Genomic DNA, 56487 nt, shown 5'->3' with positions numbered 1-56487 from the left:
GTGGATGTCGTCCACGCTGCCCGCGGCCTTGTTGAGGACGGCCGGTGCGATCTCCAGCCGTTCCCGGGACTGGCCGGACTGTCCCGGAGGCGTGAGCAGCCCGGGTATGTCCGCCGGCGGGCCGGACTGTCCCGGTGGGCGGAGGAGCCCGGGCGTGTCCGGTTGCAGCGTCGGCATGTTCAGCGGGTCTTTGGTGCTCGAGGCGGGCGGAGCCGTGTGGAGCCCCTCGAAGCCCGGGATGACGTGATGCTTCTGCAACTCGTCCGGGGTCAGCGGCAGTTTCGACTGACCCGGTTCCGGAAGTTTGTCGTCCGCCGGTACGGCTTTGCCTTCGCTCACGGTGATTCCCCGTTCCCCCGTAGGCCGGTCCGCCGCGACGGCCCGGCCGTAAACTCCTGTTCTAATACGCGTCAGGAAATCACAAAGTCGGCGGATGATCACAGTCGGAACCTGGCTCCGCCGCGCATGTCCGCTGGACCGAGCGGTGCACGAGCGGCGGCTGAAAACCCCGTGAGCACGGCCGGAACGATGCCGTAGCGTGCCGGGCATGACGACGACCGCCACTGACACCGGAGAGTCCGGAGCCCACCCCCGGTTCGCCGAAGCGATGCGTGCGCTCGGGCTGGACGACGTCCTCGCACGGGCCCGGCGGTTCCCCGAGGCCACCCGGACCGCCGCCGAGGCCGCCTCCGCGATCGGGTGCGAGCTGAGCCAGATCTGCAAGTCGCTGGTCTTCGCCGCCGACGGTGTCCCCGTGCTCGTCCTGATGGACGGCGCCTCGCGCGTGGACGTGCGGCGGGTGCGCGAGGAACTGGGCGCGGGCAAGGTCACCCGGGCCGACGCCGGCGTCGTACGCGAGACCACCGGGTACGCCATCGGCGGCGTCCCCCCCTTCGGGCACCGCACGCGCACGCGTGTCCTCGCCGACAGCTCGCTGCTCGCGCACGACGTGGTGTGGGCGGCGGCCGGCACGCCGTACACCGTCTTCCCGATCGAGCCGAAGGCGCTCGTGACCCATGCCGGCGCCGATGTGGTGGACGTGCGCGAGCGGACCGCGTGACGCCGCTCGTCACGGCCGCCGTCCTGTGTGCCGCCGTGACCCACGCCAGCTGGAACGCCATCGCGCACCGCATCACCGACAAACTCGTCGGATTCACCCTGATATCCGGGGGCGGGGTCCTGATCGGGCTCGCCATGGCGCCGTTCGTGGCGTTCCCGGCGGGGCCTGCCTGGCCGTACCTGCTGGCCTCGGCGGTCGTACACATCCTCTACTACGCCCTGCTCATGACCTCCTTCCGGCTGGGCGACTTCGGGCAGGCCTACCCCATCGCGCGCGGTACCGCTCCGCTCGTGGTCACCGTGCTGGCGGGCCTGTTCGCGCACGAGGTGCCCGGCCCCTGGGCGCTGGCCGGGATCGCCGTGTCCTGCGTCGGGCTCACCGGCGTCAGCCTGTGGGGGCTGCGCGGCAGACCGCCGCACTGGGCGGCGATCGGCGCGGCCCTCGCGACCGGGCTGACGATCGCCGCGTACACGGTGATCGACGGCCTCGGCGTACGCGCCGCGCACTCCCCGCTCGGCTACATCGCCTGGCTCATGGCCATCGAGGGCGTCGTCATCCCTGCCTGCATGTACGCACGCGCGCGTGGCGGCACCGTCCGGCTGCTCCGCCCCTACGCCGCCCTAGGACTCCTCGGCGCCGCCTTGTCCGTCGCCGCGTACGGCCTCGTCCTGTGGGCCCAGACCCGCGCCGAACTCGCCCCCGTCGCCGCCCTGCGCGAGTCCTCGATCATCGTCGGCGCCGCGATCGGCGCGGTGTTCTTCAAGGAGCGCTTCGGCACGCCGAGGATCGCGGCGGCGGGGCTGCTGGTGGTGGGGATCGGGCTGATGTTGCACGCCGGGTAGCGCCGGGTAGTGCCGGGTAGCGGACCCCGGTTCGCGCGGTGCACGCGCGTGCATGAGCCCGGCCGTGCCACGAAGATGGCCGGGGACCGTGAGGCAGCAGCCGGACGACGACAGGGAGCCCTCAATGACCGACAAGCCGACCGTCAGTGTGCTGGGCACCGGCATCATGGGGGCCGCCATGGCGCGCAACCTGTGCCGGGCCGGGCTGGACGTACGCGTCTGGAACCGGACGCGCGAGAAGGCCGAGCCGCTCACCGCCGACGGCGCCCGGGTCGCCGGCACACCCGCCGAGGCCGTCGAGGGCGCCGACGTCGTCCTGACGATGCTCTACGACGGCACCGCCGTCCTGGACACCATGCGCGAGGCCGCCCCCGCACTGCGCCCCGGCACGGTGTGGGCCCAGTGCACCACCGCCGGGATCGACCTCGTCACGGACCTGTCCGCCTTCGCCCGCGAGCACGGACTCGTCTTCTACGACGCCCCCGTCCTCGGCACCCGTCAGCCCGCCGAGGCCGGTCAGCTGACCGTGCTGGCCGCCGGGCCGCAGGAGGGGCGGGCGACGGTCACCCCCGTCTTCGACGCGGTCGGCGCGAAGACCGTGTGGACCGGCGAGGACGGCGCGGCGGGCAGCGCGAGCCGGCTGAAGCTGGTCGCCAACAGCTGGGTGCTGGCCGTCACCGCCGCGACCGGCGAGGTCCTCGCCCTCTCCCAGGCCCTCGGCGTGGATCCGCAGGGCTTCTTCGACCTCATCGAGGGCGGCCCGCTCGACATGGGTTATCTGCGGGCCAAGGCCGCGCTGGTGCTCGACGGCGCGCTGTCGCCGGCGTCGTTCGCGGTGGCCACCGCCGCGAAGGACGCCCGGCTGATCGTCCAGGCCGGCGAGCGCGTCGGCGTACGGCTCGATGTCGCCGCCGCGAGTGCCGAACGGTTCGCCCGCGCCGCCGCCCAGGGCCACGGGGACGAGGACATGGCCGCCGCGTACTTCGCCAGCTTCGAGGGGAAGGACGCCTGAGAGGGGCTGCGGGTCCGTGCGGGGCGGGGGCCGCGTCCGGCGTCGACATGACGGCCGGGGTGCCGGGGCGCACCCTGGAAGCAGCAGATTTCGGAGGTGGTCGTCATGATGCACACCACTGTCGGATGGCACATCGAGCTGGAGTTCGTGGAGGACGATCAGCACACGCGCGCGGTGGCCATGGTGCGCTTGCCCGATGGCTCGGAGGTGCGGGCGCACGGCCGGGCCAGCCGGCACACCATCGACTCCAACCAACCCCGGGTCGGCGAAGAGATCGCCGGCGCGCGTGCCCTCAACGAACTGGCCATGCACCTGCTGAACAAGGCCCACGGAGAGATCGACTCGGCGTCCGGACGAATCTCGCACCCGATCAACGTGTGACAACGCGTGGTGACGCGTGGTGACGCGTGATGGCGTGTGGCGACGCGTGAGACGGGGCGGATGGCGGGTGGTACTGGGGAGCGCGCCCAGGCGCGCGCTCCCCAGCGTGGACTTCGCACCGTGCGCATCCGGGTGCGCCCTCGGGATGCGCTCTCGGGTGGGCGGGGCGTGCGGCTGTGGGTGTGCGCCCCGTGCGGGCGTCGTGCGGCCGTGGGCGCGCGCCTTATGCGAGCGCCGTACGCAGCGCCCGTACCAGCGCCTGCGCCCTCGGGTCCGCCGTCACGCTCTTCCTGAAGCCGTTGGTGACATAGCCGAAGGAGATGCCGGTCTCCGGGTCGGCGAAGGCGAGGGCGCCGCCCCGGCCCGGGTGGCCGAAGGAGTGGGGGGAGAGCAGCGGCGATGCGCTGCCGTGGAGCATGTAGCCGCGGCCGAAGCGGGTGCCCACCACCAGGACTCGGTCCGGACCGGCCGACTGCTCGGCGCGGGCCAGTTCCGCCGTCCGCGGGGTGAACAGGCGCGTGCCGCCGTCCACTTCGCCGATCAGCGAGGCGTAGAAGCGGGCCAGCCCGTCGGCGGTGGCGATGCCGTTGGAGGCGGGCAGGGTGGCCGCGCGGTAGGCGGGGTCGTTCTCGTCGGGGAGCGGGGTGATCGCGGCGAACGCGCGCCGGGTCAGGGAGTCCGGGTCGGCGTAGGCCTCGGCCACCGCGCGCTTGGGACGGGTCTTCAGACCGCCTGCCGCCGCAGGCGCCTCGACCGGCCCGACGCGGCCCACGCGCGCGTGCTCCGATTCCGGCAGGCCGAGCCACAGATCCGCGCCGACGGGTCTCGCGATTTCGTCCGCGATCCACTCGCCGGCCGGGCGGCCGGTGATCCGCCGGATCAGCTCGCCGGTGAGCCAGCTGTAGGTCTGGGCGTGGTAGCCGTGGTCCGTGCCCGGCTCCCACACCGGCGGCTGCGCGGCGACGGCGGCGGCGCCCAGATCGGGGTCGGCGGCCTCGGCAGGGGTCAGCGGCCGGTCCAGCACGGGTATGCCCGCGCGGTGGGCGAGCAGGTGCCGCACGAGGGTGTGTTCCTTGCCGGCCGCCTTGTATTCCGGCCAGTACGTGCCGACCGGGGCGTCCAGGTCCAGCTCGCCGCGCTGGTGCAGGAGCAGGAGCGCGGCGGCGGCGACGCCCTTGGTCGCGGAGCGCACGATCTGCGCGGTCCCCGGCTCCCAGGGGGCCGAACCCGCCATGCCGACCGTGTCGTCGACGTTCTTCGCGCCGGCCCACAGGTCGACCGCCTTGTGCCCGTCGCGGTACACGGTCACCGCCGCGCCGCGTTCCCCGAGCAGCGCGAAGTTCGCGGCGAACGCCTCCCTGACCGGCTCGAAGCCCTCGGCCACAGTGCCGTTCATCTCCACGTCCACGTCCGCCGTTCCTTCCGATCGCCTGCGACAGTGCCTGCAACAACCACTGCGCGCCTGCGATTCCTCGGTGGGATCAGCCCAGCAGGATCGTTACGTCGATGTTGCCGCGCGTCGCGTTCGAGTAGGGGCAGACCTCGTGCGCCGCGTCCACCAGCTTGGCGGCGAGGTCGGCGTCCAGGACCGGCAGGGAGACGCTGAGGGCGACCGCGAGTCCGTAGCCGCGTTGCTTGTTGGGGCCGATGCCGACCTTGGCGGCCACCGTGGAGCCGGTCAGGTCGTAGCCCGCGCGGTTTCCGACCAGGATCAGCGCGTTGTGGAAGCAGGAGCTGTAACCGGCCGCGAGCAGCTGCTCCGGGTTGGTGCCGTTGCCGTCGCCGCCCAGCTCCGGAGGCATCGCGACCTTCAGCGCCAGCTGGCCATCCTGGCTGGTGACATAGCCGTCCCGGCCGCCGTGGGCGGTAGCCTCGGCGACGTACATGATCTTCGTCGGACGGGTGTCGACGGCGGTGTCTTCGGTCATGGCCGGCCTTCCCCGGAACAAGTGGCGCACAGATGCATCGTGCACAAGGTACTGGCCGGTAGGTCAGCAAGCGTCAGCAGGGTGGGCAACCGCGGACAGCGCGGGTTCAGTGCGCTCGGTGCCTGTCGGCCGCCGTGTCGGCGCGCTCGGTGAGCTGCCACAACTCCGCGCGCAACCGTGCGACCCCCTGCGTGTCGAGCCCCGTCGTGGCGAGGAGCGCGCCGGGGACGCGCGCCGCGCGCTCCCTGAGTTCCTCCGCGCGCCCGGTGCACACGACGAGCACCGAGCGCTCGTCGCCCGCCGCGCGCTCCCTGCGCACCAGACCCGCCCCCTCCAGCCGCTTCAGCAACGGCGAGATGGTCCCGTAGTCCAGCCGCAGGGCGCGCGCCAGCTCTTTCACGCTGGTCTCGCCGTGCTCCCAGAGCACCAGGAGCACGAGGTACTGGGGGTAGGTGAGCCCGAGGTCGTCCAGAAGTGGACGGTATGCGGCGGTCACGGCGCGCTGTGCGGCGTACAGCGCGAAGCACAGCTGGTCGTCCAGCAGCAGCGACCCGGCGGCCCCTTCGTCGTCTCGCTCGTCTTGAGGCATCACGCGCCCCATTCTCGCGGACGCGCCGCGCCACCCGCCGCGCACACCCCTCGCACACGTCCCAGCGCGCACCTCCACCACCTCGGCGCGCACCCCCGCCCCGCGCGCCCCGTCAGCCACACCACGGCGCGCACACTCGTCACGCGCGCCTACTTGCGCACCATGCGCCGTCCAGCCCTCACGCCCGCCCCGCCACCGCCCGAGGGTCGAACCCGAACGGCAGCTCCAGGCGGTGAGCCCGCATCAGCTCCTCGTCGGAGAGGAGGCCGGCGGTCCGGCCGTCGGCTGCGATCACGCCGTCGCTGAGGATCAGGGAGCGCGGGCAGAGTTCCAGGGCGTAGGGCAGGTCGTGGGTGACCATGAGGACCGTGACGTCCAGGGAGCGCAGGATGTCGGCGAGCTCACGGCGGGAGGCCGGGTCGAGGTTGGAAGAGGGCTCGTCCAGGACGAGGATCTCCGGCTCCATCGCGAGCACGGTGGCCACGGCGACGCGGCGGCGCTGGCCGAAGGACAGATGGTGCGGCGGGCGGTCGGCGAAGTCCTGCATGCCGACGCGCTCCAGGGCGTGCCGTACCCGGTCCTCCAGGGCCGCGCCCTTGATTCCGGCGGCGGCCGGGCCGAAGGCCACGTCCTCGCGCACGGTCGGCATGAACAGCTGGTCGTCCGGGTCCTGGAAGACGATGCCGACCTTCTGCCGGACGGCCGCCATGTGCCGCTTGCCGACCGGCAGTCCGGCCACCGTGACGGCACCCGTGCCGCCGCTCAGGATGCCGTTGAGGTGGAGCACCAGGGTGGTCTTGCCGGCGCCGTTCGGGCCAAGCAGCGCGACCCGTTCGCCGCGCGCGATGGTGAAGTCGACGCCGAACAGGGCCTGGTGGCCGTCGGGGTAGGCGAAGGCGAGGCCGGAGACCTCCAGGGAAGCGGTGCTCGAAGCGGTGGTCACAGGATCCATCCCAGTAGACAGACGACGAGGGCGGTGCTGGGGAGCGCGAGGGCGAGACGCCACTGCGCCGGGGACGCGGTCACCTCGTCGATGACCGGCATGGCACCGGCGTACCCCCGGCTCACCATGGCCAGGTGCACGCGCTCCCCGCGCTCGTAGGAGCGGATGAACAGCGCGCCGGCGGACTTGGCGAGCACGCCCCAGTGCCGCACGCCCTTCGCCTCGAAGCCGCGCGACTCGCGGGCGATGCGCATCCGGCGCATCTCGTCGGTGATGACGTCGCCGTAGCGGATCATGAAGGAGGAGATCTGCACGAGCAGCGGGGGCAGCCTCAGCCGCTGGAGCCCGAGCAGCAGTGCGCGCAGCTCGGTGGTGGCGGCCAGCAGCACGGAGACGGCGACGCCGAGCGTGCCCTTGGCGAGCACGTTCCAGGCGCCCCAGAGTCCGTTCACGCTGAGCGAGAGACCCAGGACGTGTACCCGCTCGCCCTCGGCCACGAACGGCATGAGCACCGCGAAGGCCACGAACGGCCCCTCGATCAGCAGCCGTTTGAGCAGAAAGAGGGCGGGCACGCGTACGACGTACGCGACGTACGCGAGCAGGACGGCGTACACCGCGAACGCCCATGTCGCCTCGCGCGGGGTGGACACCACGACCATCACGAACAGGAAGGCGGCCGTGAGCTTGGTGTGTGGCGGCAGGGCGTGCACGGGCGAGTGCCCGTGCCGGTACAGCCTGTGTGCGTGCCCGGCACCCACGTCAGACGCTCGTGCCGGCCGTCGAGGCGGGCGAGATCTCCGCGTCGCGGCGCCGGCGCACCGCCCAGAACACCGCGCTGCCCGCGACGACGGTGACCCCGACGCCGATCACGCCGGCGAGGCCGCCGGACAGACGGGCGTCGGAGACGTCCTTGACGCCGTAGTCGGCGAGCGGGGAGTCGGCCGAGGCGTGCTTCTCGGTCTTCGCGTCGATCCCCTGGTCGTGCGCGACCTTCTCCAGGCCGTCGGGGTTCGCGGAGGCGTAGAAGCTGACGAACCCGGCGAGGACGAGGGAGGTGACCAGCCCCGTCACCCACAGCGCGCGCCGGGAGGTGCGCGCTGCCACGGGCGCCGTGGGCGCCGGCATGTCCACCAGCGCGCCGTTCACACGCAACTGGAGCCGCTGCCGCAGGCCGCGCGCGCCGTGCACCAGGTCGGGGCGCACGGCGATCACCGCGCTCACCGTGAGCGCGGTGATGACCGCCTCGCCGACGCCGATCAGAACGTGGACGCCGATCATCGCGGTCGCGACCTTGCCGAGGGACACGTCCGTCGTGCCGCCGATCGCGTACATGAGCGTGAAGGCGACGGCGGCGGCCGGCACGGAGACCAGCGCGGCGACGAAGGACGCGACGGTCACCGAGCGACGCTTGCGGGGCAGCACGGCGAGCAGGCCGCGGAAGACGGCGTACGACACGACCGTGGTGACGATCGCCATGTCGGTGATGTTCACCCCGAGCGCGGTGAGGCCGCCGTCCGCGAACAGCACGCCCTGCATGAGCAGCACGACCGACACGCACAACACGCCTGTGTAGGGGCCGACGAGGATCGCGGCGAGCGCGCCGCCGAGCAGATGGCCGCTCGTACCGGCCGCCACGGGGAAGTTGAGCATCTGGACGGCGAAGACGAACGCCGCCACCAGACCGGCCAGCGGGGCCGTCTTCTCGTCGAGTTCGCGGCGGGCGCCGCGCAGGCTCACCGCGAGGGCGCCGGCGGCGACCACTCCGGTGACCGCGGAGGTCGGGGCGTCGATGAATCCGTCAGGTACATGCACCGTTCGATTTTAGAGGCTTGTTGCGAAGACTTTGCAAGAACCAGGCTGTCTCGAAACGGTTGTCCATCGGTCCTTGAGATTCACCGCTCCCGGGAAGCGTGAATCGGAAAATATGGCACATTGGAGAGAAAGCGGATGAATAGCTTCCGTAAAGGTGACTCAGCGTGAGAGGGCGGTCTGATGTCTGTGGTCGAACAGTACGCCCGCGCCCACATCGTCACGGACGAGGAGGACCCGGGGGCCGTACCGGTGGTCCTGCGGTACGACCCCGACACCGACCCACGGTCGGTCCGGTTCGGCCTCCCGGGCCCGCACGAGTGGACCATCTCGCGCGCGTTGCTGGAGCGGGGGCTGCGGGTACCGGCCGAGAGCGGCGCCGTACGGGTGTGGCCGTGCGGGCGCGTGCAGGCCGTGGTGGAGTTCCACTCCGCCAGTGGCGTCGAGGTCGTCCAGTTCGAGTCGAAGGCGCTGGTGCGCTTCCTGCGCCGTACGTACACGGCGGAGCCGGTACGGACCTGATCCCGCCTTTCCCCGGTTCTCGGCGGGTCAGCCGCCCATCTTCAGTAGCGCCGCCACGATCGGCCCGGCCGTGTCGCCGCCGTGACCGCCCGCCTCGACCACGCCCGCGGCGGCGAGGTCGCCGCGGTAGGCGGTGAACCAGCCGTTCGGCTTCTTCTGCCCGTCGACCTCGGCGGAGCCGGTCTTGGCGCCGACGTCACCGCTCACGCCCGCCATCGCCTTGGCCGCCGTGCCGTACGCCGCCGTGAACCGCATGACCTCCTTCAGCTGGCCCTGGGTCTTCGACGACATCGTGCGCGAGGCCTTCGCCAGTGTGCGGTTGTCCACCGAGGGCGACACCAGGTACGGCTGGTGGAAGGTGCCCGTCTCCACCGTCGACGCCACCGAGGCCATGTTCAGCGGGTTCATGCGCACCCCGCCCTGCCCGATCAGCGAGGCGCCCATCTGCGCCCCGCTCTGCACCGGCACGGAACCGTCGAACGACGGGACGCCGATGGCCCAGTTGTCCATGCCGAGGCCGTAGACCTGCTGGGCCTCGTTCGTCAGGTCGCTGTTGGACAGCTTCGGCGCGAAGTCGATGAAGGCGTTGTTGCAGGAGGCCCCGAAGCTCTGCTCGAACGTGCCCTTCTTGATCTCGGAGTTGTCGTCGTTGTGGAAGGTCCAGCCGGCGAGCTTGTACGTCTTGGGGCAGGGGTGGGAGGCGTCCGGGGTGGTGAGCTTCTTCTCGAACAGCATCGTCGACGTCACGATCTTCATCGTGGAGCCGGGCGCGAGGGAGCCCTGGAAGCCGACGTTGAAACCGTGCCCGCTGTTGGCGACCGCGAGGATCTCGCCCGTGGACGGCCGCACGACCACCACGGACGCCTTCGCCTGCTTGGCCACCTGCTGCTCGGCAGCCGCCTGGAGGGCAGGGTTCAGCGTCGTCTTCACCGTGCCCGGCGTGCCCTGGCTCAGCTCCGCCAGCGTCTTGTCGGAGAGCTGGGCCTTCTGCGAGGCCTTGCCGCGCACCACGCGCAGCTCGATGCCCGCCTTGCCGCCCGCCGTCTTGCCGTACTTCTCGCGCAGACCGTCCAACACCGTGCCCAGTGACGGGTACTTGGCGGCCGTCAGCTCGCCGCCGTCACGGTCCAGGGCCTTGACGGGCGGGGTGCCGGACTCGCCGGTGACGAGGGTGTCGCCGTCCTGCAGGTCCGGGTGGACGACGGAGGAGTGCCAGTCGACCAGCGGCCTGCCGTCGCTCGCCCGGCGCACCACGGTGAGCGAACTGCCGTACGCCAGGGGTTTGCTGAGCTTCTGGTACGACACCGTCGCCTTGACGGAGAACGGGACCTTCGCGCCCGTGGCCGCGCCGGGGGTGAGCGTGACGCCCTTGAGGCGGGCGTCCTTGGTGAAGCCGGTGAGCAGCTTGGTCGCGTCCGGCGCGTCGGTCGTGGCGGCGGCCGCCTCGCTGATCCTGCCCTGCTGCCAGGCCGTCAGAAAGCGGGCGGAGACCGCGTGGACCTCGGCGGCGCTGACCGGGCCGGTCTTGACGGCCTTGTGGTCGGCCGTGGCGGACGTGCCCTCGTCGGCCGCCGCGCCGCCGCCGGTCAGCGCGTAGACGCCGAATCCGACGCCGCCGACGACCACGGCGATCATCCCGCCGAGCACGGCGGGTCGGGTCGTATTCCGTCGCTCGGCGACGCGCCTTCTCTTGCCCACAGCCTCAGTTCCTCCGTGCCTTCCCCAGGGCCCCGCCGCCCCTTCACACTCCCCAACGACCGCCAACACCTTAAAGTCCCCGCCTTTGCGGGTGACGTCGGCCGGCATTCCGTAGCACGGTTGCGACAATCGGCCCGGTCGCGTTGACGCCGTGCCCGCCGTCCCTGGGCATCGCAGAGGGGGCCACGTCGCCCCGGCGACCGGCGGAAGCGGCAGTCGGACCGGCCGCCGCGGCCGTCGTCGGCGCGCTCTCGTAGACGAGCGGCCGGGGCTTCCCGCCGCAGGGCGCCGTCGCCGGGCGAACCGCTCTGCACGCGCGCGGTGCCGATGGCGGCACCGCCGGCTGTGTCCGGTGTCGCCGAAGCCGTGACTCAGACCCAGGTGTCCAGCCACATCCGCGACCGCCACTGGTCTATCGGGATCGCGGTGCCGGTGTAGAGCGGCCAGAAGTAGATGAAGTTCCAGACGATCAGCAGCACCAGGACGCCCGCCGCCGACGCGCCGACGACCCGGCGGGTGTCGCTCGAGCCCGGTGGGCCGATGATCGCGCCGATCATCATCGCCACCGCCAGACACAGGAACGGCACGAAGACGACCGCGTAGAAGAGGAAGATCGTCCGCTCCTGGTACATGAACCACGGCAGATAGCCGGCCGCGATCCCGCACGCGATGGCCCCGGCCCGCCAGTCGCGGCGGAACGCCCAGCGCCACAGCACGTACAGGATCGCGAAGCAGGCCGCCCACCACAGCAGCGGTGTGCCGAGCGCCAGGACCTCACGCGCGCACTTCTGGCCCGCGTTCGCCGGGCAGCCGTCGGTTCCGGGGCTCGGGGACTCGTAGAAGTACGACACCGGGCGGCCCAGCACGATCCAGCTCCACGGATTGGACTGGTAGGTGTGCGGGGACGTCAGCCCGACGTGGAACTCGTACACCTCGTGCTCGTAGTGCCACAGGCTGCGCAGCCAATCCGGCAGGAAGGCCCAGCTGCCGCCCTTGCCGTCGGTGGCCGCCCAGTTGCGGAAGTAGCCGCCCGTGCCGTCGGTCGGGGAGAGGATCCAGCCGAGCCAGGAGAGCAGGTAGACGGCGATGGCCAGCGGAACGGTCGCGACGAAGGCGAGGCCGGTGTCGTACTTGAGAGCTGCGGCATACGGGTGACGCGCACCGGCCGTCCTGCGGGCGCCGACGTCCCACAGGACCGCCATCACGCAGAACGCGGCCAGGATGTACAGGCCGTTCCACTTGGTGCCGATGGCCAGGCCCAGCATCAGCCCGGTCGCCCAACGCCAGGGACGCAGGCCCAGGCGGAGGGTGTCGCCGACGTGCGCGTCCGGACGGACCCGGCCGTCGGCTCCCACCGGCAGGGCGGCGGCCAGTCTCGCCCGTGTCCGGTCCCGGTCGATGACCAGGCAACCGAACGCGGCCACCACGAAGAACATCAGCACGCCGTCCAGCAGCGAGGTCCGGCTCATCACGAAGTGCAGGCCGTCCACCGCCATCAGCGTGCCCGCCAGGCAGCCGAGGAACGTCGAGCGGAAGATCCGGCGCCCGATCCGGCACAGCAGCAGCACGGACAGCGTGCCCAGCAGAGCGGTCATGAACCGCCAGCCGAACGGGTTGAACCCGAAGATCAGCTCGCCGAGCCCGATGACGTACTTGCCGACCGGCGGATGCACGACGTACGCCGCGTCCGTCGGGATCGCGAGGTGCCCGTGCGTCTGCAGGACCAGGTCGTTGGCGTTCTTGTCCCAGTTGACCTCGAAACCTCGGTGGACGAGCGCCCAGGCGTCCTTGGCGTAGTACGTCTCGTCGAATATCACCGCGCGCGGGCTGCCCAGGTTCCAGAACCGCATCAGGCCCGCCATCAGCGTGACCAGCAGCGGACCGCCCCAGCCGGACCAGCGCGTGATCCGCTCGGCGAGGACCGGCGGCACGCCGAGCGCCTGCCACAGCCGGGAGCCGGGCTCGGCGTACGGGGGCACCAGCCGGTCGCGTACGTCGCCCGACGGCGCGTCCTTGGCCGGTACGTACCCGAATCGGCGCAGCCGCTGCTGCCACGCCGGCCGCTCATCGTGCGGCGCCTGGCCCTGCCGGAGGTCCGTGGAGGACGCGGTACTGGTCACCGCGCCATCGTAGGGAACCGTTCTGTGCGAGTCCCGTGCATGGGCGGTACCAGTCGGAACACGGCCCTGTCCCCGGGGCGCGGGCACCGCGTACGAGTTCCCGGGATGCGGGCGGTCCCTGCGAGGATGGGGGCGTGACTGGAACCCTTGTCCTCGCAGGTACCCCCATCGGCGACACCGCGGACGCGCCGCCCCGGCTGGCCGAGGAGCTGGCCGGCGCCGACGTGGTCGCCGCCGAGGACACCCGGCGGCTGCGCCGCCTCACCCAGGCCCTCGGCGTCACCCCCAAGGGCCGCGTGGTGTCGTACTTCGAGGGCAACGAGTCCGCCCGCACGCCGGAGCTGGTCGAGGAACTGCTCGGCGGCGCGCGCGTGCTGCTCGTGACCGACGCCGGGATGCCGTCCGTCTCCGACCCGGGCTACCGCCTGGTCGCGGCCGCCGTCGAGAAGGACATCCGGGTCACCGCGGTACCCGGCCCGTCCGCCGTGCTCACCGCGCTCGCCCTGTCCGGGCTGCCCGTCGACCGGTTCTGCTTCGAGGGCTTCCTGCCGCGCAAGGCGGGGGAGCGGCTGTCCCGGCTGCGGGAGGTCGCGGACGAGCGGCGCACGCTCGTGTACTTCGAGGCCCCGCACCGGCTCGACGACACCCTCGCCGCCATGGCCGAGGTCTTCGGCGCACAGCGGCGGGCCGCCGTCTGCCGCGAGCTGACCAAGACGTACGAGGAGGTACGGCGCGGTCCGCTGGACGAGCTGGCGCGCTGGGCCGCGGAGGGGGTGCGCGGGGAGATCACCGTCGTCGTCGAGGGGGCGCCCGAGACCGGGCCCGAGGAACTCGACGCGGAGGAGCTCGTCCGGCGGGTGCGGGTGCGTGAGGAGGCCGGCGAGCGGCGCAAGGAGGCGATCGCGGCGGTCGCCGTGGAGGCGGGCCTGCCGAAGCGGGTCGTGTTCGACGCCGTGGTCGCTGCCAAGCGTGGCGGAGCGTGAGGTTCCCCACCTTCCTCCGGACTGCCGGATACCCCCTCTGAGCAGGGCTGTTCTCGGGTGAGCAGATCGGCCATGGGAGGGCAAAAGGCTGTCGCCGATGGCAAAGGGAAGTGGGGGCGGACAGGGGCCATTCGGCAAGGAAGGCTCAAATCGCTTCCAACACTCGACAGCCCTGCTGCATCCGCGCTGGTGAAGGCGTCCACTGGTCGAAGGGACGCACAACCGTCCCTCGTCCAGCGGACCAGAGGAGCTGGCATGAGCGAGATCGCAGGGCAGACCGGCCTCCGTGGCACACCCACAGCCGTCGTTCACGAGTCGTATTCGTTCGCCTGCATGCGCTGCGGGCACGGCTGGGAGCAGTCGTACGAGATAGAGCACCACACGGATGCCGAGGGGCACGAGTTCGTGCTGTACGTGGCGGACGGCAGGGTCGTGCCGTCGCCGCTGAGCAAGCCCAACTGCCACAACTGCGACGGCCACGTCGTGCGGATCATGCGCGCGGGGCAGGTCTCCTCGGTACGCGGCGCCGGACAGGGGCAGCACAGCGTGCCGCAGGCGGGCCCGGTCGAGTCGCCGGAGGTGCCCGCGGTGGCCCCCGTGGCCGCGGTGCCCAAGGAGCCGCACCACTGGCATCTGTCCGATCTGCTGCACCCGTTCCAGCGCAAGGCCGGCTGAGCGGAACAAGCGGATCGCCGGCGGGCGACGGCACGCCCCTTTCGTAGGATCGGGGCATGCCTTCGAACGCCGGCCAGAAGTCCAAGGACGACAAGAACACCGCACCGCCGCTTCCGGCACCCCTCGAGGTGCCCGTCGCCGACTCGCACACCCACCTCGACATGCAGTCGGGCACGGTCGAGGAGGGGCTCGCGAAGGCCGCGTCGGTGGGGGTGACGACCGTCGTCCAGGTCGGCTGCGACATCAAGGGCTCGCGCTGGGCCGCCGAGACCGCGGCCGCGCACGACAGCGTCCACGCCACCGTCGCCCTGCACCCCAACGAGGCCCCGCGGATCGTCCACGGCGACCCCGACGGCTGGTCGCGGCAGGGCGCCCGCACACCGGGCGGTGACGCGGCGCTGGATGCGGCCCTCGCCGAGATCGACCGGCTGGCCGCACTGCCCCAGGTGAAGGGCGTCGGTGAGACGGGCCTGGACCACTTCCGCACCGGCCCCGAGGGCAAGGCGGCCCAGGAACGGTCCTTCCGCGCCCACATCGAGATCGCCAAGCGGCACGGCAAGGCGCTCGTCATCCACGACCGCGACGCCCACGCCGACGTCCTGCGCGTGCTGAAGGAGGAGGGCGCACCCGAGCGCACCGTCTTCCACTGCTACTCCGGCGACGCCGAGATGGCCGGCATCTGCGCCCGCGAGGGCTACTTCATGTCCTTCGCCGGCAACGTCACCTTCAAGAACGCCCAGAACCTGCGGGACGCGCTCGCCGTCGCCCCCCTGGAACTGGTCCTCGTGGAGACCGACGCGCCCTTCCTGACCCCGGCGCCGTACCGGGGCCGGCCCAACGCGCCCTATCTGATCCCGGTCACGGTGCGTGCGATGGCCGCCGTGCGCGGCATCGACGAGGACACGCTGGCGACCGCCCTGGGCGCCAACACCGCCTGCGCCTTCGGCTACTGAGCACGCACGCGCGTACGGGCACCGTGGGTAGTCGCGTCGCTTTGGAGAGTGACGGTCGCTCCGCTAGGTTCTGGGGGCCCGATCCGGACCCCTCTGGCACCTCTGGAGCGTGTCGGCGTGAGCAAGTCGCAGTACGAGACGTTCGAGACGCACGAGCCGTACGGCCCTGACGTCTCGGTGGAGCCGTACGGCCGTGACATGTCCGTGCACAGCGCGGACACCCTGCCGTACGGGCTGTACGAGGACACCTACCGGCCCGCCTACGAGGCGCAGGCGTACTTCGTCGCCGATCCGGTGCTGCCCCGGCAGGGCGGAGGCGGGGGCGGCGGCGTGGGCGGCGGCACAGGCGTCGCGCAGGCCGGGAGCGCGCCGGAAGAAGAGGCGTGCGATGCCGAGATGCCCGCCGGAGTGAGCGGGCGTGCCGCGCGCCGGCGCAGGGCGCGTGGCGCCGAGCGCCCGGAATCCACCGTGCGCCGTCTGCTGCCGCAGGCGCTGGTCGTGGCCTTCCTGGCTGGCGGCACCACCGCGTTCATCGCCAACGACAAGGCGATCGAGCTGACCGTCGAAGGCAAGCAACGCACCCTGCACACCTTCGCCGACGACGTGCGCGAGCTGCTCGCCGAGGAGGGCGTACACGCGGGGGCGCACGACATGATCGTGCCCGCCCCCGGGACGGCGCTCGCCAGCGGTGACACCGTCGCCGTGCGCTACGGGCGCCCCGTCCGGCTCACGCTGGACGGGGAACGGCGCGAGGTGTGGACGACGGCGCACACGGTGGAAGGCGCGCTGGACGAGCTGGGGGTGCGCGCCGAGGGCGCGTACCTGTCAGCCTCGCGCTCCCAGCCCATCGGACGCGCCGGGCTCGCGCTCGACGTACGCACCGAGCGCGCCGTCACGATCATGGCGGACGGCCGGCCCCGCACCATCCGCACCAACGCAGCCACTGTCGGCGAGGCGATCGCGGAGGCCGGGATCATCCTGCACGGCCAGGACATCACCTCCGTCCCGCCGGCCAGCTTCCCGCGCGACGGACAGACGGTCACCGTGCTGCGGGTCAGCGGCGCCCGGGAGGTCCGCGAGGAGCAGATCCCGTTCGACGTGCAGCGGACCGAGGACCCCACCCTCTTCAAGGGCACCGAGGTCGTCGTCCAGCCCGGCCGGCCCGGACTGCGACGCGACACCTACCTGCTGCGCACCGTCAACGGGGTCAAGGAGAAACCGCGCCGGGAGACCTCCGAGGTGGTGCGCAAGCCACGCCCCCAGATCGTGAAGGTGGGCACCAAGCCGCGGCCGACCTCCGTGGCCGGCGCCGACGGTCTGAACTGGCACGGCCTCGCCGCCTGCGAGTCCGGCGGCCGTCCGGACGCGGTCGACCCCTCGGGGATGTACGGCGGGCTCTACCAGTTCGACACGCACACATGGCACAGCCTCGGCGGCAACGGACGCCCCCAGGAGGCATCGGCCGAGGAACAGACGTTCCGCGCGAAGAAGCTGTACGTGCGACGCGGGGCGACACCCTGGCCGCACTGCGGGGCGCGGCTGCACGGGTGAGCGCCGGGCGGGGGTGGTGTACGGGGTCGCGTACAGCCGGTGGTGGAGGGGGCTTCGTACCGCCCCGTACCCTTGTCCCGTGAGCAGCCCCTCCCCCGACGCCCTTCTCGGTCCCGCCGACATCCGCGAGCTGGCGGCCGCGCTCGGTGTCCGTCCCACCAAGCAGCGCGGCCAGAACTTCGTGATCGACGCCAACACGGTCCGCCGTATCGTCCGCACCGCCGGGGTCCGCGCCGACGACGTGGTCGTCGAGGTCGGCCCGGGGCTCGGGTCCCTCACGCTGGCGCTGCTGGAGGCCGCCGACCGGGTCACCGCCGTCGAGATCGACGACGTCCTGGCCGCCGCGCTGCCCGCGACCGTCGCCGCGCGCATGCCGGAGCGCGCCGACCGGTTCGCGCTGGTCCACTCCGACGCGATGCACGTCACCGAGCTGCCCGGCCCGGCGCCGACGGCCCTGGTGGCGAACCTGCCGTACAACGTCGCCGTCCCTGTGCTGCTGCACATGCTCGACACGTTCCCGGGCATCGAGCGCACGCTCGTCATGGTGCAGGCCGAGGTCGCCGACCGGCTGGCCGCCGCGCCCGGCTCCAAGGTGTACGGCGTGCCGTCCGTGAAGGCGAACTGGTACGCCGAGGTGAAGCGGGCCGGGGCCATCGGCCGCAACGTCTTCTGGCCCGCGCCCAACGTCGACAGCGGGCTGGTCTCGCTGGTCCGCCGGACCGAGCCGATCAAGACCACGGCCTCCAAGAAGGAGGTCTTCGCGGTCGTCGACGCGGCCTTCGCGCAGCGCCGCAAGACCCTGCGGGCGGCGCTCGCCGGCTGGGCCGGGTCCGCCGCCGCCGCCGAGGCCGCCCTGGTCGCGGCCGGGGTCTCGCCGCAGGCGCGCGGGGAGTCGCTGACGGTGGAGGAGTTCGCGCGGATCGCCGAACACAAGGACGCGTTCACCGAGCACGAGGAGAGCGGTCAGTGAGCGTCACGGTACGGGTGCCGGCCAAGGTCAACGTCCAGCTCGCGGTCGGCGCCGCGCGCCCCGACGGATTCCACGACCTCGCCAACGTCTTCCTCGCCGTCGGCCTGTACGACGAGGTCACCGTCACCCCGGCGGACGAGCTGCGCGTCACCTGCGCCGGCCCGGACGCCGACCAGGTCCCCCTGGACCGCACCAACCTCGCCGCGCGCGCCGCGATCGCGCTCGCCGCGCGCCGGGGCATCGAGCCGGCCGTGCACATCCACATCGCCAAGGACATCCCGGTCGCCGGCGGCATGGCGGGCGGCAGCGCGGACGGCGCGGGCGCGCTGCTCGCCTGCAACACGCTGTGGGGCACGGGTGCTTCGCGGGCCGAACTCCTCGCCATCTGCGCCGAGTTGGGCAGCGATGTGCCGTTCAGCCTGGTGGGGGGTGCGGCACTCGGGGTCGGGCGTGGAGAGCGGCTGACCGCCCTGGAGGTGGGCGGCACCTTCCACTGGGTGTTCGCGATGGCCGAGCGGGGGCTGTCCACTCCGGCCGTCTTCCGGGAGTTCGACCGGCTGGCGCAGGGGCGGGAGATTCCCGAGCCGGTGGCCTCGGCGGAGCTGCTGGAGGCGCTGGCGAAGGGTGACGTGGAAGCGCTCGCGGCGGCCGTGTCGAACGATCTTCAGCCTGCGGCCCTGTCCCTGTTCCCGGAGCTGGCGGACACGCTGGAGGCGGGGCGCGGGGCGGGTGCGCTCACGGCGCTGGTCTCCGGATCGGGGCCGACCACGGCCTTCCTCGCGCGTGACGCCGAGTCGGCGGAGAAGGTGGCTGCGGCGCTGCGGGCGTCCGCCACCTGCCGCACCGTACGGACGGCGGCGGGACCCGTGCCGGGGGCGACGCTCCTCTAGGGCGCCAGAGGACGTCAGAGGGCGTCGATGGCGGTCAGGTCGATGTCGATGTCGTGGGGGACACTGGCCTTGACGTGGTCGTGGTGGATGCCGGTCAGCGCGTACGTGCCGGTGGCCTCGCCGCGTTCGTACACCTGGACCACAGGGTGGTCGTCCTGGCCCCCCATCTCGACCAGCCAGAAGTGAGGGATCCCGGCCGCCGCGTACTTGTGCGGCTTGGAGTCACGGTCGCGGGCCTCGGAATCCGGCGAGACGACCTCGATCGCGAGCAGGACGTCGGCCGCCTTGAAGTGCGTCTGACGCCGGTCGGTGACGGCTTCGGCGCGCACCACGGAGATGTCCGGTTCGGGGCCGTTGCGCTTGTCGAGGACGACGGTCATCTCGCGCGCGACCTTCAGGTCGGACGGCAGCGTGCGGCGCAGGCCACTGACCAGCAGATCGATAGTGGCGAAGTGGAAGTAGCGCTGCGGACTCACGAAAACCAGGCTCCCGTCGATCAGCTCGGTGTGCGGCGGGAGATCCGGCAGCGTGAACAGGTCGTCCACGGTGTATCCGTCCTGGGGCGGCACCGGCCACTGCACCCGGGGCTTCACGGACTCGGCGGTCATGGTTCCTCCCATGGACGGGATCCTGCTGCCTGCCTCCACGGTAGCGGCCGCTTCCCGATCACGTCATCACAAAGAGTGACAACACCCTCGCGCCCCGCCCCCACCCCCACAGGCCCTAGGCTTGAAGGCTGACCGACCCCCGCGCACAGGAGTGAAATGGCCGTCAACCTGGTCAATGTCGAGAACGTCAGCAAGGTGTACGGCACACGTGCCCTGCTGGACGGCGTCTCGCTCGGTGTGTCGGAAGGGGACCGGATCGGCGTCGTCGGGCGCAACGGCGACGGCAAGACCACCCTCGTCCGGATGCTCGCCAAGCTGGAGGAGGCCGACAGCGGGCGCGTCACGCAGTCCGGCGGGCTGCGGCTCGGCGTGCTCACCCAGCACGACTCCCTCGACCCCGCCGCCACCGTCCGGCACGAGGTCATCGGCGATATGGCCGACCACGAGTGGGCCGGAAACGCCAAGGTCAGGGATGTGCTGACCGGTCTGTTCGGCGGGCTCGACCTGCCGGGGTTCCCCAAGGGGCTCGACACCGTCATCGGACCGCTGTCCGGTGGCGAGCGGCGCCGGATCGCGCTCGCCAAGCTGCTCATCGAGGAACAGGACCTGATCGTCCTCGACGAGCCCACCAACCACCTCGACGTCGAGGGCATCGCCTGGCTCGCGACGCACCTGCGCAGCCGGCGCTCGGCCCTCGTCTGTGTGACGCACGACCGGTGGTTCCTCGACCAGGTCTGCACGCGCATGTGGGACGTGCAGCGCGGCGACGTCTACGAGTACGAGGGCGGCTACTCCGACTACGTCTTCGCGCGCGCGGAGCGCGAGCGGATCGCCGCCACCGAGGAGGCCAAGCGGCAGAACCTGATCCGCAAGGAGCTGGCCTGGCTGCGGCGCGGCGCCCCCGCGCGTACGTCCAAGCCGCGCTTCAGGGTCGAGGCCGCCAACGAGCTGATCGCGGACGTCCCGCCGCCCCGCGACAGCTCGGAGCTGATGAAGTTCGCCTCCTCGCGGCTCGGCAGGACCGTCTTCGACCTGGAGGACATCACCGTCCAGGCCGGGCCGAAGGTGCTGCTCGAGCACGTCACCTGGCAGCTCGGTCCGGGCGACCGGATCGGCCTCGTCGGCGTCAACGGCGCCGGCAAGACCTCGCTGCTGCGGGCCATGGCCGAAGCGGCGCGCACGGAGGGCGAGGCGCAGCCGGCCGCCGGGCGCATCGCCGTCGGCAAGACGGTCAAGCTCGCCTACCTCTCCCAGGAGGTCGCCGAACTCGACCCCGCCCTGCGGGTCCTGGAGGCCGTCCAGCGGGTCCGCGAGCGCGTCGACCTCGGCAAGGGGCGCGAGATGACCGCCGGGCAGCTGTGCGAGACGTTCGGCTTCAACAAGGAGAAGCAGTGGACGCCGGTGGGCGACCTCTCCGGCGGTGAGCGCCGCCGGCTCCAGCTGCTGCGCCTGCTCATGGACGAGCCCAACGTCCTCTTCCTGGACGAGCCCACCAACGACCTCGACATCGAGACGCTCACCCAGCTGGAGGACGTCCTCGACGGCTGGCCCGGCTCGATGATCGTCATCTCCCACGACCGGTTCTTCGTGGAGCGCACGACGGACCGGGTGTTCGCCCTCCTCGGCGACGGCACCCTGCGGATGCTGCCGCGCGGTATCGACGAGTACCTGGAGCGGCGCCGGCGCATGGAGGAGGCGGTCGCCGCGCAGACCGCCGTGGCGCCCAAGCCGGTCACCGCCGAGAAGAGCGCCGCCGGCCAGCGCGTCGCCAAGAAGGAACTCCAGAAGATCGAGCGCCAGTTGGACAAGATCTCCGAGAAGGAGTCCAAGCTGCACGCCCAGATCGCCGAGAACGCCACCGAGTTCGCGAAGGTCGCCGACCTGGACGCGCAGCTGCGCGACCTCGCCGGGGAGCGCGAGGAACTGGAAATGCGCTGGCTGGAGCTGGCGGAGGACGCGTAGCGGGTCAGCGCGGAGACGGGTCAGCGCGGAGACGGGTCCGGGCGCGCGCACGCGTGCGCGGAGGCGTGCGCGTCGCCAAGTGCGGCGCGCACAACCAACCTTCGCGCCCCCACCCCCTCCTCGCGGTATGAACCAGCCACCACGCGCCCCCTCATCACCAGCGCGTCGCCGCGGGGCGCCCCCGCCCCGGACCGGCGCGCGGTGCTGGTGCGTGCGCTGCGTGAAGGGGGCGTGAAGGCGCGTAACGGCGGCATCACGGGCCGGTTCTCCCTTGGGAACAGGGGCGGATCCGAGCCCGTGCGCTGTCAGGGGCGGGTGATAGAAAGGGCCGTCTGAGAACTTTCTGAAGTAACGACCCAGGGTCCGTCAAGAACCTCAGGGCGTGGCTAAAAATCAGTGAACGAGGGGGAAGAGCGCTGATGACTCAGCCGCCCAACCAGCCGCCGCACGGCGGTTTCGGAGCGCCGCAGGACCAGCCACCGCAGGGCGGTTTCGGCCCGCCGAGCGCCCCGCAGAACCCTCCGGGTGCCCCGGGCGTGCCTCCCACACCTCCGCCGCCGGCCCAGCCGCCCGCGGCCCCGCCGCAGCCGCCCGCCGCACCGCAGCCCGGTTACGGCTACCCCCAGCAGCCGGGCCCGTACGGCGCCCCGGCCGCGCCCGGCACCCCCGGCCCCTACGGCTACCCGCAGCAGCCGCAGCAGCCGGGCCCCTACGGGGCGGCGCCCCAGCCCGGCTACGGCTATCCGCAGCAACAGCCGCCGTACCCGGGTGCGCCCGCCACCGGCCCTGCCAAGAAGAGGACGGCGCTGATCATCGGTGCCGCGGTGGCCGCGCTGCTCGTCATCGGCGGCACCGTGTACGCGGTCACCAGCGGTGGCGACGGCGGCAAGAAGAAGCCCGTCGCCCAGCAGAGCGACGACCCCAAGCACTCCGCCTCCGCCTCGCCGAGCGCGGCCGGCGGCGGTGACGACCCGGAGAACCTCAACGCGGGCCGCAAGGCCGGCGAGGCGAAGGTGCTCTGGTACCAGTCGGCGCCGGACGCGCCCGGCTCCGGTGCCGACGCGCCCGGTATGTGGGTCACCGGCAAGGCGGTGGTGAAGGCGGCCTACAAGCAGGTCTTCGCCTACGGCGTCGGCGACGGCAAGCCCGCCTGGGCACCGATCACCTTCCCGCAGAAGATCTGCGCGGTCACCTCGCAGAAGTCGGCCGACGACAAGGTCGTCGTGGCGTACATGAACGGCACCAGCAACAGCGCCAAGTGCAACCAGCTCCAGCAGATCGACCTCGCCACCGGCCAGAAGGGCTGGAGCGGCCAGGTCGCCGACGGCGGGCTGTTCGACAGCGCGCTCACCGTCGAGCTGACCGTGAGCGGCAAGACGCTGATGGTGGCCCGTTCGGAGTCGGGCACGGCGTACGACATCGACAGCGGCAAGAAGCTCTACGACAAGCAGAAGTACGGTTCGGCCTGCTTCCCGGCCGCGTACGCGGGCAGTGCGAGCCGGCTGATCCAGGTGGCCTCCTGCGGCGCCGGCGGGAACAACGAGCACGACGAGATCCAGGAGCTCGACCCGGCCACCGGCAAGGTCAAGTGGACCCAGGCGGTCAAGAAGGGCTGGCAGGTCTCCCGTACGTTCTCCGTCGACCCGCTGGTGGTCTACCTGACCAACCAGGACAAGAAGGCCTGGAACATCTCCACCTTCACCCAGGACGGCAAGTTCCGTTCGCAGGTCAAGGTCGACGAGAAGTTCGCCCCCGGCTGCGGCTGGGCGATCCTCGAACGCGATCTCCAGGGCTGTCAGGGCGTCGTCGCGGACGCCGGCACGCTGTACCTGCCGACGGACACCACCGGCAGCGCCAACGAGATCGTCGCGATCAGCCTCGCCGACGGCAAGGCGAAGTGGCGGGCCAAGTCCCCGGCGGACGAGCCGATGTACCCGATGAAGGAGGAGGGCGGCAAGCTCATCGCGTATGTGCAGCCGTCGTACGACACGGGCGGCCAGGTGGTCTCGATCCCGGTCACCGGCTCCTCCCACGCGACCACCAAGCTGCTGCAGAACCCGTCGGGCACGGCGCAGATCGAGGACACCTTCTTCGAAGGGGTCGTCGACTGGGAAGACGGGCGGTTCTTCATCTCCTCCGGCCGGCTGTCCGGCAACGACCAGACGAAGGAGAAGCTGATCATGGCATTCGGCAACTGAGCCGCCGCCTGCGCCTTCTTCTTCGCTCGTCCCCCGTCCTTGTGCCGTCCGGCCCTCCGAGCCTCACCGAGGTACCCGCGCCATGACCCAGCCGCCCCCTCCGCCGCCGAACCAGCCCCCGCAGCAGGGCGGTTTCGGCCCTCCGACCCCGCCCCCGAGCGCCCCTCAGGACCAGCCGACCGCCGCACCCCCGGCACCTCCAGCACCCCCGGCCCCGCAGCCGGGGTACGGCTACCCGCAGCAGCCTCCGGCCCCGCCGCAGCCCCAGCCGGGGTACGGCTACCCGCAGCAGGCCCCGGCCCCGCAGCCGCCGCAGCCCGGATACGGCTACCCCGGCGCGCAGCAGAACCCGTACGGGCAGCAGCCGGCCGCCCCCTACGGCGCCCCCGGGCCGCAGAGTCCGTACGGGCCCACGCAGCCGATGCAGGGCGCGCAGCCGGGCTACGGCTATCCGGGCCAGCCGCCGACCGTGCCGCTGCAGCCGGCGCCGGGCGGCGGCGGGCGGAACAACACGACGCTGCTCATCGTCGTCGCGGCGGTCGTCGCCATCGCGCTGATCGTCGGCGGTGGCATCTGGTACGCCGGTTCCTCCGGTGACGACGGCGAGAAGCACGACACCGCCTCCTCCAGCGGCGGTTCGGGCGGCGGGAACGACAAGGGCGGCACCGGGGGCACGTCCACCGGCGGCAAGGAGAAGGCACCCGCCGATCCGGCCTCCCACGTGCTCTTCCAGGTCCCGCTGCCCAAGGCGGACGACGTCGTCGCCACCTCCGGCTCATGGCTGACCGACAAGGTGTACGCGAAGAGCGGCATCGCCGAGGTCGTCGGCTACGACCCGGACAAGGGCACAAGGCTGTGGACGATCAAGCTGCCCGGCCCGGTCTGCGCGGCCAGTGACCACGTCGGCTCGGGGGACCGGACGGCGATCGCCTACCAGCCGAAGACGCCCGGGAAGAACTCCTTCGCGGGCTGCACCCAGATCGCCGCGATCGACCTCGACGCGGGCAAGAAGCTGTGGACGAAGTCGGTCGACTCCGGTGACACGCCGATCAGTTTCCAGAATGTGACGGTCGCTCAGCACACCGTCGCGGTCGGCAGCACCAGCGGCGGCGCCGCGTTCGACCTCGACTCCGGCAAGCTGCTGTGGCAGCCCAAGCCGGACGACACCTGCTACGACGACGGCTACGCCGGCGGCGCCAAGCTGGTCGCGGTGCGCAAGTGCGGTCAGTACGACAGCCCGGAGCTGCACATCCAGAACATCGACCCCCGGACGGGGAAGGTGATCGCCGAGTACAAGATGGACGCGGGCATCCAGTACGCCTCCGTCGTCTCCACCGACCCGCTGGTGGTGGCGGCCAACGTCGGTGACAACGCGACCACCGGCAGCGGTGTCTCGGACTACTTCTCCATCGACGACAAGACGGGCAGGCTGCTCGCCCACATCTCCGCGCCCAGCGACACCTACGGGGGCCGCTGCGACGGCATCACCCAGGTCGACGGCTGCAAGGAGATCGTCGCGGGCAACGGCAAGCTGTACGTGCCGACTGCGCAGCACGACGGTTCCAGCGACGGCAGCCAGACCAACGACATCGTCGCCTTCGACCTGAACACCGGCAAGCAGACCGGCCAGCGTGCCGCGGCCGGCGACGGCTACCAGCTGTCCCCGCTGCGCATGGACGGCGGCAACCTGATCGCCTACAAGCGGCCGCCGTACGACAAGGGCGGCGAGATCGTCAGCATCGACGGCGGCAGCTTCAAGTCGACCAAGCTGATGGAGAACCCCGCGACGTCGGACGAGCGCGCGGCGGAGACCAGCATGCTGCCGGACTCCGCGGAGTTCCTCTTCGGCGACGGCCGTCTGTTCATGTCGGCGGTGTTCGCGCACAAGCCGTACGCCGCGGGCGGCAAGGAGTATCTGGTGGTGGCGTTGGGTACGAGCGGCTGAGACTCTCGCCCGAATGGGTGACATACCGAGAAGTGCCCCGGATTTCATCGATCCGGGGCACTTCTCATCAGGAGGGGCAGCGCTACGTCGAACAAGCGTGTAGCTTCCGGGGGCATGAAGGGCGAGGTGCCGGGGGGCCCTCTGTCCTTGTGGACCGGTGGACGTCCATAGTGGGGCGTCCATGGGGGGACTGGGGGGTGGCTCTATGGGAGTACGGCTCATGGTCGTCGACGACCATCGCCTGCTCGCGGAGGCGCTGGCGTCGGCGCTCAAGCTGCGCGGGCACCGGGTGCTCGCCGCCGCGGCGCCGGCCGCGGGCGCGGCGGACCTGGTGATCGCGCGCGCACCGGAGGTGTGTCTGCTGGGCACGGCGGCACCGGCCGAACCGGGGGCCTTCGACCCGGTGGCGAAGATCAAGCGGGAGCGGCCACAGGTGGCGGTGCTGGTGCTCGGCCCGGTGCCGTCGCCGCGGGGCATCGCGGCGGCGTTCGCGGCGGGGGCGTCGGGGTACGTCCGGCACGACGAGCGGATCGAGGGCGTCGAGCGGGCCATCATGAAGGCGCGCGCGGGCGAGGCGGCGGTGGCTCCGCAGTTGCTCCAGGGCGCGTTCGGGGAACTGCTCAACCCCGCTGCCCAGCCCGATGACGAGGCACAGCGGCTGCTGGAGATGCTCACGCCGCGAGAGGTGGAGGTCCTGGTCCGGGTGGCCGACGGCGAGGACACCCGCCTGATCGCGGCCGGCATGGGCATCGCCCCGAGCACCGCGCGTACCCATGTGCAGCGCGTACTGATGAAGCTGGGCGTGGGTTCGAGACTGGAGGCGGCGGCACTGGCCGCTCGGACGGGCCTGCTGGACCGGGCGGGCCCGGTGGACTCCGGTCCCGGATAAGCGGTCCGTCAGGGCCGCGGGGCTGTGTCGACATGCGGCTCCGCCGCGGGGCGCGACCAGCCACGACGCACCCGCGGCCGGGGACGGTCCGCGCCTCTACGGCGGAACCGTCCCCCGGCCGGCGGTCACTCCTGCGGCGAATCCTCCTGAGGAAGCGGCTGAGGCGCTGTGGGCCGGAGCTTCAGCCAGGCCAGGAAGAAGATGCCCAGGAGCAGCATGCCCATGCCGGTCCAGAGGTTGATGTTGACGCCCTGGGCCTTGTCGATGGCGGCCCGGGAGTCGGTGATGCCGGTGATCGTGACGATGACGCCGTACAGCACGAACAGGCCGCCGATGATGCGGCGCAGGTCGAAGATGCGGGCCGCGGTCGCGGACTTGCTCTCCAGCTCGGTGACTTCCCGCTGGACGTCCGCCTCGCCGTAGTGGAAGCCCTCGTGCTCGCGGTCGGAGTGCTCGTTGTCGCTCATGATGTGCTCGGTCCTTCCGCGTCAGAAAGAGAACGGGATGTAGCAGGCGGCAGCCAGGACGACCGCGCCCCAGCCCAGCAGGGCCGGCTTGCGGTACCAGGCGTCGTCGCCGGCGGCGGGCGCCTCGGACATGCCGGGGGACCGGGTGCCGTAGACCAGGCCCCGCAGTTCCTCGGCCGGCTTCGGCTTGGTGAAGAACGACACCGCGACCATCACGACCGCACCCGCGACGAAGCCCGCGATCGCGGAGACGAAGTTGGCGCCCTGGTCGGTGGGGATCGAGATGATGCCCTTCTTGTAGAGCACGAAGTAGTTGACCATCGCGGTCACGGTGCCGGCGAGCAGGCCCCAGAAGCCGGACTTGGCGGACGCGCGCTTCCAGAACATGCCGACGATGAAGACGACGAACATCGGCACGTTGAAGAAGGAGAACAGCGTCTGCAGATAGCTCATGATGTTCGAGAACGAGGACGCCAGGAACGCCGTACCGACCGACGCGGCCACACCGATCGCGGTGATCAGGCGGCCGAAACGGACGTAGTACGCGTCCTCGCGGCCCCGCACCACGTACTTCGCCCAGATGTCGTTCGTGAACACCGTGTTGAACGACGACACGTTCGCCGCCATGCCCGCCATGAAGGCCGCCAGCAGACCGGTGACCGCGATGCCGAGCACGCCGTTGGGCAGCAGTTCCTGCATCAGGTACGGGATGGCGTCGTTGTACTGCAGGCCCGAGCCGGAGGTGCCGATCGTGGGCACGAGCGCGGCGGCGACCAGGCCCGGGATCATCACCAGGAAGACGATGAAGATCTTCGGGTAGGCGGCGATCAGCGGGGTCCGCTGCCCGGCGGAGAGGTTCTTCGCGGACAGGGCGCGCTGCACCTCGGCGAAGTTCGTCGTCCAGTAGCCGAAGGAGAGGACGAAGCCGAGGCCCAGGACGATGGTCAGCCAGTTCGCGCCGAGCGGGTTGGTGCTGCCGATGCCGGTACCGCCCCACGCGGTCGTGAAGTTGTGGCCGTGAGTGGCGGTGAGCTTGTCGGTCAGCCCGCCCCAGCCGCCGACCTTCTTCAGGCCGAGAATGGTGATCGGGATGAGGGCGGCCAGGATCACGAAGAACTGGAGCACCTCGTTGTAGATCGCGGAGGACAGACCGCCCAGCGTGATGTACGCCAGCACGAACGCGCCGGCCACCACGATGGCGACCCACTGCGGCCAGCCCAGCAGCGCCTCGACGACGATCGCGAGGGCGTAGAGGTTGACGCCCGCGATCAGGATGGCGGCGAACGCGAACAGGATCGAACTGAGCAGGTGGGCGGCCCGGTCGAAGCGCAGCAGCAGGAACTCGGGGACCGAGCGGACCTTGCTGCCGTAGTAGAAGGGCATCATCACCAGGCCCAGGAAGACCATGGCGGGGATGGCGCCGATCCAGTACCAGTGCACGGTGTAGGCGCCGTACTGGGCGCTGTTGGCGGCCATGCCGAGGATCTCGGTGGCCGCCAGGTTCGCCGAGATGAAGGCGAGGCCGGTGATCCAGGCGGGCAGCGAGCGTCCGGAGAGGAAGAAGTCGAGGCTGGTCTTCACCGAGCGGCGGGCGGCGAGGCCGATGCCGAGCACGACGACGAAGTAGATCGCCAGGATCGTGTAGTCCAGCCAGTTGACGGGGAGCTGTAGCCCCGCCGCCAGATACGTGGGTCCGTATGTGGGGGTTTGCATGAGCACTCGCTTCGTTGCGCGAACTGATCCACCGCGGAACCTACGCCTCCGCGTTTAGTAATTGAACACTTCTGTTGGTGTTCTTTGTTTGATTGTGATGATCCTGGGGGTGGTGGGTTGTGGTCTGTTATGTTTGATTGTGTTGAGTGATTGGGTGCGGGACGTAGAGGAGTCCGGCGTTGAAGAAGACCTCGACACGGCTGGCCGACGGTCGTGAGCTGATCTATTACGACCTTCGGGACGACACCGTGCGGGACGCCGTCGACCGCCGTCCCCTGGACCGCACGGTGACCACCTCCGAGATCCGCCGGGACGTGCTGCTCGGCGACTCGGTCGCGATCGCCTCGCACCGCCAGGGCCGCACGTACCATCCGCCGGCCGACGAGTGCCCGCTGTGCCCGACGCAGGGCGAGCGGCTCAGCGAGATCCCGGACTCGTCGTACGACGTCGTCGTCTTCGAGAACCGCTTCCCCTCCCTGGCCGGCGACTCCGGCCGCTGCGAGGTCGTCTGCTTCACCTCCGACCACGACGCCTCCTTCGCCGACCTCACCGAGGAGCACGCGCGGCTCGTGCTGGACGCGTGGACGGACCGCACCTCGGAGCTGTCGCATCTGCCCTCCGTCGAGCAGGTCTTCTGTTTCGAGAACCGGGGCGAAGAGATCGGCGTGACCCTGGGCCATCCGCACGGGCAGATCTACGCCTACCCCTTCACCACCCCGCGCACCGCGCTGATGCTCCGCTCGCTCGCCGCGCACCGGGAGGCGACCGGCGGGGAGAACCTGTTCGACGCGGTCCTGGAGCGCGAACTCGCCGGTGAGCGGGTCGTCCTTGAGGGTGAACACTGGGTCGCCTTCGTGCCGTACGCGGCGCACTGGCCCTACGAGGTCCACCTGTACCCGAAGCGTCGCGTGCCCGACCTGCTCGCGCTCGACGAGGCCGCACGCACAGAGTTCCCCCAGGTCTATCTGGAACTCTTGAGGCGCTTCGACCGGATCTTCGGCGAGGGTGAGCCTGCGACGCCGTACATCGCGGCCTGGCACCAGGCCCCGTTCGGCGTGCTGGAGGAGTTCGACGGTGTCACGCGCGACGACTTCGCGCTCCACCTCGAGCTTTTCACCATCCGCCGCACTTCCGGCAAGCTGAAGTTTCTCGCGGGTTCCGAGTCCGGCATGAGTGTGTTCATCAACGACGTGCCGCCGGAGCGCGCGGCCGAGCGACTGCGAGAGGTAGCGAGTTCATGAAGTACCTGGTGACGGGTGGGGCGGGTTACGTCGGCAGCGTGGTGGCCCAGCACCTGCTGGAGGCCGGCCACGAGGTCACGGTCCTCGACAACCTCTCCACGGGCTTTCGGGCGGGCGTGCCCGCGGGCGCGGCGTTCATCGAGGGCGACATCCGCGACGCCGCCAAGTGGCTCGACCCCTCCTACGACGGCGTGCTGCACTTCGCCGCGTCCTCGCAGGTCGGCGAGTCGGTGGTGAAGCCGGAGAAGTACTGGGACAACAACGTCGCCGGTTCCCTGGCCCTGCTCGGCGCGATGCGCGACGCACATGTCCGCAAGCTCGTCTTCTCCTCCACGGCGGCGACGTACGGCGAGCCGCAGCAGGTCCCGATCGTCGAGAGCGCCCCGACGCAGCCGACCAACCCCTACGGCGCCACCAAGCTGGCCGTCGACCACATGATCACGAGCGAGGCGAACGCCCACGGTCTGGCGGCGGTCAGCCTCCGCTACTTCAACGTGGCCGGGGCCTACGGCACGTACGGCGAGCGCCACGACCCCGAGTCGCACCTCATCCCGCTGGTCCTCCAGGTCGCGCAGGGCCGCCGCGACGCGATCTCGGTGTACGGCGACGACTACGCGACCCCCGACGGCACCTGCGTGCGCGACTACATCCACGTGGCGGATCTCGCGCAGGCGCATCTGCTGGCCCTGAAGGCCGCGGCCGCGGGCGAGCACCTGATCTGCAACCTCGGCAACGGCGAGGGTTTCTCCGTCCGCGAGGTCATCGAGACGGTCCGCCAGGTCACCGGCCACCCGATCCCCGAGATCGTGGCCCCGCGCCGCGGCGGCGACCCGGCCGTCCTGGTCGCCTCGGCGGAGGCGGCCCGCGAGAAACTGGGCTGGAACCCGTCCCGCGCGGACCTCGCGGGGATCGTCGCGGACGCCTGGGAGTTCGCACAGCACATCGCGAAGGAGCACTAGTGGGGGCACAGCAGGTCGCGGAGCGCTTCGCCGAGCTGTACGGCGGCGAGCCGGAGGGGGTGTGGGCGGCGCCGGGCCGGGTCAACCTGATCGGCGAGCACACCGACTACAACGACGGCTTCGTCATGCCGTTCGCGCTGCCGCACCGGACCATCGCGGCGCTCTCCCGCCGCACCGACGGCGTCCTGCGCCTGCACTCGGCGGACATCGAGGGCGGCGTGGCTCAGCTGCGGCTGGACGCCCTGGCCCCGCAGAGCGACGACGACTGGACCGCGTACCCGGCGGGCGTGGTCTGGGCCCTGCGCGAGGCCGGCCACGAGATCACCGGCGCGGACGTCCATCTGTCCTCGACGGTCCCGACCGGCGCGGGCCTGTCGTCGTCGGCGGCCCTGGAGGTCGTGATCGCCCTGGCCCTGAACGACCTGTACGAACTCGGCCTCCAGCGCTGGCAGCTGGCCCGCCTGTGCCAGCGCGCCGAGAACGTCTACGTCGGCGCGCCGACCGGCATCATGGACCAGACGGCGTCCGCGTGCTGCGCGCAGGGCCACGCGCTCTTCCTCGACACCCGCGACCTGTCCCAGCAGCAGATCCCCTTCGACCTCGCGGCCGAGGGACTGCGCCTGCTGGTCGTGGACACCCAGGTCAAGCACGCGCACAGCGGCGGCGAGTACGGCAAGCGCCGGGCCGGCTGCGAGAAGGGCGCGGCCCTGCTCGGCGTCGACGCCCTGCGCGACGTCGCCTTCGCCGACCTCGACGCGGCGCTGGAGCGGCTGGGCGACGAGGAGGAGGTACGGCGTCTGGTCCGGCACATCGTGACGGAGAACCACCGGGTCGAGCGCGTCGTGGCCCTCCTCAGGGCCGGCGACACCCGCGCCATCGGCCCGGTCCTCACCGAGGGCCACGCCTCCCTGCGCGACGACTTCCGCATCTCCTGCCCGGAGCTGGACCTGGTCGTCGACACGGCCCTCGCCGCCGGTGCGCTGGGCGCCCGGATGACCGGCGGCGGCTTCGGCGGCTCGGCGATCGTCCTCACGGAGGCCACCGAGGTGGACACCCTGACGAAGGCGGTCGAAGCAGCCTTCGCGGCGGCGGACTTCACGGCCCCGCGGGTCTTCGAGGCCGTGCCGTCGGCGGGGGCTCGGCGACTGGTCTGAGTCCGTGCCAACCTGGTCGGCCCGCACACCGGTGCGGGCCGACGGTCTTTCGGAGGAGGCGCGGGCGGATGGACGCCGACGCGATACGGTCCCGCTTCGACGGACGAGGGCAGGTCGCACTCCGGCTGGACGCGGGGAGCAGAGCCCTGGCCGGGCAGATCGCGCACGCGCTCGGGTACGAGCCGACCTCCGTGGAGCATCACGGAGGCGCCACGGTCGAGGCCTTCGGCGTCCGGTCCCGACGCGGCGTCCGCTACGTCCTGCACTTCCGGCGCGACGACGACCCCCGGGCCCGCCGCCGCGCCGAGCTGACCGTCGAGCGGCTGCGGGCGGGCGGACCGCTGCTGCCGGACGGCGCGCTGGAACCCCCCGCGCCACCGCCCCCCGCTCCCGCACCACCCCTCGTACCCCGGCCGCCGCGGCCCCGCCCCCGGCGCTCGCCGGAACCCCAGCCGCCGCCACCCGCGCCGACGGGCCCGCCCGGCCCCCGGATCCCGCCGCGTCCGGCGTATCCGCCAGCACCTCCGCCGCCGGGCCGGCCGGGTGCCGGGAGCCCGCCGGCGTCGCGGTGAGCCCGGGCAGGTCACTGCAGCAGCTTCGTCAGCGTGTACTCCGTGATCCCCGGCGGATAGTCGGGGATCACGCACACCACCTCGTAGCCCTGCTTCTCGTAGAAGCGCGGGGCCTGGAAGTCCCAGGTCTCCAGGCGGGCCGAGGTGCAGGCGCGGGCGGTGGCGGCGATGTGCTCCGCCTTCGCCAGCAGGTGCGAGCCCAGCCCCGTGCCGCGGTGGGTGGTGTCGACCCACAGGTAGGTGATGTGCAGCCAGGTCGCCCAGGTGTGGCCGACGAGGCCGCCCGCCAGGCCGCCGTACTCGTCCAGGGCCCAGACGTGCAGGGGGACTTCACGTTCGCCGGGTGTGCCGCGCAGGGCCGCCAGCACCGGGGACGCCGCCGTGTTGGTGTCGCGGAGGCGTGAGCGGAGCAGATCGCGTCGAGCCTTGTCGACTTTCGCCTCAATACGAAACATGCGGCACACGATAAACGCGCCCGACGGCCAGTTCTGTAAATCTCCTTCCGCTGCGTGCTCGCATCCGTACTCTGAGGAGCAGCATCGGTGGGGGCCGGTGCTGATCAGGGGGCGAGGCATGCGGGTACGGCGCCCGCGGTGGGGGTAGCAGTTCTCCGCGACGGCGGCGGCCGCGCGGCGCGCGCTCTTTCCGTGGCTGTCGTACCCGTGCGGTTCGTCGTTCTCCGGGTTTTCCCGGTCTTCCGGGCCGGCCGACGGCCGGGCCTTTCCAAACCTTGGGTATCCCCTGCTCCACGCGGAGCCTGGGGAAGGGGGTTACGTGGTTCGTATCCGAGTCCTGGTCGTGGACGACCACCGCATCTTCGCCGAGTCGCTCGCCGCCGCCCTGGCCGCAGAGCCGGACGTCGACGTCTCGGCCGCGGGCAGCGGCCCCGCCGCGCTGCGCTGCCTGGAGCGCGCTGCCGGGGAGGGCCGCCGCTACGACGTCCTGCTGGTCGACGCCGACCTGGGCGGCACCGTGCCGGGCAGCCGGCCCGCCGTGCCGGTGCAGGAGGGCAACGCGGAGGGACTGGTCGACGGGATCTCGCTCGTCACCGGCGTGCGGGCCGCACAGCCCGCCGTGCGGATCGTCGTGCTCGCCGAGCGGGACGATCCCCGTCGGGCGGCGCTCGCGCTGCAGGCCGGCGCCTCGGGCTGGGTCGCCAAGGACTGCTCGCTGTCCCGGCTGCTGACGGTGATCCGGGGAGTGCTGCGCGACGAGACGCATCTGCCGCCCGCGCTGCTCACCGGCGTCCTGAAGGAGCTGACGGCCGCGCGTCGGCACCGTACCGAGAGCGAGCGGCTGGTGGAGTCCCTCACGCCCAGGGAGCGGGAGGTGCTGCGCTGCATGGTCGCAGGCCTCGGCCGCAAGGCCGTCGCCGAGCGGCTGTTCCTCTCCCCGCACACCGTGCGCACCCATATGCAGAACGTCCTCGGCAAGCTGGGCGTCCACTCCACGCTGGCCGCCGTGGCGCTCGCCCGGCGCGCGGGCGTGGGACCGGCCGACCTAGCCGGGGATGTTGTCGAACGGGGCGGTCAACTGGCGTAGCAGCCCGGCGAGTTCCGCACGCTGGGCGCGGGACAGCTCGGCGAGGATCGCCCGCTCCTGCTCCAGCAGACCCGCGAGCGCCTGGTCGGCGCGGTCCCGGCCGGTGTCGGTCAGGCGCACCAGCACACCCCTGCGGTCGCTCGGATCGGGCAGCCGCTCCACCAGGCCCTTCTTGGCCAGCCGGTCGATCCGGTTGGTCATCGTGCCCGACGTGACCAGCGTCTGCGTCAGCAACTGGCCGGGGGAGAGCTGATACGGCGTGCCCGCGCGCCGGAGTGCGGTCAGGACGTCGAACTCCCAGGGCTCCAGCTGGTGCTCGGAAAAGGCGAGCCGGCGTGCGCGGTCCAGGTGCCGGGCCAGCCTGCTCACCCGGCTGAGCACTTCCAGTGGCTCCACGTCGAGGTCCGGGCGCTCCCGGCGCCACGCTGCGACCAGCCGATCGACCTCGTCCTCCATGGAGATCAGTGTAGTGGTTGTGTCGACATGAAGTCTCTTGATATCGAGTCTCTTGACATCAAGATATACGCAAGGGGAGAGTGGAGGCATGACGAACTCCACGACCAACCCCGTCTGGGATCCCGAGCAGTACCTGCGGCACGCCGGTCACCGGGCCCGTCCCTTCGCCGACCTCCTCGCCCGCGTCCCCGCCCTCCCCGCGGCGGCGCCGCGCATCGCCGACCTCGGCTGTGGGCCCGGCAACGTCACCGTCCTGCTCACCGCACGCTGGCCGGGCGCGCACGTCACCGGGTACGACAACTCGCCGGAGATGCTCGACGCGGCCCGCACCGGCCACGAGGGCCCCACGGCCGGGGGTGGCCGGCTGGACTTCGCCCATGCCGACGTGCGCACCTGGACGCCCGGGGAGCCGTACGACCTGATCGTCTCCAACGCGACCCTGCAGTGGGTGCCGGGCCACGCCGACCGGTTCGCCGACCTCGTCGCGGGCCTGCGCCCCGGCGGCACCTTCGCCTTCCAGGTGCCCGACAACGTCGACGCCCCGCTGCACGCCCTGATGCGCGACCTCGCCGGCACGCCCCGCTGGAAGGCCCGCCTCGCCGACGTCCTGCGCCGCACCGACTCCGTACACGCCCCCGGCGTCTATCTGGACCGCCTCGCCCGCCTCGGCTGCGCGGCCGACGTCTGGCAGACGACGTACTTCCACGTCCTTCGGGGCGAGGACCCGGTCCTGGACTGGGTGAAGGGCACCGGCCTGCGGCCCGCCCTGACCGTGCTCGCCGACGATCCCGAGGCGCGGGACGCGTTCGTCGCCGAGTACCGGGACCTGCTGCGGGCGGCCTACCCGAGCGCGCCGTACGGCACGGTCCTGCCGTTCCGCCGGCTGTTCGCCGTCGCCGTGAAGGAGGCCTGAGGATGCTGGTCGCGGTCGATCATGTGCAACTGGCGGCCCCGCCCGGATCGGAGGACGCGCTGCGGGCGTACTACGCCGACGTCCTCGGCATGGCGGAGGTCCCCAAGCCGCCGGCCCTGGCAGCGCGCGGCGGCTGCTGGTTCGCGGCGGGGCCCGTCCAGCTCCACCTCGGCATCGAGAATCACTTCCGGCCGGCGAAGAAGGCGCATCCCGGGCTGCGGGTCCAGCGGATCGAGGCGTACGCGGCCCGGCTCGCCTCCCTCGGCGCCCCGGTGACCTGGGACGACGACCTCCCGGGCCATCTGCGCTTCTACTCGGAGGATCCGGTGGGCAACCGGCTGGAGTTCCTGGAGCCGGTCAGGCCGTCCGGCCGGGGTGAGTGACGAGGACGCGGATCACGTGCGTGCGGTTCGAAGCAGATCCCGTGGGGCACGGCCTTTCGAGCCCCGGTCGCCTGCGGCGAGCCGAGGAGCGCGGCCGCAAGACCTGGTCGGTGAGGGCGATGGTCTCGCTCAGCTCTTCCGGTGCCCTATCAACCGCGGCTTCTGCTCCAGACCGTCCAGCCCGTGCCACGCCAGGTTCACCAGATGCGCCGCGACCTCCGCCTTCTTCGGGCGGCGTACGTCCAGCCACCACTGGCCGGTCAGGGCGACCATGCCGACCAGCGCCTGCGCGTACAGCGGGGCGAGCTTCGGGTCGAAGCCGCGGGACTTGAACTCGCGGCCCAGGATGTCCTCCACCTGCGTGGCGATGTCCGAGATCAGCGAGGCGAAGGAGCCCGTGGACTGGGGGATGGGGGAGTCGCGGACCAGGATGCGGAAACCGTCCGTGTACTCCTCGATGTAGTCGAGCAGGGCGAACGCCGCCTGCTCGCACAGTTCGCGGGGGTGCCCGGCGGTCAGCGAGCCGGTCACCATGTCCAGCAGGCGCCGCATCTCGCGGTCGACCACCACCGCGTACAGCCCCTCCTTGCCGCCGAAGTGCTCGTACACCACCGGCTTGGACACCCCGGCCTTCGCCGCGATCTCCTCCACCGACGTGCCCTCGAAGCCCTTCGCCGCGAACAGGGTGCGACCGATCTCCAGCAGCTGCTGGCGGCGCTCGGCGCCGGTCATACGGGTCCGGCGGGTCCGCCGCTGCTTGTCGTTGCCGGAGGTGCTGCTGGAGTCGGTCGCCACGGCGTCAATCATGCCGCCTCGGCGCCTGCCTTCCGGCTCCGGGAGCCGTCATCAGCGGAGATACGGCGCGAATCGATACGGGAGCGTGACGGCCAGCGCACGTCGTACGCCCAGCCGAGCAGCTCGAAGATCCGGATGAAACGGGCCGAGGAGTCGATTTGGCCGCGCATCACCCCGTGCCGCGCCGAGGTCTGGTCGGCGTGGTGCAGGTTGTGCCAGGACTCACCGCAGGACAGGACCGCCAGCCACCACACGTTGCCCGAACGGTCGCGCGACTTGAACGGCCGCTTGCCCACCGCGTGACAGATCGAGTTGATCGACCACGTCACATGGTGCAGCAACGCGACCCGGACGAGTGAACCCCAGAAGAAACCGGTGAACGCGCCCCACCAGGACATCGTCGCCAGCCCGCCGATCAGCGGCGGCAGCGCCAGGGACACCGCCGTCCACATCACGAACTGGCGCGAGATCGCCCGGATGGCCGGGTCCTTGACCAGGTCCGGCGCGTACTTTTCCTGCGAGGTCTGCTCTTCGTCGAACATCCAGGCGATATGGGCCCACCACAGGCCCTTCATCAGCGCCGGGACCGTCTCCCCGAACCGCCACGGCGAATGCGGGTCGCCCTCGGCGTCCGAGAACTTGTGGTGCCTGCGGTGATCGGCCACCCAGCGCACCAGGGGGCCCTCGACGGCCAGCGACCCCATGATCGCCAGCGCGATCCTGAGCGGCCGCTTGGCCTTGAACGAACCATGGGTGAAGTACCGGTGGAAACCGATCGTGATGCCGTGGCACCCCAGGAAGTAGAAGAAGACCAGCAGGCCCAGATCGAGCCAGCTCACCCCCCAGCCCCAGGCCAGCGGCACGGCCGCCACCAGTGCCAGGAACGGCACGACGATGAACAGGAGCAGCGTGATCTGCTCGATCGAACGCTTCTGCTCGCCGCCCAGCGTGGCGGGGGAGGTGGAGGTGTCGGTGGCCTTGCGGGCTTCGTCGATCACATCGGAACTCGAGGTCATGCGCGTCCCCTGTGGGGTCGAGGGTCGGGGCAGATCGCCGGGCCGCCGGGACCGGGCGGAAGTCGACGGTACTTCCCTACGGTTCCGTAACCTACGGCGTCGTAAGTATGGCAGCGTGTCGCGCGGCGGCAAGAGCCCGGGAGTCTGCGCGTCCGCATGGACACCTATCCTTGAACTCGGTCGGACAGCGCGGTCCGCTGAAGTTTCCTTCCCGGACGCTCCGGCCCGTATGCGGCGCCCGCCGCGTGGCAGGCGGACGGGTTCCCTCCCAGACGAGCTTCAACACTGCAAGGAGCCGCACCTGTGAGCAGTGCCGACGACCAGACCACCACGACCGGCAGCGAGCTGCGCGCCGACATCCGCCGCCTGGGTGATCTCCTGGGCGAGACCCTCGTACGGCAGGAAGGCGCCGAGCTCCTCGAACTGGTCGAGAAGGTCCGCCGACTCACCCGCGAGGACGGCGAGGCCGCCGCCGAGCTGCTGCGGGGCACCGAACTGCAGACCGCGGCCAAGCTGGTCCGCGCCTTCTCCACCTACTTCCACCTCGCCAACGTCACCGAGCAGGTGCACCGCGGCCGCGAGCTGCGCGCCCGGCGCGCCGCCGAGGGCGGCCTCCTCGCCCGCACCGCCGACCGGCTCAAGGACGCCGACCCCGAGCATCTGCGGCAGACCGTCCAGAACCTCAATGTCCGCCCGGTCTTCACCGCCCACCCCACCGAGGCCGCCCGCCGGTCCGTCCTCAACAAGCTCCGGCGCATCGCCGCGCTCCTGGACACCCCCGTCCTCGACTCCGACCGCCGCCGCCACGACGTCCGCCTCGCCGAGAACATCGACCTGGTGTGGCAGACGGACGAGCTGCGCGTCGTACGGCCCGAGCCCGCCGACGAGGCCCGCAACGCCATCTACTACCTCGACGAGCTGCACTCCGACGCGGTGGGTGACGTCCTGGAGGACCTGACGGCCGAGCTGGAGCGGGTGGGCGTGAAGCTGCCCGACGACACCCGCCCCCTCACCTTCGGCACCTGGATCGGCGGCGACCGCGACGGCAACCCCAACGTCACCCCCCAGGTCACCTGGGACGTCCTCATCCTCCAGCACGAGCACGGCATCAACGACGCCCTGGAGATGGTCGACGAACTGCGCGGCCTGCTCTCCAACTCCATCCGTTACACCGGCGCCACCGACGAGCTCCTCGCCTCCCTCGACGCCGACCTGGCGCGGCTGCCCGAGATCAGCCCCCGCTACAAGCGCCTCAACGCCGAGGAGCCCTACCGGCTCAAGGCCACCTGCGTCCGGCAGAAGCTGGAGAACACCAAGCACCGCCTCGCCACGGGCACCCCGCACGAGGACGGCCGCGACTACCTCGGCACCAGCGAGCTGCTGAGCGACCTGCGCCTCATCCAGACCTCGCTGCGCGAGCACCGGGGCGGCCTCCTCGCCGACGGCCGGCTCGGCCGCGTCATCCGCACCCTGGCCGCCTTCGGCCTCCAGCTCGCCACCATGGACGTCCGTGAACACGCCGACGCCCACCACCACGCCCTCGGCCAGCTCTTCGACCGCCTCGGCGAGGAGTCCTGGCGCTACGCCGACATGCCCCGCGAGTACCGCGCCAAGCTCCTCGCCAAGGAACTCAGGTCGCGCAGGCCGCTGGCCCCCACCCCCGCGCCCGTCGACGTGGCCGGCGCCAAGACCCTCGGCGTCTTCGAGACCGTCAAGAAGGCCCTGGAGATCTTCGGCCCCGAGGTCATCGAGTCCTACATCATCTCCATGTGCCAGGGCGCCGACGACGTCTTCGCCGCCGCCGTCCTCGCCCGCGAGGCCGGATTGATCGACCTGCACGCCGGCTGGGCCAAGATCGGCATCGTGCCGCTGCTGGAGACCACCGACGAGCTGCGCGCCGCCGACACCATCCTCGAGGACATGCTCTCCGACCCGTCCTACCGGCGCCTGGTCGCGCTGCGCGGCGACGTCCAGGAGGTCATGCTCGGCTACTCCGACTCCTCCAAGTTCGGCGGCATCACGACCAGCCAGTGGGAGATCCACCGCGCCCAGCGCCGACTGCGTGACGTGGCGCACCGGTACGGGGTGCGGCTGCGGCTCTTCCACGGCCGCGGCGGCACCGTCGGCCGCGGCGGCGGCCCCTCCCACGACGCGATCCTCGCCCAGCCCTGGGGCACCCTGGAGGGCGAGATCAAGGTCACCGAGCAGGGCGAGGTCATCTCCGACAAGTACCTCATCCCCTCCCTCGCCCGGGAGAACCTGGAACTGACGGTCGCGGCCACCCTCCAGGCCTCCGCCCTGCACACGGCCCCCCGCCAGTCCGACGAGGCACTCGCCCGCTGGGACGCCGCCATGGACGTCGTCTCGGACGCCGCCCACGCCGCCTACCGGAAGCTGGTCGAGGACCCCGACCTGCCGGCGTACTTCTTCGCCTCCACCCCGGTCGACCAGCTCGCCGACCTCCACCTCGGCTCCCGGCCCTCCCGCCGTCCCGACTCCGGCGCCGGCCTGGACGGCCTGCGCGCCATCCCGTGGGTGTTCGGCTGGACCCAGTCCCGGCAGATCGTCCCCGGCTGGTACGGCGTCGGCTCCGGCCTCAAGGCCCTGCGCGAGGCCGGCCTCGACACCGTGCTCGACGAGATGCACGAGCAGTGGCACTTCTTCCGCAACTTCGTCTCCAACGTCGAGATGACCCTCGCGAAGACCGACCTGCGCATCGCCCAGCACTACGTCGACACCCTCGTCCCCGACGAGCTGAAGCACGTCTTCGACGCCATCAGGGCCGAGCACGAGCTGACCGTCCGCGAACTCCTGCGGATCACCGGTGAGACCGAACTCCTCGACGCCGAGCCCGCGTTGAGGCAGACCTTCACCATCCGCGACGCCTACCTGGACCCGATCTCCTACCTCCAGGTCACCCTGCTCAAGCGTCAGCGCGACGCGGCGGCGGCCGGCGCCGAGGCCGACCCGCTGCTCGCCCGTGCGCTGCTGCTGACCGTCAACGGCGTGGCGGCGGGCCTGCGCAACACCGGCTGACCAGCCCGGACAGACGGTGCCCCCGGGGTCGTACGACCCCGGGGGCACCGTCATGCCGGCACGTCACTGCACGGCCGCGAACGCCGCCGTCAGCAGACCCACGCCGGACAGCCCCAGCACCCACGCCACCCGGGTCAGCCGCATCCCGCCCGCGACCACGACCGCGGCCAGCAGCAGCGCCCCGCCGAGCGGCAGCCAGGCGTACAGGATCCCGGCCGGCCCCGACCGCACCGCGTCCGCCGTACCCGGCTTCAGGACGACGTCGTACGTCTGCCCCTTGCGCACCGCGACCGACTCCGCCAGCTCCACGCGCGCACGTGCCCGCGCCCCCGCCGACGTCGGCGTGAACGGCCCGGCGCAGATGTCACCCGTGCAGGACGTCACCCTGACCGTGCCCTGTTCGCGCCCCTTGTCCAGCATCACGTGCTGCGCGGTCCCCCAGGAACCCCACACCCCCGCGAAGAGGATCAGCGCGGCGAGGGCGCCCATCGTCGCTACCCGCCCGAACCGCAGAGCGGTCACGGACGCCTGACGGGCACGTGCGGTGCTGGCTGTGGCAGGCATGGCCGGGATCATTGGCCATACCCGCACAGCGGGTCAACTCGCGTGTCCGCCCTAGAAGTACATGTCAGGAGTTGTACGCGCTCTGCGCCCGCTCCAGACCCTCCGCCAGCAGACACTCCACCGAGTCCGCCGCACGGTCCACGAAGTAGTCCAGCTCCTTGCGCTCCGCCGACGAGAAGTCCTTCAGCACGAAGTCCGCCACCTGCATCCGTCCCGGCGGTCGCCCGATCCCGAACCGCACCCGGTGATAGTCCGGACCCATCGCCTTCGACATCGACTTCAGACCGTTGTGCCCGTTGTCACCGCCGCCCAGCTTCAGCCGCAGCACGCCGTAGTCGATGTCCAGCTCGTCGTGCACGGCCACGACATTCGCCAGCGGCACCTTGTAGAAGTCCTTCAGCGCGTTCACCGGACCGCCGGACAGGTTCATGTACGACGTCGGCTTCGCCAGCACCACCCGGCGGCTCGCCGGACCGGCCGGACCGATCCGCCCCTCCAGCACCTGCGCCTGCGCCTTGCCCGCCCGCTTGAACTTCCCCCCGATCCGCTCCGCGAGCAGATCCACCACCATGAACCCGACGTTGTGCCGGTTCATGGCGTACTCCGGCCCGGGATTGCCGAGCCCGACGACGAGCCAGGCGTCGCTGGCAGGGGTGGTCACGTCCATCTCTCCTCACACGTGCAACAGCCGCTGCTCCCTCCAGGGAAGCAGCGGCTGGAGCGTACAGCCAGAGGCTCAGGCCTCGGCAACCTCTTCGCCCTCGGCGGTCTCGCCCTCGGTCTCCTCGGCCTGCGCGGCCAGGACCTGCAGCACGACAGCGTCCTCCTCGACGGCCAGGGTCACGCCGGCCGGCAGGGTGATGTCCTTGGCGAGGACGGAGGCACCGGCCTCCAGGCCCTGGACGGAGACGGTGACGGCCTCGGGGATGTGCGTGGCCTCGGCCTCGACCGGCAGCGCGTTCAGGACGTGCTCCAGCAGGTTGCCGCCGGCGGCCAGCTCGCCCTCGGTGTGCACCGGGATCTCGACCGTGACCTTCTCGCCACGCTTGACCAGCAGCAGGTCGACGTGCTCCAGGTGACCCTTCAGCGGGTCGCGCTGCACGGACTTCGGGATCGCCAGCTCGTTGGCCTTGCCGTCGATGTCCAGGGAGATCAGGACGTTCGGCGTGCGCAGCGCCAGCAGCAGCTCGTGGCCCGGCAGGGTCAGGTGCAGCGGCTCGGTGCCGTGGCCGTACAGGACACCCGGGACCTTGTTGTCACGGCGGACGCGACGGGCGGCACCCTTGCCGAACTCGGTGCGGGTCTCGGCGGTGAGCTTCACCTCGGACATGCTGATCACTCCTCGTAGAGGTAGATACGGACGGGGTCACCCGGCCACGAACGGCCTGCTACGAAGAGCGCGTCGATAACGGACAGCCGTGACCCCGTCAGAAAACGGAGAACGGCCTCCCTCGCCGAGCAACTTCGACAGTCTACTCGGAGGGGGAGGCCGCACTCAAAAGGATCTTCAGCCAGGGGGCTGCAGAAACCTCACTGCTCGTCGAAGAGGCTCGTCACCGAACCGTCCTCGAAGACCTCACGCACCGCGCTCGCGATCGTCGGAGCGATCGACAGCACCTTGATCTTGTCCAGATCCACCGACAGCTCGCCCGGCGTCGGCAGCGTGTTCGTGAACACGAACTCGCTCACCCGCGAGTTCTTCAGCCGGTCCGCCGCCGGACCGGAGAGCACACCGTGCGTGGCGGTGACGATGACGTCCTCCGCGCCGTGCGCGAACAGCGCGTCAGCAGCCGCGCAGATGGTGCCACCGGTGTCGATCATGTCGTCGACCAGGACACACACCCGGCCCTTGACCTCGCCCACGACCTCGTGCACGGTCACCTGGTTCGCGACGTCCTTGTCACGCCGCTTGTGCACGATGGCCAGCGGCGCACCGAGCCGGTCGCACCAGCGATCCGCCACCCGCACCCGGCCCGCGTCCGGCGACACGACCGTCAGCTTGTCCCGGTCCACCTTGTCGCCCACGTAGTCGGCCAACAGCGGCAGCGCGAACAGGTGGTCGACAGGCCCGTCGAAGAAGCCCTGGATCTGGTCGGTGTGCAGGTCCACGGTCAGAATCCGGTCGGCACCCGCCGTCTTCATCAGGTCCGCGACCAGGCGCGCCGAAATCGGTTCACGACCCCGGTGCTTCTTGTCCTGCCGCGCGTAACCGTAGAACGGCACAATGACCGTGATGGAGCGCGCCGACGCGCGCTTCAGCGCGTCGATCATGATCAACTGCTCCATGATCCACTGGTTGATCGGAGCCGTGTGGCTCTGGATCACGAAGCAATCCGCACCACGCGCCGACTCCTGGTACCGGACGTAGATCTCGCCGTTGGCGAAGTCGAAGGCCTTCGTCGGGACGACCCCGATACCCAGCTGGTGGGCGATCTCCTCGGCAAGCTCGGGGTGGGCGCGGCCGGAGAAGAACATCATCTTCTTCTCGCCGGTCGTCTTGATCCCGGTCACAGCACAGTCTCCTCAGAGGTTGTCTCAGCCAGCCGGCTGCTCGGCGACCTCTCGGCTGGGCGTGAGAGGCCGTATCAGCTGGTAAGGGTGCGGGTGCACGCGTGCGGATGTGCACTTATCACGGTACGCCGTGTTTGGCGCACACGTTTCCGGTCAGTCCTCGCTCTCGCCCTCCCGGGACGCCGCCTCGGCCGCCTTCGCCGCCGCGCTCCCCGGACGCTTCCGGGCCACCCAGCCCTCGATATTCCGCTGCTGGCCACGGGCCACGGCCAGCGAACCGGGCGGCACATCCTTGGTGATCACCGACCCCGCCGCGGTGTAGGCGCCGTCCCCGACCGTGACAGGAGCCACAAACATGTTGTCCGAACCCGTCCGGCAATGCGACCCGACCGTCGTGTGGTGCTTGTCCTGACCGTCGTAGTTCACGAACACGCTCGCCGCCCCGATGTTCGTGTACTCACCGATCGTCGCGTCACCGACGTACGAGAGATGAGGCACCTTCGTGCCCTCCCCGATCGTGGCGTTCTTCGTCTCGACGTACGTCCCGATCTTGCCCTTCGCGCCCAGCCGGGTCCCCGGCCGCAGATACGCGTACGGCCCCACGGACGCCCCCGGGCCCACCTCGGCCCCGTCGGACACCGTGTTGTCCACCCGTGCCCCGGCACCCACCCGCGTGTCCTTGAGCCGGCTGTTCGGCCCGACCTCGGCCCCCTCGCCGAGATGCGTGTCACCCGTGAGCTGCGTCCCCGGGTGCACGACGGCATCCCGCTCGAACGTCACGGTCGCGTCCACCCAGGTGGTGGCCGGGTCGACGACCGTCACCCCGTCCAGCATCGCGGCGGTCAGCAGCCGGTCGTTGAGAATCCGCCGCGCCTCGGCGAGCTGCACCCGGTTGTTGATCCCGGCGATCTCCCGGTGGTCACCGGCCACGGAGGCGCCGACCCGGTGCCCCGCCTCCCGCAGGATCCCGAGCACGTCCGTGAGGTACTCCTCACCCTGGCTGTTGTCCGTCCGCACCTTCTTCAGCGCGTCCGCCAGCAGCTGCCCGTCGAACGCGAACACCCCGCTGTTGATCTCCCGGATCGCCCGCTGGGCCTCGCTCGCGTCCTTGTGCTCCACGATCGCGGTGACGACACCCGACGCCTCGTCCCGCACGATCCGGCCGTACCCGGTCGCGTCCGGGACCTCGGCGGTCAGCACGGTCACGGCGTTGCCGTCGGCGCGGTGGGCGGCGGCCAGCCGCGTGAGCGTCCCGCCGGTCAGCAGGGGGGTGTCCCCGCACACGACCACGACGGTCCCGTCCACGGCCCCGCCCAGCGCCTCCAGCCCCATCCGTACGGCGTGCCCGGTCCCGTTCTGCTCGGCCTGCACGGCGGTCCTGGTGCCCGGGTCGATCTCGGCGAGATGGGCGGCGACCTGCTCGCGGGCGTGGCCCACGACGACGACGAGGTTCTGCGGGTCCAACTCACGGGCGGCGGCCAGCACATGGCCGACCAGGGAACGGCCGCAGATCTGGTGGAGGACCTTGGGTGTGGCCGACTTCATACGGGTGCCCTCACCCGCTGCGAGAACGACGACGGCGGCCGGGCGAATGGCGCTCACGGGGTTGCCCTTCGGCTCTGGATGGGGATGACAGCCGCAGGATACCGGGGGGAGTTTCGGCGGACATGAGAGCGGGCCCCGACGGTGCTGTCACCGGTCAGGACCCGAACCTTGATTTGTGTGCTGTGGCTCCCGGAGAAGGATTCGAACCCTCATTCAACGGACCAAAACCGTTTGTCCTGCCCTTAGACGATCCGGGATGGATTGCGCGCTTTGCCCGAATCGATTGATCGGCTTCGCGCGCGGCCTCCACTATGCCGTACCAAGACCCCTCGATGCGACGGTACGAGTCGGCACCCTTCAGGACTTTGATCACGAGACAGCCCCGGTGGTTGTCGCCGGTGTTCATGCGAACCGTCTTGGGGTTGTGCTTTTTGAGGGTCGTCTTGTCGAAGGTGGAGGGGGTGGCGCCGACCAGGTCCGCCCAGTGGCGCTCGGCGACCACGACGTCCGCAGTCTCGTGGATCATCACGCTGAACCGAAGGCGACGTTCTCGCGGCGGGCGTAGGGCTTGTCCTTGCCGCCCTCGGCCCGATAGGGACCCACGCCCAACAGGAACAGTTCGCGACCGGAGAGGTTGCCGATGGCCGTCTTGGCGTCTTCTTTCGCGCTTTGACGCTCCTCGTCCCGGATGCGGAGCTTCCCCTCCCGGCCCTTGCGTGCGATGGCCGCCGCTTCCTCGGGGCTCCGCTTGCGCTCCGGCCTCGGCAGATCCCGAACCCACAGGGAGATCGAACTCTTCGAGCAGCCCGGCTCGACCTGGATCTGGTCGTACGTCCATCCCTGGAGTCGCAGCGCGACCGCCCGCTCCCGCAGCTCCTCGAAGTCGGCGTATGTGCCAGGTGCATGTGTCATACGCATACCGTCCAGGCGGAATGTGCGTTCCGGGGGTGAACGGAGCGGTTCACCAGTTCGAGGGATATTGGTTGATTTCGACATCATCCGGTTACGGAGTGTGGCGTGTCGTGGGTGGTGAAAGTCGCCGGAAAACGCGGACCGGTCGCCCGTAGGCTGGATGCATGACCATGACGGGGGAAGAGCACGCCAGGGGCCTGACCGGTCCCTGGTGGTGGGCCAGGTGGCGTAGTGCGGTGCTCGACGGGAGTCTCGCGCTCGTGTCAGCCATGGAGTGCGGGGCGGAGGGCGTTCCGTTCGCCCGGGACGCGGGGATCCCGGTGGCGCTGGGAGTCCTGTTCGGCGTGATCGCCGGTTCGGTGCTGTTGGTGCGGCGCAAGTGGCCGATCGCCGTCGTGCTGGTCGCCATCGCGATCACACCGGCCGAGATGGGCTTCCTGATGGGCATCGTCGGCCTGTACACGCTGGCGTCGTGCGAGCTGCCGCGGCGGATCATCGGTGCGCTCGCGGGGATGTCGTTGCTGGGCACGATGATCGTGACGTTCGTGCGGGTGCGGCAGAGCATGGCGCGCGGGGATCTGACGCTGGGTGACTGGTTCGTGCCGTTCGCCGCGGTGGCGACGTCGTTGGGGCTGACAGCTCCGCCGTTGCTGTTCGGGCTGTACGTGGGGGCGCGGCGGCGGTTGATGGAGAGCTTGCGGGAGCGGGCGGACTCGTTGGAGCGGGAGCTTCAGTTGCTCGCGGAGCGGGCGGAGGAGCGGGCCGAGTGGGCGCGCAACGAGGAGCGGACGCGGATCGCGCGGGAGATGCACGACGTGGTCGCGCATCGGGTGAGTCTGATGGTGGTGCATGCCGCTGCCTTGCAGGCGGTGGCGCGGAAGGATCCGGAGAAGGCCGTCAGGAACGCGGCGCTCGTGGGGGACATGGGGCGGCAGGCGCTGACCGAGTTGCGGGAGATGCTCGGGGTGTTGCGGGCCGGGGAGGACGTGGGCCGGCGGGCCGCGGAGGTGCCGTTGGCGGCGGTGCGGGAGGCGGTCGCGGCGGCGGCTTCCCGGGCGGTGGCGGAGGACGGGCCCTGTCTGTCGGAGCTGGACGAGTTGATCGGGCAGTCGGCGGCGGCGGGGATGGTCGTGGAGCTGTCGGTGGTGGGGGAGGCGCGCTCGTATGCGGGGCAGATCGAGCGGACGGCGTACCGGGTGGTGCAGGAGGCGCTGACGAACGTCCACAAGCACGCGGCGGGGGCGAAGACGCACGTGCGGTTGGCGCACCGGGTCTCGGAGATCGCGATGCAGGTGGAGAACGAGCCGCCGCCGGAGCCGGGGTTCGCGTCGGCGGCGGGGCTGCCGTCGGGTGGGAACGGTCTGGTGGGCATGCGGGAGCGGGTCGTGGCGCTGGGCGGGGTGTTCGTGTCGGGGCCGACGGATGCGGGGGGTTTCCGGGTGTCGGCGGTGATTCCGGCGGCGTAGCGGTCCGGTTCAGCCCGCTGTGAGGCGTACGGGTTCGATGCCGGTGATGAGGGTGGCGAGGGCGTGGTCGATGTCGGGGCCGACGTACCAGTCGCCGGTGTGGTCGAGGGTGTAGACGCGGCCTTCGGCGTCGATGGCGAGGGCGGCGGCGGTGTCGGTCTCCTCGCCGAGGGGGCACAGTTCGGTGCCGAGGGCGCGGCCGAGGTCGCCGAGGGTGCGGGCGAGGTGGCGGCCGTGCAGGGGGTCGAGGTGAAGGGTGGCGGGGGCGATCTGGCGGCCGGGGCCGCCGGGGGCGATGTGCAGCCCGCCGAATTCGGCCCAGGCCTCGACGGCGGCGGGGAAGACGGTGTGCCGGTGTCCGGCGGGTGAGCTGTGTTCGCGCAGGGCGTCGGCCCAGATCTCCGCCTGTTTTATGTCCCAGCGTCCGGGCTGCCAGCCGGCGGCGCGCAGGGCGGCGTCGACCGGGACGGGGAAGCGTGGTGCGGGTGCCCCCTGCTCGGTGGGGTGGGGGAGCTGGGGGGCGGTGGCGCGGTCGGGGTGCATCGGCCCTTCGATCGTCGTTCGTCGTGCTGGCGGGTGGTACTGGGGTTGACGGTGGTGGTCAGCCGTCGGTTGCCGTGGGGTCGACGATGCGGACGCCGAAGTGGGCGCTGAGGGCGGTGCAGGCGCGGCAGGGGGCGGCGAAGCTGCCGTGGAGGGGGTCGCCGTCCTCGCGTATGCGGCGGGCGGTGAGTTTGGCCTGTTTGAGGGCTTTGCGGGCTTCGCCGTTGGTCATGGGTTTGCGGGCGGCGCGTTTGCTGCGGGTGGCGTCGGCTGCGGTGAGGTGCCGGGAGATGAGGATGGTTTCGGCGCAGCGGCCGGTGAAGCGGTCGCGCTGAGCGCTGGTGAGGGTGTCGAGGAAGTCCTGGACGAGAGGGTGCAGGGCGGGTGGCTGGTCGCCGCGGGCGGCGGTGCCGGTGAGGGTGGCGCCGCGGACGGAGAGGGCGGCGGCGACGGTGGGCAGGATGCCGTCGCGGCGCTGGCGCAGGGTGGGCGCGGGGGGTGTGTCGGGGCCGCTCCAGCCGATGCGAGGGTCGCCGGCCCGCACGTCCGTACCTCCGGTCCGCAAGGTATTCATGGTCGTTTTCCCCTCCCCGGGCATCCCCCCGAAGGACACAGGGTGCCAAATGCCGTGGCTGGTGCGGAAGCTGGGGCGGTGCGACACGCCACGGTCGGGGGGGATCGTCACGGAGGGGTGACGGCTGGTCACGGAAGCGGAGGGGTGGTTTCCCCGGGGATGCGGTGGGCCGGTGACCGGGGTGCGTGTACCGCATAGGCTGTCGGCATCCGCGATCGACACCGCCGTTCAGGCCAGAGAGAACGCCGCAGGGGGCAACCGCCATGACGACAGGTCGGCTCGGGCTGGGGGCACCGCCCAGCGGCCAGGCTGGGGGACAAGCCGCGCCGCCGAACGCGGCCTACGCCGGGCAGGTCGTGCACTTCCCGGATCCGGTCCGGGCGGCGCGTCACCCGAGAGGGGTACGGGTCGATGAGCGCGGGTACCCGGATTTCTCTGCGTACGCGCGCGTGGCGGTGGAGATCGCCGAGCCGCCGGACGGGTTCGGGGTCGACGAGTTGCGGCTGACGGACTACGTGTCCGCGAACGCGGCGCTGGCGGCGGACGGGCACGAGTTGTGGGACACGGTGCCGGATGTGGCGACGCCGCACGGCTGGACGTGGCATCACGTGGCCGGTTCGCGGCGGCTGGAGCTGGTTCCGGTCGAGGTGAAGGCGTTGCTGCGGCATCACGGTGGTGTGGCGACGGCGCCGGTGGACCATTTCAAGCGGGGGACGCGGCCGTTGCAGGAGACGCGGCCTGCGCACTTCGGGCTGCCGAAGTCGGGTGTGGCGGTGACGGAGACGCAGGTGCAGGGGGTCGAGGAGGATCTCGGCTACCGGCTTCCGGGCGCGTACCGCTCCTTCCTGAAGGCGGCGGGCGGTTGTGCGCCGGTGGGTACGGCGCTGGTCGCCGAGCTGGGTCTGCTGGTGGACCAGCCCTTCTTCACGGTGCGGGACGAGGCTGCGGTCAACGACCTCGTCTACGTCAACAAGTGTCTGCGCGACCATCTGACGAAGGACTTCCTGAGCGTCGCGTTCGTGCAGGGCGGTCTGCTCGCGGTGAAGGTGAAGGGCGAGCGGCTGGGGTCGGTGTGGTTCTGCGCGTACGACGACGTGCGGGACGTGGATCCCTCGTGGTCGCCGGCCGAGCGGGTGGAGCGTCTGCTGCTGCCGTGCGGTGACGACTTCGATGTCTTCCTGTCCCGGCTGGCCGGCAGTCCGCCGGAGTTGGAGACGGTGGCGAACCTGATGGTCGATGGCGGTTTCGCCCATGTCGTCCCGGCGTCCGCCGGTGCGGCGCCGTCCGGTCCGGTGGGGGAGTGAACTTCAGGCGATGGTGACTTACGCACAGGCGCAGGAGCGCGCCGAGGAGTGGATCAACGGCGACGTGCCCGTGTACCAGCATCGTGAGGTGCGGGTGCGGGAGTTCGAGCTGGGTTTCGTGGTGTGGGGCGAGGACCGGGCGGAGGGCCCGCGTTCGGACGCGGGCGGGCAGCGGCTCGTCATCGCCCGGGACAGCGGGGAGGCGACGCTGTGGCCCGCGCTGCCGGTGGGCGAGGTGATCCGCCGCTTCGAGGAGGAGTACGGCCGCCCGGACGGCTCGCAGGACGTGGCTGCGGCGCCCGCGCCCGCCCGTGTCGACCTGAACCAGACGTCGTTCCTGCTGACTCCGCCCCAGTGGTTGCAGGAGGCGGCGGACAAGCTGGGTATCGGGGAGCGGGGGCCGGGGGAGGCGTCCGGTGCGGGGGCCGGGGGTGTGTCTTCTGGTGGGGGCGTGAGTTCTGGCGCCGGTCCTGGTCCCGGTGTGGGTGCGGGTGCCGGGGCTTCGGCCGGTGCTGGGGGGCTTGCGGAGACGCAGGCCGGGGTGCCGGTGGGTGCGCCCGGCGCATCCGGCTCGTCTGGGGCGCCCGTTCCTGGGCACGCGCGTCCTGGCGCCGTTCCTCCGGCTGATGTTCCGGTGGGTGCCACCCCGTGGACCGGTACCGACACGAACGCGGGCTCCGGTGAGGACGATCGTTCCGTGCCGTTGCCCGCGACGGTGTTCGCGCCTCCGCTGAGCGACTCCGACGAGGTTCCCCGGCCGCCGGCATCCACGCCGGAGGCGAAGACGGCGCTGATGTCGGGGGGCAGCCAGCTGCCGCCCACAGCGGTCGCGCCGGCGCTCGACCCTTCCTACACGCCGGGCGTGCAAGGTGGCCCACCCGCTGCTGGTGGTGCGCCGGCCGTGCCTGGCATCGCGCACGCGCCGGGCTCGCCCGGTGCACCCGGGGCGCCCGCCGCTCCTGTCGCGCCGGGCGTTCCGCAGGGCAGCACGCCCCCGCCTCCGTCTCCGGGCGCCGCTCCGTACGGCTATCCGCAGGCACCCGGCGCTCCCGGCACGCCCGCGCCGGGCGCACCCGTCTACCCGCCTGCGCCCGGCACCCCGCTCCCGCCCCCCGCGGCTCCTGTCGCGCCGGGTGCTCCGCAGGGCAGCACGCCCCCGCCTCCGTCTCCGGGCGCCGCTCCGTACGGCTATCCGCAGGGTGCTCCGGGTTACGGCTACCCGCAGGCGCCGGCCGGTGCGCCGAACGCGCCCCAGGTTCCGGCCGACCCGGACACGTCCGGGCGGCGGCTCGCGCCGAACGCCGGGGACATCGCGGATGCCGCGACGAGCAAGGCCGCGCCGCCGCCGAAGAAGGCGCGCGGCGGAGCGGGTGCGCCGCCTCCGCCGCCGGGTGCCCCTGGTGCGCCAGGCGCACGCCCCGGGAGTGCGGTGCCTCCGCCCGCGCCGGATGCGTCCGGGGGTGCGTATGTGCCGACGCAGCTTGTGTCGTCGCTCGGGCCGGAAGGCCTTGACGGGCCGGGTGCGCCGGCCGCTCCGGGGGGTGCGGGAGGGGTCCAGGCGCCGGGCGCGCCGCAGCCTCCGGGCGCCCCCCACCCGCCTGCCGCGCCTCCGGGCAACGTGCACCACGCGGCCACGGTGCTGGCCGATCCCAGCCAGTTGGGCGGGGGCGCGCCGCAGCCTCCGGGCGCCCCGGGCGTTCCGGGTGCGCCGGGCGTTCCGGGTGCGCCGGGCGCGCAGATGGGACCGGGCGCCCCGGGTATGCCTCCCGCCCCGGGCGCTCCGGCAGCTCCGGGCGCTCCGGGCATGCCCCCTGTGCCGGGCGTGCCGCAGCCTCCGGGCGCCCCTGGGGCTCCCGGTGCACCCGGCGTGCCGCAGCCTCCGGGCGCTCCCGCGGGTCCTGGCACGTCCGGTGGCGGCCGGGGTGCCGTGCACCACGCGGAGACCATGCTGGCCGCGCCGCCGGTGGCGGGTCCGGGCGTGCCTCCGCCGCCGCCCGCCCCGGGCGCACTCGGTGCCCCGGGCGCCCCCGGTATGCCGCCGGGCGCTCCGCAGCCGATGCCGCCGGGCGGGCCCGCTCCGGGGCAGCCGGCGTACGGGTATCCGCCGCAGGGGCAGCCGACGGTCGGCCCCGGCTATCAGGCCGTGCTGCGCTACCGCGCGCAGGACGGTTCGGAGCAGCAGCTGATCCGGCGGTCGGCGCCGGGCACGCCGCACCCGGAGTGGCAGATCTTCCATGAGCTCCGGTCGATGAACGTGCCGCCGGACCAGGTGCTGGAGCTGCACACGGAGCTGGAGTCGTGCGAGCTGCCGGGCGCCTACTGCGCACGGATGATCCGGGAGCAGTGGCCGCAGGCGCGGATCGCGAGCATCGCGCCGTACGGCACGGACCACGCGAGCCGGCAGCAGGGGATGCAGCAGTTGCTGGCGCACCAGGGCGAGTTGCACCAGGTGGCGGACGGGCCCGCGCGGCCGGCGCCGGTGCGGGCGCCGCTGTCGCAGGTGCACCCCGTGCCGCCGGTCCCGCCGGAGGGGATCGGGCAGGAGCTGGCGGCGGTGTTCGGGCCGGGGATCTTCCGGTTCGAGCAGCAGGCGGTGTCCCGGCAGGGCGTGCCGCCGGTCGTGGCGCACACGCTGGTCGTGGCCGGTCTGCCGATGGACCTGGGACCGTTCTTCTGGGCGCAGGCCCAGCCGGGCCGTCCGGTGCCGACGCTGGCGGAGCTGGCGGCCGAGCGCGGGGTGCAGCCGGCGGCGGACGCGGGCTCGTACCTCGTGATGGGCACCGACTTCGGCAAGGCGATCTGTGTGCAGTACGGCACGGCGAACATCGTGGCCGTTCCCGTGGAGGCGGGGCCGGGCGGTGCTCCGGTGCCGCCGCAGTTCGTGAACACCGGGCTGCCGGAGTTCGCGCGCTGCCTGGCGCTGCTGGGCCGGATGTGGCGGCTCAGGTACGGGCTGAACCAGGAGCAGGCGGGCCGCTGGACCGTCGATTTCCAGGCGCAGCTGGCAGCGCTGGACCCGGCGGCGCTCGGTTCGCCGGAGAGCTGGTGGTCGGTCCTGCTGGAGCAGATGTGGGACGGACTGCTGTGACGTCCTCACCCGCCTGAACACGCATTCCCACCGGAAGCCCTGCCGCGTTCGACGGCGGGGCTTTCGGCGTTCCGGTGAACCCGATGGCTTGCCGGGCCTGCGCCCGGCGCTGTTCGCGTCCGCTCCCATCCGCTCCCAGCGGAATTCGAGCGTGACGTGACTGCGGAGTGTCGCGTTATGAACACTTACGCCCGATCCATCAAGATGTGCGCGAAATCATCCCGTCGCGTTTGTCGTGAATATCCGGTGGAGAGGGGTCCCAGCGTGAGCAGTGCATCGATGCCGCTGTACGACTTCGTGACCGTCCGGGGGCGCGGCTACCGCCCCGATCAGGTGGATGCCCGCATGCGGGCACTGTCGTCCGACCGGGACGCCGCGTGGGAACGCGCCGCGCGGCTGACCGTGCTCGCCCGGGAGATGGAGGCGGAGGCCGCGCGGATGCGTGAGGTCGTCGCCCAGCTCGCGCCACAGGAGTACGAGGAATTGGGGGAGCCCGCACGGCGCCTGTTCCAGCTCGCGATGGAGGAGGGGGTGGATCTCCCCGAGCGCACGCGGCGCGAAGCGCGTGAGCAGGTCGCGCAAGCTGAGGCGTGCGCCGAGAGCGTACGCCGGGAGGCGCAGGAAGCCGCGGACGCGCTCGGCGCTGAAGCCGACGAACACGCCCGCCAGTGCCTCCTCGCCGCGCGCGCCGAGGCCGACGGCCTGCGCATCGGCGCCCGGCGCGAAGTGAAGGAAAGGCGCGCGGAGGCGCTCGCGGTGTGGCGCGAGGCCCGGCAGCGCACCACCGCCATGCTCGCCGAGCAGTCCCGGGAGCACGCCGAGCGGTGGGCCGAGGCCGAGCGCGAGGAGGCCGAGCAGGTCGCCGTGCTGGACGCCCGCGACGCTGAACGCATGAGCCGCGCCGAGGCCGCGCTGTCCGAGGCCAAGCAGGCCCTCGGGGAGGCCGAGGAGGCAGCGCGCCGCAGCCAGGACGAGGCACGCCTGCGCGCCGTCGAGATCATCGCCGACGCGCGCGTGCGCGAGGAGTGCATCGCCCATGAGACGGAACAGATGCTGCGCGAGCACAGTGAGACCTGGGACGACGTACGGGCGCAGATGGACAACGTCCGCAGCAGCCTGATCTCGCTCAGGGGCCGAGCGGCCCTGGAATAGCCCCCGGCTCCGCCGCCCCTGGCCCCCCCCCGGCCCCGCGCTACCCCGCCCCGGCCGCGCGCCGTCCCCCTCAACTCCCCCTGCGCACTGCCCCCGCCAGGATCCACCCCTCCACCGCCTCGTACTGGCGCCGCTGTTGCTCCGCCTTCGCGCGGCCGGAGGCCAGCGTGCCGAGCCAGCCGAAGAGGAAGCCGGCCGGGATGGAGACGATGCCGGTGGTGGTGAACGGGAACCAGTTGAAGTCGGCGTGCGGGAACGCGGACAGGGGCGAGCCGGAGACCAGATTGGTGCCCGGCATGAGCAGCAGCACGGTCAGCGTGCCTCCGATCAGCGTGGCCAGCAGCCCGCCGCGGGTGTAGCGGCGCCAGAAGAGGCCGTAGACCAGGGCGGGCGCGATGGCCGAGGCGCCCAGGCAGAAGGAGAGCGTCACCAGGGGCTGGAGGCTGTAGTGCTGCACCAGGGTGGCGAGCAGGATCGTCGGTACGCCTATGGCGAGCGCCGACACGCGCGCGAGGGCCATCTCGCGCCGGGCCGGCATCTCCTGCACGCGTGCGGCGAAGACGTCGTGGGCCAGGGAGTTGGCGCAGGCGAGGATCATCCCGGCCACCGAGGCGAGCAGGGTCAGGAAGATCGCGGTGGTGACCATGGTGAACAGGAAGGTCTCCGTGGTCGACACGTCCGCGCCGAACGCGGCCCGGGAGCCCAGCAGATACGCGGTGTTGCCCTGCGGATCGGCCCCGGCGATCACCGTACGGCCGACCAGCGCGGTGGCGCCGACGCCCACGACCGTGATGACCAGGACGAACAGGGCGACGATCGACACCGCCCAGGACATCGAACGGCGCACCTGGCGGGCGCTGGAGGCGGTGTACGTGCGCATGGTGACGTGCGGCAGGCAGGCGCCACCGAGCACCACGGTCAGCTCGGAGGCGATCATGTCGAGGCGGGATCTCGTCCCGGTGCCGAACTGTAGCCCGGAGTGCAGGAAGGCCGGTCCGGCCCCGCTCTGCCGGGCGGCGGCGGAGAACAGGGCGCCGGGGTCCCAGTCGAAGCGGTGCAGGATCAGTACGGCGACGGCGGCGCCCGAGCCGACCAGCATCACGATCTTCAGGATCTGGATGAGGGCGGTGCCCTTCATGCCGCCGATCGCGGCGTAGGCGATCATCAGCGTGCCGAGTCCCACGACGCATCCCGTCTGCAGCGACTCGCTGGAGAAGCCCAGGATGAACGCCATCAGCTGCCCGGTTCCGGCGAGTTGGACCAGCATCAGCGGCAGCAGCGCGGCGATCGTCACCGCGCAGGCCGTGATGCGCACACAGCGGCCCGGCAGCCGGCGGGCGAGTGCGTCGCCCATGGTGAACCGGCCCGCGTTGCGCAGGGGTTCGGCCAGCAGGAACATCAGCAGCATCAGCGACAGCGCCGTACTGAGGGCGAGGACGACCCCGTCGTAGCCGCACAGGGCGATCACGCCGCCGGTGCCGAGGACGGTGGCCGCGGAGATGTAGTCGCCCGCGATGGCGAGGCCGTTGCGCAGCGGGGACAGGGAGCCGTACCCGGTGTAGAACTCGTCGAGGTCGTCGCGGTCGGGGCCGGTCATCACGCACAGCAGCAGGGTTACCGTGGCGACGGTGGAGAAGGCGACCAGGGACATCTCCTGGGCCCGGCCGCTGAATCCGGTGAAGCCCCAGACGGCGGGGGAGGGGGCGGCGCCGGTCATCGGGTCGCTCCGCGCCGTGCGTCCAGTGCGGCCTCCGCGCGGATGCGGTCCGCGAGCGGATCGACGTGCTGGCGCGCGGTGTGCTCGTACAGGGCGATCGCGAGCCAGGTGACGGGGAGTTGGAGGAGGGCGAGCAGCAGGCCGGCCGGGATGCCGTCCGCGACCGTGCGCGTCATGACGCCGGGCGCGCACGCGGACAGGACCAGGAACAGGGTGAAGTAGCCCAGTGCGGTGAGCGTGGCGGTGCGCCGCTGCCAGCGGTAGGCGCTGCGCAGGACGCGCAGGTCGCGGTGGTGGCCGACGGGTTCGCGGGACGGGCGGTGGCGGGGGTGGGGT

General features: G+C 71.6%; 52 protein-coding genes, 1 tRNA gene and 1 pseudogene (1 of these 54 only partly in view). 27 read left to right on the top strand and 27 right to left on the bottom strand.

Annotated features, from left to right (window positions below):
- Positions 1 to 339: the 5' portion of a hypothetical protein gene (locus ADK64_RS23235; RefSeq protein ID WP_053661784.1), read on the bottom strand. Its footprint begins 258 nt before the window's first position; only the first 339 of its 597 coding nucleotides appear in the window; the start codon lies at positions 337 to 339; its stop codon lies beyond the left edge, outside the window.
- A gap of 208 nt (positions 340 to 547) precedes the next feature.
- Between ADK64_RS23235 and ADK64_RS23230 the strand changes: the two genes are divergently transcribed.
- The 4 genes from ADK64_RS23230 to ADK64_RS23215 all read left to right on the top strand — a co-directional run bounded on the left by ADK64_RS23230 (position 548) and on the right by ADK64_RS23215 (position 3295).
- Positions 548 to 1060 (top strand): YbaK/EbsC family protein, encoded by a 513-nt coding sequence (locus tag ADK64_RS23230; protein ID WP_053661783.1) that lies wholly within the window; start codon positions 548 to 550, stop codon positions 1058 to 1060.
- A complete protein-coding gene (locus tag ADK64_RS23225) occupies positions 1057 to 1902 on the top strand; it encodes a DMT family transporter (protein ID WP_053661782.1) in 846 nt (281 codons plus the stop codon). The genes ADK64_RS23230 and ADK64_RS23225 overlap by 4 nt, the downstream gene beginning before the upstream one ends.
- 124 nt (positions 1903 to 2026) lie before the next feature.
- Positions 2027 to 2914, top strand: coding sequence for an NAD(P)-dependent oxidoreductase (locus tag ADK64_RS23220; RefSeq protein WP_053661781.1), 888 nt, complete (start codon positions 2027 to 2029; stop codon positions 2912 to 2914).
- Between the two features lie 105 nt (positions 2915 to 3019).
- A complete protein-coding gene (locus ADK64_RS23215; RefSeq protein ID WP_053661804.1) occupies positions 3020 to 3295 on the top strand; it encodes a DUF1876 domain-containing protein in 276 nt (91 codons plus the stop codon).
- Positions 3296 to 3518: 223 nt separating this feature from the next.
- Here the strand turns inward: ADK64_RS23215 and ADK64_RS23210 are convergent, their stop codons facing one another.
- The 6 genes from ADK64_RS23210 to ADK64_RS23185 form a co-directional block, all read right to left on the bottom strand.
- A complete protein-coding gene (locus ADK64_RS23210; RefSeq protein ID WP_053661803.1) occupies positions 3519 to 4697 on the bottom strand; it encodes a serine hydrolase domain-containing protein in 1179 nt (392 codons plus the stop codon).
- A gap of 79 nt (positions 4698 to 4776) precedes the next feature.
- Positions 4777 to 5223: an organic hydroperoxide resistance protein gene (locus ADK64_RS23205; RefSeq protein ID WP_053661780.1), complete on the bottom strand. Its 447-nt coding sequence runs from the start codon at positions 5221 to 5223 to the stop codon at positions 4777 to 4779.
- A gap of 106 nt (positions 5224 to 5329) precedes the next feature.
- Positions 5330 to 5812 (bottom strand): MarR family winged helix-turn-helix transcriptional regulator, encoded by a 483-nt coding sequence (locus tag ADK64_RS23200; protein WP_053661802.1) that lies wholly within the window; start codon positions 5810 to 5812, stop codon positions 5330 to 5332.
- A 178-nt stretch (positions 5813 to 5990) separates the two neighbouring features.
- Positions 5991 to 6764, bottom strand: a complete 774-nt coding sequence (locus ADK64_RS23195; RefSeq protein WP_053661779.1) for an energy-coupling factor ABC transporter ATP-binding protein — start codon at positions 6762 to 6764, stop codon at positions 5991 to 5993.
- Positions 6752 to 7513 carry a cobalt ECF transporter T component CbiQ gene (gene cbiQ, locus ADK64_RS23190; protein WP_053661778.1) on the bottom strand — a complete coding sequence of 254 codons (762 nt, stop codon included), beginning with the start codon at positions 7511 to 7513 and terminating at the stop codon, positions 6752 to 6754. The genes ADK64_RS23195 and cbiQ overlap by 13 nt, the downstream gene beginning before the upstream one ends.
- Before the next feature lies 1 nt (position 7514).
- Entirely contained in the window at positions 7515 to 8567 is a 1053-nt protein-coding gene (locus tag ADK64_RS23185; RefSeq protein WP_053661777.1) for an energy-coupling factor ABC transporter permease, read from the bottom strand.
- 180 nt (positions 8568 to 8747) lie between these two features.
- On the opposite strand from ADK64_RS23185, the gene ADK64_RS23180 reads away from it, so the two are divergent.
- Positions 8748 to 9086 (top strand): SsgA family sporulation/cell division regulator, encoded by a 339-nt coding sequence (locus tag ADK64_RS23180; RefSeq protein ID WP_053661776.1) that lies wholly within the window; start codon positions 8748 to 8750, stop codon positions 9084 to 9086.
- Between the two features lie 27 nt (positions 9087 to 9113).
- On the opposite strand, the gene ADK64_RS23175 is transcribed toward ADK64_RS23180, so the two are convergent.
- Together ADK64_RS23175 and ADK64_RS23170 are read right to left on the bottom strand one after the other, a co-directional pair.
- The gene (locus tag ADK64_RS23175; RefSeq protein ID WP_053661775.1) at positions 9114 to 10784 is read right to left on the bottom strand and encodes a penicillin-binding transpeptidase domain-containing protein; all 1671 of its coding nucleotides are present in this window, start codon (positions 10782 to 10784) and stop codon (positions 9114 to 9116) included.
- 371 nt (positions 10785 to 11155) lie between these two features.
- Positions 11156 to 12904 carry a dolichyl-phosphate-mannose--protein mannosyltransferase gene (locus ADK64_RS23170; RefSeq protein WP_053661774.1) on the bottom strand — a complete coding sequence of 583 codons (1749 nt, stop codon included), beginning with the start codon at positions 12902 to 12904 and terminating at the stop codon, positions 11156 to 11158.
- Between the two features lie 134 nt (positions 12905 to 13038).
- On the opposite strand from ADK64_RS23170, the gene rsmI reads away from it, so the two are divergent.
- The 6 genes from rsmI to ADK64_RS23140 all read left to right on the top strand — a co-directional run bounded on the left by rsmI (position 13039) and on the right by ADK64_RS23140 (position 18926).
- On the top strand, positions 13039 to 13887 hold the full coding sequence (rsmI, locus tag ADK64_RS23165; protein WP_053661773.1) for a 16S rRNA (cytidine(1402)-2'-O)-methyltransferase: 849 nt from the start codon (positions 13039 to 13041) through the stop codon (positions 13885 to 13887).
- 255 nt (positions 13888 to 14142) lie between these two features.
- Positions 14143 to 14562, top strand: a complete 420-nt coding sequence (locus tag ADK64_RS23160) for a hypothetical protein (protein ID WP_053661772.1) — start codon at positions 14143 to 14145, stop codon at positions 14560 to 14562.
- Positions 14563 to 14618: 56 nt separating this feature from the next.
- Positions 14619 to 15515 carry a TatD family hydrolase gene (locus tag ADK64_RS23155; protein ID WP_053661771.1) on the top strand — a complete coding sequence of 299 codons (897 nt, stop codon included), beginning with the start codon at positions 14619 to 14621 and terminating at the stop codon, positions 15513 to 15515.
- Between the two features lie 117 nt (positions 15516 to 15632).
- Positions 15633 to 17066 carry a resuscitation-promoting factor gene (locus tag ADK64_RS23150; protein ID WP_053661770.1) on the top strand — a complete coding sequence of 478 codons (1434 nt, stop codon included), beginning with the start codon at positions 15633 to 15635 and terminating at the stop codon, positions 17064 to 17066.
- Between the two features lie 79 nt (positions 17067 to 17145).
- Entirely contained in the window at positions 17146 to 18036 is an 891-nt protein-coding gene (gene rsmA, locus ADK64_RS23145) for a 16S rRNA (adenine(1518)-N(6)/adenine(1519)-N(6))-dimethyltransferase RsmA (RefSeq protein WP_053661769.1), read from the top strand.
- Entirely contained in the window at positions 18033 to 18926 is an 894-nt protein-coding gene (locus ADK64_RS23140) for a 4-(cytidine 5'-diphospho)-2-C-methyl-D-erythritol kinase (protein WP_053661768.1), read from the top strand. The genes rsmA and ADK64_RS23140 overlap by 4 nt, the downstream gene beginning before the upstream one ends.
- Positions 18927 to 18940: 14 nt before the next feature.
- Here ADK64_RS23140 and ADK64_RS23135 read toward each other — a convergent pair whose 3' ends face one another.
- Positions 18941 to 19534: a Uma2 family endonuclease gene (locus ADK64_RS23135; protein WP_053661767.1), complete on the bottom strand. Its 594-nt coding sequence runs from the start codon at positions 19532 to 19534 to the stop codon at positions 18941 to 18943.
- Between the two features lie 156 nt (positions 19535 to 19690).
- Here ADK64_RS23135 and ADK64_RS23130 point away from each other — a divergent pair, with 156 nt between their 5' ends.
- From ADK64_RS23130 to ADK64_RS23115, 4 genes are all read left to right on the top strand, one after another.
- Positions 19691 to 21496, top strand: a complete 1806-nt coding sequence (locus ADK64_RS23130) for an ABC-F family ATP-binding cassette domain-containing protein (protein ID WP_053661766.1) — start codon at positions 19691 to 19693, stop codon at positions 21494 to 21496.
- A gap of 419 nt (positions 21497 to 21915) precedes the next feature.
- Complete coding sequence (locus ADK64_RS23125; protein ID WP_053661765.1) at positions 21916 to 23694, top strand: PQQ-binding-like beta-propeller repeat protein; 1779 nt, start codon at positions 21916 to 21918, stop codon at positions 23692 to 23694.
- A gap of 82 nt (positions 23695 to 23776) precedes the next feature.
- Positions 23777 to 25639 (top strand): PQQ-binding-like beta-propeller repeat protein, encoded by a 1863-nt coding sequence (locus ADK64_RS23120; protein ID WP_053661764.1) that lies wholly within the window; start codon positions 23777 to 23779, stop codon positions 25637 to 25639.
- A gap of 205 nt (positions 25640 to 25844) precedes the next feature.
- The gene (locus ADK64_RS23115; protein WP_053661763.1) at positions 25845 to 26528 is read left to right on the top strand and encodes a helix-turn-helix transcriptional regulator; all 684 of its coding nucleotides are present in this window, start codon (positions 25845 to 25847) and stop codon (positions 26526 to 26528) included.
- A gap of 125 nt (positions 26529 to 26653) precedes the next feature.
- Here ADK64_RS23115 and ADK64_RS23110 read toward each other — a convergent pair whose 3' ends face one another.
- Positions 26654 to 26995, bottom strand: a complete 342-nt coding sequence (locus ADK64_RS23110; RefSeq protein ID WP_053661762.1) for a hypothetical protein — start codon at positions 26993 to 26995, stop codon at positions 26654 to 26656.
- Between the two features lie 21 nt (positions 26996 to 27016).
- Complete coding sequence (locus ADK64_RS23105; protein WP_053661761.1) at positions 27017 to 28708, bottom strand: sodium:solute symporter family protein; 1692 nt, start codon at positions 28706 to 28708, stop codon at positions 27017 to 27019.
- Positions 28709 to 28887: 179 nt separating this feature from the next.
- Here ADK64_RS23105 and galT point away from each other — a divergent pair, with 179 nt between their 5' ends.
- The 4 genes from galT to ADK64_RS23085 all read left to right on the top strand — a co-directional run bounded on the left by galT (position 28888) and on the right by ADK64_RS23085 (position 32634).
- The gene (gene galT, locus ADK64_RS23100) at positions 28888 to 29949 is read left to right on the top strand and encodes a galactose-1-phosphate uridylyltransferase (protein WP_053661760.1); all 1062 of its coding nucleotides are present in this window, start codon (positions 28888 to 28890) and stop codon (positions 29947 to 29949) included.
- Positions 29946 to 30908 carry a UDP-glucose 4-epimerase GalE gene (gene galE / locus ADK64_RS23095; RefSeq protein ID WP_053661759.1) on the top strand — a complete coding sequence of 321 codons (963 nt, stop codon included), beginning with the start codon at positions 29946 to 29948 and terminating at the stop codon, positions 30906 to 30908. The genes galT and galE overlap by 4 nt, the downstream gene beginning before the upstream one ends.
- The gene (gene galK / locus ADK64_RS23090) at positions 30908 to 32062 is read left to right on the top strand and encodes a galactokinase (protein ID WP_053661758.1); all 1155 of its coding nucleotides are present in this window, start codon (positions 30908 to 30910) and stop codon (positions 32060 to 32062) included. Before galE ends, galK begins: the two co-directional genes overlap by 1 nt.
- 68 nt (positions 32063 to 32130) lie before the next feature.
- Complete coding sequence (locus ADK64_RS23085) at positions 32131 to 32634, top strand: hypothetical protein (protein ID WP_053661757.1); 504 nt, start codon at positions 32131 to 32133, stop codon at positions 32632 to 32634.
- Between the two features lie 11 nt (positions 32635 to 32645).
- Here the strand turns inward: ADK64_RS23085 and ADK64_RS23080 are convergent, their stop codons facing one another.
- Positions 32646 to 33089 carry a GNAT family N-acetyltransferase gene (locus ADK64_RS23080; RefSeq protein WP_053661801.1) on the bottom strand — a complete coding sequence of 148 codons (444 nt, stop codon included), beginning with the start codon at positions 33087 to 33089 and terminating at the stop codon, positions 32646 to 32648.
- Positions 33090 to 33408: 319 nt separating this feature from the next.
- Here ADK64_RS23080 and ADK64_RS23075 point away from each other — a divergent pair, with 319 nt between their 5' ends.
- The gene (locus ADK64_RS23075; RefSeq protein ID WP_053661756.1) at positions 33409 to 34176 is read left to right on the top strand and encodes a LuxR C-terminal-related transcriptional regulator; all 768 of its coding nucleotides are present in this window, start codon (positions 33409 to 33411) and stop codon (positions 34174 to 34176) included.
- Here the strand turns inward: ADK64_RS23075 and tamR are convergent.
- Entirely contained in the window at positions 34135 to 34632 is a 498-nt protein-coding gene (tamR, locus tag ADK64_RS23070) for a MarR family transcriptional regulator TamR (RefSeq protein ID WP_053661755.1), read from the bottom strand. The two genes, ADK64_RS23075 and tamR, sit on opposite strands and share 42 nt — an antisense overlap.
- Positions 34633 to 34720: 88 nt before the next feature.
- On the opposite strand from tamR, the gene ADK64_RS23065 reads away from it, so the two are divergent.
- Positions 34721 to 35545, top strand: a complete 825-nt coding sequence (locus tag ADK64_RS23065) for a trans-aconitate 2-methyltransferase (RefSeq protein WP_053661754.1) — start codon at positions 34721 to 34723, stop codon at positions 35543 to 35545.
- Between the two features lie 2 nt (positions 35546 to 35547).
- On the top strand, positions 35548 to 35928 hold the full coding sequence (locus tag ADK64_RS23060; RefSeq protein WP_053661753.1) for a VOC family protein: 381 nt from the start codon (positions 35548 to 35550) through the stop codon (positions 35926 to 35928).
- 129 nt (positions 35929 to 36057) lie between these two features.
- On the opposite strand, the gene ADK64_RS23055 is transcribed toward ADK64_RS23060, so the two are convergent.
- Positions 36058 to 36735: a TetR/AcrR family transcriptional regulator gene (locus ADK64_RS23055; protein WP_030751766.1), complete on the bottom strand. Its 678-nt coding sequence runs from the start codon at positions 36733 to 36735 to the stop codon at positions 36058 to 36060.
- Positions 36732 to 37739, bottom strand: coding sequence for an acyl-CoA desaturase (locus ADK64_RS23050; RefSeq protein WP_053661752.1), 1008 nt, complete (start codon positions 37737 to 37739; stop codon positions 36732 to 36734). Before ADK64_RS23050 ends, ADK64_RS23055 begins: the two co-directional genes overlap by 4 nt.
- 303 nt (positions 37740 to 38042) lie before the next feature.
- Between ADK64_RS23050 and ppc the strand changes: the two genes are divergently transcribed.
- The gene (ppc, locus tag ADK64_RS23045) at positions 38043 to 40775 is read left to right on the top strand and encodes a phosphoenolpyruvate carboxylase (protein ID WP_053661751.1); all 2733 of its coding nucleotides are present in this window, start codon (positions 38043 to 38045) and stop codon (positions 40773 to 40775) included.
- A 63-nt stretch (positions 40776 to 40838) separates the two neighbouring features.
- Here ppc and ADK64_RS23040 read toward each other — a convergent pair whose 3' ends face one another.
- From ADK64_RS23040 to ADK64_RS43315, 7 genes and pseudogenes are all read right to left on the bottom strand, one after another.
- Positions 40839 to 41351: a hypothetical protein gene (locus ADK64_RS23040; RefSeq protein ID WP_199829696.1), complete on the bottom strand. Its 513-nt coding sequence runs from the start codon at positions 41349 to 41351 to the stop codon at positions 40839 to 40841.
- A gap of 52 nt (positions 41352 to 41403) precedes the next feature.
- Complete coding sequence (pth, locus tag ADK64_RS23035; RefSeq protein ID WP_053661749.1) at positions 41404 to 42006, bottom strand: aminoacyl-tRNA hydrolase; 603 nt, start codon at positions 42004 to 42006, stop codon at positions 41404 to 41406.
- A 69-nt stretch (positions 42007 to 42075) separates the two neighbouring features.
- On the bottom strand, positions 42076 to 42669 hold the full coding sequence (locus ADK64_RS23030; RefSeq protein ID WP_053661748.1) for a 50S ribosomal protein L25/general stress protein Ctc: 594 nt from the start codon (positions 42667 to 42669) through the stop codon (positions 42076 to 42078).
- A 200-nt stretch (positions 42670 to 42869) separates the two neighbouring features.
- Positions 42870 to 43850 (bottom strand): ribose-phosphate diphosphokinase, encoded by a 981-nt coding sequence (locus ADK64_RS23025; RefSeq protein WP_053661747.1) that lies wholly within the window; start codon positions 43848 to 43850, stop codon positions 42870 to 42872.
- A 153-nt stretch (positions 43851 to 44003) separates the two neighbouring features.
- The gene (glmU, locus tag ADK64_RS23020) at positions 44004 to 45452 is read right to left on the bottom strand and encodes a bifunctional UDP-N-acetylglucosamine diphosphorylase/glucosamine-1-phosphate N-acetyltransferase GlmU (protein ID WP_078992795.1); all 1449 of its coding nucleotides are present in this window, start codon (positions 45450 to 45452) and stop codon (positions 44004 to 44006) included.
- Positions 45453 to 45578: 126 nt separating this feature from the next.
- Positions 45579 to 45652, bottom strand: a tRNA-Gln gene (locus ADK64_RS23015).
- 17 nt (positions 45653 to 45669) lie between these two features.
- A pseudogene (locus tag ADK64_RS43315) lies at positions 45670 to 46394 on the bottom strand (hypothetical protein); the annotation flags it as partial.
- A 77-nt stretch (positions 46395 to 46471) separates the two neighbouring features.
- Here ADK64_RS43315 and ADK64_RS23005 point away from each other — a divergent pair.
- On the top strand, positions 46472 to 47773 hold the full coding sequence (locus ADK64_RS23005; RefSeq protein ID WP_053661745.1) for a sensor histidine kinase: 1302 nt from the start codon (positions 46472 to 46474) through the stop codon (positions 47771 to 47773).
- A 9-nt stretch (positions 47774 to 47782) separates the two neighbouring features.
- Here ADK64_RS23005 and ADK64_RS23000 read toward each other — a convergent pair whose 3' ends face one another.
- Positions 47783 to 48316, bottom strand: coding sequence for an SUKH-3 domain-containing protein (locus tag ADK64_RS23000; protein ID WP_078992794.1), 534 nt, complete (start codon positions 48314 to 48316; stop codon positions 47783 to 47785).
- A 58-nt stretch (positions 48317 to 48374) separates the two neighbouring features.
- Positions 48375 to 48890 carry a YwqJ-related putative deaminase gene (locus ADK64_RS22995; protein WP_053661744.1) on the bottom strand — a complete coding sequence of 172 codons (516 nt, stop codon included), beginning with the start codon at positions 48888 to 48890 and terminating at the stop codon, positions 48375 to 48377.
- A 263-nt stretch (positions 48891 to 49153) separates the two neighbouring features.
- Between ADK64_RS22995 and ADK64_RS22990 the strand changes: the two genes are divergently transcribed.
- From ADK64_RS22990 to ADK64_RS22980, 3 genes are all read left to right on the top strand, one after another.
- Positions 49154 to 50194, top strand: a complete 1041-nt coding sequence (locus ADK64_RS22990) for an SMI1/KNR4 family protein (protein WP_063789940.1) — start codon at positions 49154 to 49156, stop codon at positions 50192 to 50194.
- Between the two features lie 10 nt (positions 50195 to 50204).
- Positions 50205 to 53282: an SUKH-4 family immunity protein gene (locus ADK64_RS22985; RefSeq protein ID WP_053661742.1), complete on the top strand. Its 3078-nt coding sequence runs from the start codon at positions 50205 to 50207 to the stop codon at positions 53280 to 53282.
- Between the two features lie 264 nt (positions 53283 to 53546).
- Positions 53547 to 54434 (top strand): cellulose-binding protein, encoded by an 888-nt coding sequence (locus ADK64_RS22980; RefSeq protein WP_420713016.1) that lies wholly within the window; start codon positions 53547 to 53549, stop codon positions 54432 to 54434.
- A 70-nt stretch (positions 54435 to 54504) separates the two neighbouring features.
- Here the strand turns inward: ADK64_RS22980 and ADK64_RS22975 are convergent, their stop codons facing one another.
- Together ADK64_RS22975 and ADK64_RS22970 are read right to left on the bottom strand one after the other, a co-directional pair.
- On the bottom strand, positions 54505 to 56151 hold the full coding sequence (locus ADK64_RS22975) for a cation acetate symporter (protein ID WP_053661740.1): 1647 nt from the start codon (positions 56149 to 56151) through the stop codon (positions 54505 to 54507).
- The coding region (locus tag ADK64_RS22970; protein WP_053661739.1) for a DUF485 domain-containing protein at positions 56148 to 56487 on the bottom strand (340 nt) is incomplete at its 5' end. The genes ADK64_RS22970 and ADK64_RS22975, both read right to left, overlap by 4 nt.

Source organism: Streptomyces sp. MMG1121, assembly GCF_001280015.1.
GTDB lineage: Bacteria > Actinomycetota > Actinomycetes > Streptomycetales > Streptomycetaceae > Streptomyces.
The sequence above is the reverse complement of the archived record's forward strand: the minus strand, read 5'-3'. Positions and strand labels throughout refer to the sequence as shown.

Bases quoted from the DNA above. Each gene is read 5' to 3' on its own strand.
- ADK64_RS23230 (WP_053661783.1), top strand. From the start codon at position 548: ATGACGACGACCGCCACTGACACCGGAGAGTCCGGAGCCCACCCCCGG.
- ADK64_RS23220 (WP_053661781.1), top strand. From the start codon at position 2,027: ATGACCGACAAGCCGACCGTCAGTGTGCTGGGCACCGGCATCATGGGG.
- ADK64_RS23215 (WP_053661804.1), top strand. From the start codon at position 3,020: ATGATGCACACCACTGTCGGATGGCACATCGAGCTGGAGTTCGTGGAG.
- ADK64_RS23205 (WP_053661780.1), bottom strand. From the start codon at position 5,223: ATGACCGAAGACACCGCCGTCGACACCCGTCCGACGAAGATCATGTAC.
- ADK64_RS23200 (WP_053661802.1), bottom strand. From the start codon at position 5,812: ATGCCTCAAGACGAGCGAGACGACGAAGGGGCCGCCGGGTCGCTGCTG.
- ADK64_RS23195 (WP_053661779.1), bottom strand. From the start codon at position 6,764: ATGGATCCTGTGACCACCGCTTCGAGCACCGCTTCCCTGGAGGTCTCC.
- ADK64_RS23180 (WP_053661776.1), top strand. From the start codon at position 8,748: ATGTCTGTGGTCGAACAGTACGCCCGCGCCCACATCGTCACGGACGAG.
- ADK64_RS23160 (WP_053661772.1), top strand. From the start codon at position 14,143: ATGAGCGAGATCGCAGGGCAGACCGGCCTCCGTGGCACACCCACAGCC.
- ADK64_RS23155 (WP_053661771.1), top strand. From the start codon at position 14,619: ATGCCTTCGAACGCCGGCCAGAAGTCCAAGGACGACAAGAACACCGCA.
- ADK64_RS23135 (WP_053661767.1), bottom strand. From the start codon at position 19,534: ATGACCGCCGAGTCCGTGAAGCCCCGGGTGCAGTGGCCGGTGCCGCCC.
- ADK64_RS23130 (WP_053661766.1), top strand. From the start codon at position 19,691: ATGGCCGTCAACCTGGTCAATGTCGAGAACGTCAGCAAGGTGTACGGC.
- ADK64_RS23125 (WP_053661765.1), top strand. From the start codon at position 21,916: ATGACTCAGCCGCCCAACCAGCCGCCGCACGGCGGTTTCGGAGCGCCG.
- ADK64_RS23120 (WP_053661764.1), top strand. From the start codon at position 23,777: ATGACCCAGCCGCCCCCTCCGCCGCCGAACCAGCCCCCGCAGCAGGGC.
- ADK64_RS23115 (WP_053661763.1), top strand. From the start codon at position 25,845: ATGGGAGTACGGCTCATGGTCGTCGACGACCATCGCCTGCTCGCGGAG.
- ADK64_RS23110 (WP_053661762.1), bottom strand. From the start codon at position 26,995: ATGAGCGACAACGAGCACTCCGACCGCGAGCACGAGGGCTTCCACTAC.
- ADK64_RS23105 (WP_053661761.1), bottom strand. From the start codon at position 28,708: ATGCAAACCCCCACATACGGACCCACGTATCTGGCGGCGGGGCTACAG.
- galE (WP_053661759.1), top strand. From the start codon at position 29,946: ATGAAGTACCTGGTGACGGGTGGGGCGGGTTACGTCGGCAGCGTGGTG.
- ADK64_RS23085 (WP_053661757.1), top strand. From the start codon at position 32,131: ATGGACGCCGACGCGATACGGTCCCGCTTCGACGGACGAGGGCAGGTC.
- ADK64_RS23080 (WP_053661801.1), bottom strand. From the start codon at position 33,089: ATGTTTCGTATTGAGGCGAAAGTCGACAAGGCTCGACGCGATCTGCTC.
- tamR (WP_053661755.1), bottom strand. From the start codon at position 34,632: ATGGAGGACGAGGTCGATCGGCTGGTCGCAGCGTGGCGCCGGGAGCGC.
- ADK64_RS23065 (WP_053661754.1), top strand. From the start codon at position 34,721: ATGACGAACTCCACGACCAACCCCGTCTGGGATCCCGAGCAGTACCTG.
- ADK64_RS23060 (WP_053661753.1), top strand. From the start codon at position 35,548: ATGCTGGTCGCGGTCGATCATGTGCAACTGGCGGCCCCGCCCGGATCG.
- ADK64_RS23055 (WP_030751766.1), bottom strand. From the start codon at position 36,735: ATGATTGACGCCGTGGCGACCGACTCCAGCAGCACCTCCGGCAACGAC.
- ADK64_RS23050 (WP_053661752.1), bottom strand. From the start codon at position 37,739: ATGACCTCGAGTTCCGATGTGATCGACGAAGCCCGCAAGGCCACCGAC.
- ADK64_RS23040 (WP_199829696.1), bottom strand. From the start codon at position 41,351: ATGATCCCGGCCATGCCTGCCACAGCCAGCACCGCACGTGCCCGTCAG.
- pth (WP_053661749.1), bottom strand. From the start codon at position 42,006: ATGGACGTGACCACCCCTGCCAGCGACGCCTGGCTCGTCGTCGGGCTC.
- ADK64_RS23030 (WP_053661748.1), bottom strand. From the start codon at position 42,669: ATGTCCGAGGTGAAGCTCACCGCCGAGACCCGCACCGAGTTCGGCAAG.
- ADK64_RS23005 (WP_053661745.1), top strand. From the start codon at position 46,472: ATGACCATGACGGGGGAAGAGCACGCCAGGGGCCTGACCGGTCCCTGG.
- ADK64_RS23000 (WP_078992794.1), bottom strand. From the start codon at position 48,316: ATGCACCCCGACCGCGCCACCGCCCCCCAGCTCCCCCACCCCACCGAG.
- ADK64_RS22995 (WP_053661744.1), bottom strand. From the start codon at position 48,890: ATGAATACCTTGCGGACCGGAGGTACGGACGTGCGGGCCGGCGACCCT.
- ADK64_RS22990 (WP_063789940.1), top strand. From the start codon at position 49,154: ATGACGACAGGTCGGCTCGGGCTGGGGGCACCGCCCAGCGGCCAGGCT.
- ADK64_RS22985 (WP_053661742.1), top strand. From the start codon at position 50,205: ATGGTGACTTACGCACAGGCGCAGGAGCGCGCCGAGGAGTGGATCAAC.
- ADK64_RS22975 (WP_053661740.1), bottom strand. From the start codon at position 56,151: ATGACCGGCGCCGCCCCCTCCCCCGCCGTCTGGGGCTTCACCGGATTC.